Source organism: Corynebacterium sp. H127, from assembly GCF_037482665.1.
Taxonomy (GTDB): Bacteria; Actinomycetota; Actinomycetes; order Mycobacteriales; family Mycobacteriaceae; genus Corynebacterium.
Map to the genome: position 1 here is coordinate 1 of NZ_JBBHKY010000001.1, position 57,671 is coordinate 57,671.

General features: G+C 59.0%; 51 protein-coding genes and 1 tRNA gene (1 of these 52 running past the window's edge). 19 read left to right on the top strand and 33 right to left on the bottom strand.

The features are described 5' to 3' along the window. Positions 1-257: 257 nt before the first annotated feature. The 4 genes from WG936_RS00005 to WG936_RS00020 all read right to left on the bottom strand — a co-directional run bounded on the left by WG936_RS00005 (position 258) and on the right by WG936_RS00020 (position 2,918). Positions 258-331, bottom strand: a tRNA-Pro gene (locus WG936_RS00005). A gap of 107 nt (positions 332-438) precedes the next feature. After that, positions 439-1,383: a TIGR00730 family Rossman fold protein gene (locus WG936_RS00010; protein ID WP_339563634.1), complete on the bottom strand. Its 945-nt coding sequence runs from the start codon at positions 1,381-1,383 to the stop codon at positions 439-441. A 3-nt stretch (positions 1,384-1,386) separates the two neighbouring features. Beyond that, positions 1,387-1,767 (bottom strand): YchJ family protein, encoded by a 381-nt coding sequence (locus tag WG936_RS00015; protein ID WP_339563633.1) that lies wholly within the window; start codon positions 1,765-1,767, stop codon positions 1,387-1,389. Next, entirely contained in the window at positions 1,764-2,918 is a 1,155-nt protein-coding gene (locus WG936_RS00020; protein ID WP_339563632.1) for a bifunctional alpha/beta hydrolase/OsmC family protein, read from the bottom strand. The genes WG936_RS00015 and WG936_RS00020 overlap by 4 nt, the downstream gene beginning before the upstream one ends. Positions 2,919-3,077: 159 nt before the next feature. Between WG936_RS00020 and secA2 the strand changes: the two genes are divergently transcribed. From secA2 to WG936_RS00045, 5 genes are all read left to right on the top strand, one after another. After that, positions 3,078-5,360 carry an accessory Sec system translocase SecA2 gene (gene secA2 / locus WG936_RS00025; protein ID WP_339571755.1) on the top strand — a complete coding sequence of 761 codons (2,283 nt, stop codon included), beginning with the start codon at positions 3,078-3,080 and terminating at the stop codon, positions 5,358-5,360. 121 nt (positions 5,361-5,481) lie between these two features. Next, complete coding sequence (odhI, locus tag WG936_RS00030) at positions 5,482-5,913, top strand: oxoglutarate dehydrogenase inhibitor Odhl (protein ID WP_339571756.1); 432 nt, start codon at positions 5,482-5,484, stop codon at positions 5,911-5,913. 97 nt (positions 5,914-6,010) lie between these two features. Beyond that, positions 6,011-6,796 (top strand): transcriptional regulator FtsR, encoded by a 786-nt coding sequence (gene ftsR, locus WG936_RS00035; RefSeq protein WP_339571757.1) that lies wholly within the window; start codon positions 6,011-6,013, stop codon positions 6,794-6,796. An 11-nt stretch (positions 6,797-6,807) separates the two neighbouring features. Beyond that, the gene (locus WG936_RS00040; RefSeq protein WP_339563628.1) at positions 6,808-7,356 is read left to right on the top strand and encodes a bifunctional nuclease family protein; all 549 of its coding nucleotides are present in this window, start codon (positions 6,808-6,810) and stop codon (positions 7,354-7,356) included. Positions 7,357-7,587: 231 nt separating this feature from the next. Next, positions 7,588-8,142 (top strand): MerR family transcriptional regulator, encoded by a 555-nt coding sequence (locus WG936_RS00045; RefSeq protein ID WP_339563627.1) that lies wholly within the window; start codon positions 7,588-7,590, stop codon positions 8,140-8,142. Positions 8,143-8,222: 80 nt separating this feature from the next. On the opposite strand, the gene WG936_RS00050 is transcribed toward WG936_RS00045, so the two are convergent. The 6 genes from WG936_RS00050 to gndA are packed head-to-tail and all read right to left on the bottom strand — an operon-like array spanning position 8,223 to position 15,759. Beyond that, a complete protein-coding gene (locus tag WG936_RS00050; RefSeq protein ID WP_339571758.1) occupies positions 8,223-9,632 on the bottom strand; it encodes a vWA domain-containing protein in 1,410 nt (469 codons plus the stop codon). A gap of 4 nt (positions 9,633-9,636) precedes the next feature. After that, positions 9,637-10,539 carry a 3-methyladenine DNA glycosylase gene (locus WG936_RS00055; RefSeq protein ID WP_445227912.1) on the bottom strand — a complete coding sequence of 301 codons (903 nt, stop codon included), beginning with the start codon at positions 10,537-10,539 and terminating at the stop codon, positions 9,637-9,639. After that, positions 10,517-11,575 (bottom strand): hemolysin family protein, encoded by a 1,059-nt coding sequence (locus WG936_RS00060; RefSeq protein WP_339571760.1) that lies wholly within the window; start codon positions 11,573-11,575, stop codon positions 10,517-10,519. The genes WG936_RS00055 and WG936_RS00060 overlap by 23 nt, the downstream gene beginning before the upstream one ends. Beyond that, positions 11,572-12,954 carry a hemolysin family protein gene (locus WG936_RS00065; protein WP_339571761.1) on the bottom strand — a complete coding sequence of 461 codons (1,383 nt, stop codon included), beginning with the start codon at positions 12,952-12,954 and terminating at the stop codon, positions 11,572-11,574. The genes WG936_RS00060 and WG936_RS00065 overlap by 4 nt, the downstream gene beginning before the upstream one ends. Before the next feature lie 21 nt (positions 12,955-12,975). Then, on the bottom strand, positions 12,976-14,289 hold the full coding sequence (locus WG936_RS00070; RefSeq protein WP_339563622.1) for a DEAD/DEAH box helicase: 1,314 nt from the start codon (positions 14,287-14,289) through the stop codon (positions 12,976-12,978). A gap of 6 nt (positions 14,290-14,295) precedes the next feature. After that, a complete protein-coding gene (gene gndA, locus WG936_RS00075; RefSeq protein ID WP_339563621.1) occupies positions 14,296-15,759 on the bottom strand; it encodes an NADP-dependent phosphogluconate dehydrogenase in 1,464 nt (487 codons plus the stop codon). A gap of 61 nt (positions 15,760-15,820) precedes the next feature. Here gndA and WG936_RS00080 point away from each other — a divergent pair, with 61 nt between their 5' ends. Continuing rightward, complete coding sequence (locus WG936_RS00080; RefSeq protein ID WP_339563620.1) at positions 15,821-16,261, top strand: PaaI family thioesterase; 441 nt, start codon at positions 15,821-15,823, stop codon at positions 16,259-16,261. 10 nt (positions 16,262-16,271) lie between these two features. Beyond that, a complete protein-coding gene (locus WG936_RS00085) occupies positions 16,272-16,853 on the top strand; it encodes a class I SAM-dependent methyltransferase (RefSeq protein WP_339571762.1) in 582 nt (193 codons plus the stop codon). Here WG936_RS00085 and thiD read toward each other — a convergent pair. Both thiD and WG936_RS00095 read right to left on the bottom strand, forming a co-directional pair. Further along, on the bottom strand, positions 16,850-17,662 hold the full coding sequence (gene thiD / locus WG936_RS00090; protein ID WP_339571763.1) for a bifunctional hydroxymethylpyrimidine kinase/phosphomethylpyrimidine kinase: 813 nt from the start codon (positions 17,660-17,662) through the stop codon (positions 16,850-16,852). The two genes, WG936_RS00085 and thiD, sit on opposite strands and share 4 nt — an antisense overlap. 88 nt (positions 17,663-17,750) lie before the next feature. Then, positions 17,751-19,079, bottom strand: coding sequence for an NAD(P)/FAD-dependent oxidoreductase (locus WG936_RS00095; RefSeq protein ID WP_339563617.1), 1,329 nt, complete (start codon positions 19,077-19,079; stop codon positions 17,751-17,753). A gap of 203 nt (positions 19,080-19,282) precedes the next feature. On the opposite strand from WG936_RS00095, the gene WG936_RS00100 reads away from it, so the two are divergent. Beyond that, entirely contained in the window at positions 19,283-20,599 is a 1,317-nt protein-coding gene (locus WG936_RS00100) for a class I SAM-dependent methyltransferase (RefSeq protein WP_339571764.1), read from the top strand. 5 nt (positions 20,600-20,604) lie between these two features. Here the strand turns inward: WG936_RS00100 and chrA are convergent, their stop codons facing one another. From chrA to WG936_RS00115, 3 genes are all read right to left on the bottom strand, one after another. Beyond that, positions 20,605-21,792 (bottom strand): chromate efflux transporter, encoded by a 1,188-nt coding sequence (gene chrA / locus WG936_RS00105; protein WP_445227913.1) that lies wholly within the window; start codon positions 21,790-21,792, stop codon positions 20,605-20,607. 746 nt (positions 21,793-22,538) lie between these two features. Continuing rightward, entirely contained in the window at positions 22,539-23,237 is a 699-nt protein-coding gene (locus WG936_RS00110) for a YceI family protein (RefSeq protein ID WP_339571765.1), read from the bottom strand. Positions 23,238-23,250: 13 nt separating this feature from the next. Beyond that, positions 23,251-23,577 carry a hypothetical protein gene (locus tag WG936_RS00115; RefSeq protein WP_445227921.1) on the bottom strand — a complete coding sequence of 109 codons (327 nt, stop codon included), beginning with the start codon at positions 23,575-23,577 and terminating at the stop codon, positions 23,251-23,253. Between the two features lie 193 nt (positions 23,578-23,770). On the opposite strand from WG936_RS00115, the gene WG936_RS00120 reads away from it, so the two are divergent. Then, a complete protein-coding gene (locus WG936_RS00120; RefSeq protein WP_339563613.1) occupies positions 23,771-24,160 on the top strand; it encodes an RNA polymerase-binding protein RbpA in 390 nt (129 codons plus the stop codon). Here WG936_RS00120 and WG936_RS00125 read toward each other — a convergent pair. From WG936_RS00125 to WG936_RS00150, 6 genes are all read right to left on the bottom strand, one after another. Continuing rightward, positions 24,157-25,008, bottom strand: coding sequence for a PRD domain-containing protein (locus tag WG936_RS00125; RefSeq protein ID WP_339563612.1), 852 nt, complete (start codon positions 25,006-25,008; stop codon positions 24,157-24,159). The two genes, WG936_RS00120 and WG936_RS00125, sit on opposite strands and share 4 nt — an antisense overlap. Before the next feature lie 5 nt (positions 25,009-25,013). Beyond that, positions 25,014-26,435: a 6-phospho-beta-glucosidase gene (ascB, locus tag WG936_RS00130; RefSeq protein ID WP_339571767.1), complete on the bottom strand. Its 1,422-nt coding sequence runs from the start codon at positions 26,433-26,435 to the stop codon at positions 25,014-25,016. A gap of 8 nt (positions 26,436-26,443) precedes the next feature. After that, positions 26,444-28,330 (bottom strand): beta-glucoside-specific PTS transporter subunit IIABC, encoded by a 1,887-nt coding sequence (locus WG936_RS00135; protein ID WP_339571768.1) that lies wholly within the window; start codon positions 28,328-28,330, stop codon positions 26,444-26,446. Positions 28,331-28,551: 221 nt separating this feature from the next. Beyond that, complete coding sequence (locus WG936_RS00140) at positions 28,552-29,355, bottom strand: polyprenol monophosphomannose synthase (protein WP_339563609.1); 804 nt, start codon at positions 29,353-29,355, stop codon at positions 28,552-28,554. A gap of 49 nt (positions 29,356-29,404) precedes the next feature. Beyond that, positions 29,405-30,850 (bottom strand): apolipoprotein N-acyltransferase, encoded by a 1,446-nt coding sequence (gene lnt / locus WG936_RS00145; protein WP_339571769.1) that lies wholly within the window; start codon positions 30,848-30,850, stop codon positions 29,405-29,407. Beyond that, the gene (locus WG936_RS00150; protein ID WP_339563607.1) at positions 30,847-31,344 is read right to left on the bottom strand and encodes an FxsA family protein; all 498 of its coding nucleotides are present in this window, start codon (positions 31,342-31,344) and stop codon (positions 30,847-30,849) included. Before WG936_RS00150 ends, lnt begins: the two co-directional genes overlap by 4 nt. A gap of 563 nt (positions 31,345-31,907) precedes the next feature. On the opposite strand from WG936_RS00150, the gene WG936_RS00155 reads away from it, so the two are divergent. Together WG936_RS00155 and WG936_RS00160 are read left to right on the top strand one after the other, a co-directional pair. After that, positions 31,908-33,587 (top strand): hypothetical protein, encoded by a 1,680-nt coding sequence (locus WG936_RS00155; RefSeq protein WP_339571770.1) that lies wholly within the window; start codon positions 31,908-31,910, stop codon positions 33,585-33,587. A 155-nt stretch (positions 33,588-33,742) separates the two neighbouring features. Beyond that, the gene (locus tag WG936_RS00160) at positions 33,743-34,678 is read left to right on the top strand and encodes a hypothetical protein (protein WP_339571771.1); all 936 of its coding nucleotides are present in this window, start codon (positions 33,743-33,745) and stop codon (positions 34,676-34,678) included. Positions 34,679-34,782: 104 nt separating this feature from the next. Here WG936_RS00160 and cobN read toward each other — a convergent pair whose 3' ends face one another. Next, positions 34,783-38,346, bottom strand: a complete 3,564-nt coding sequence (gene cobN, locus WG936_RS00165) for a cobaltochelatase subunit CobN (protein WP_339563604.1) — start codon at positions 38,344-38,346, stop codon at positions 34,783-34,785. A 542-nt stretch (positions 38,347-38,888) separates the two neighbouring features. On the opposite strand from cobN, the gene WG936_RS00170 reads away from it, so the two are divergent. Next, positions 38,889-39,494, top strand: a complete 606-nt coding sequence (locus WG936_RS00170; protein WP_339571772.1) for a DUF6882 domain-containing protein — start codon at positions 38,889-38,891, stop codon at positions 39,492-39,494. On the opposite strand, the gene WG936_RS00175 is transcribed toward WG936_RS00170, so the two are convergent. After that, a complete protein-coding gene (locus tag WG936_RS00175) occupies positions 39,491-40,768 on the bottom strand; it encodes a lipase family protein (protein WP_339571773.1) in 1,278 nt (425 codons plus the stop codon). The two genes, WG936_RS00170 and WG936_RS00175, sit on opposite strands and share 4 nt — an antisense overlap. Before the next feature lie 280 nt (positions 40,769-41,048). Between WG936_RS00175 and WG936_RS00180 the strand changes: the two genes are divergently transcribed. The 5 genes from WG936_RS00180 to cobJ all read left to right on the top strand — a co-directional run bounded on the left by WG936_RS00180 (position 41,049) and on the right by cobJ (position 46,117). Next, positions 41,049-41,636, top strand: coding sequence for a TetR/AcrR family transcriptional regulator (locus WG936_RS00180; protein WP_339571774.1), 588 nt, complete (start codon positions 41,049-41,051; stop codon positions 41,634-41,636). Continuing rightward, positions 41,623-42,783: an acyltransferase family protein gene (locus WG936_RS00185; protein WP_339571775.1), complete on the top strand. Its 1,161-nt coding sequence runs from the start codon at positions 41,623-41,625 to the stop codon at positions 42,781-42,783. The genes WG936_RS00180 and WG936_RS00185 overlap by 14 nt, the downstream gene beginning before the upstream one ends. Before the next feature lie 10 nt (positions 42,784-42,793). Beyond that, on the top strand, positions 42,794-43,909 hold the full coding sequence (locus WG936_RS00190; RefSeq protein ID WP_339571776.1) for a precorrin-3B synthase: 1,116 nt from the start codon (positions 42,794-42,796) through the stop codon (positions 43,907-43,909). A 94-nt stretch (positions 43,910-44,003) separates the two neighbouring features. Then, positions 44,004-44,651, top strand: a complete 648-nt coding sequence (locus WG936_RS00195) for a precorrin-8X methylmutase (RefSeq protein WP_339571777.1) — start codon at positions 44,004-44,006, stop codon at positions 44,649-44,651. Continuing rightward, complete coding sequence (gene cobJ / locus WG936_RS00200; RefSeq protein WP_339571778.1) at positions 44,648-46,117, top strand: precorrin-3B C(17)-methyltransferase; 1,470 nt, start codon at positions 44,648-44,650, stop codon at positions 46,115-46,117. Before WG936_RS00195 ends, cobJ begins: the two co-directional genes overlap by 4 nt. Before the next feature lie 43 nt (positions 46,118-46,160). On the opposite strand, the gene WG936_RS00205 is transcribed toward cobJ, so the two are convergent. After that, on the bottom strand, positions 46,161-46,961 hold the full coding sequence (locus tag WG936_RS00205) for an Abi family protein (RefSeq protein ID WP_339571779.1): 801 nt from the start codon (positions 46,959-46,961) through the stop codon (positions 46,161-46,163). Positions 46,962-47,294: 333 nt separating this feature from the next. On the opposite strand from WG936_RS00205, the gene WG936_RS00210 reads away from it, so the two are divergent. Next, entirely contained in the window at positions 47,295-47,456 is a 162-nt protein-coding gene (locus WG936_RS00210) for a hypothetical protein (RefSeq protein WP_339571780.1), read from the top strand. A gap of 208 nt (positions 47,457-47,664) precedes the next feature. Here the strand turns inward: WG936_RS00210 and WG936_RS00215 are convergent, their stop codons facing one another. The 7 genes from WG936_RS00215 to WG936_RS00245 form a co-directional block, all read right to left on the bottom strand. Next, on the bottom strand, positions 47,665-48,618 hold the full coding sequence (locus WG936_RS00215) for a MerR family transcriptional regulator (protein ID WP_339571781.1): 954 nt from the start codon (positions 48,616-48,618) through the stop codon (positions 47,665-47,667). Between the two features lie 106 nt (positions 48,619-48,724). Then, complete coding sequence (locus WG936_RS00220) at positions 48,725-49,462, bottom strand: cobalt-precorrin-6A reductase (RefSeq protein WP_339563594.1); 738 nt, start codon at positions 49,460-49,462, stop codon at positions 48,725-48,727. Continuing rightward, positions 49,450-50,223, bottom strand: a complete 774-nt coding sequence (gene cobM / locus WG936_RS00225; RefSeq protein WP_339571782.1) for a precorrin-4 C(11)-methyltransferase — start codon at positions 50,221-50,223, stop codon at positions 49,450-49,452. Before cobM ends, WG936_RS00220 begins: the two co-directional genes overlap by 13 nt. Before the next feature lie 8 nt (positions 50,224-50,231). Next, positions 50,232-51,497: a precorrin-6y C5,15-methyltransferase (decarboxylating) subunit CbiE gene (gene cbiE, locus WG936_RS00230; RefSeq protein ID WP_339571783.1), complete on the bottom strand. Its 1,266-nt coding sequence runs from the start codon at positions 51,495-51,497 to the stop codon at positions 50,232-50,234. 11 nt (positions 51,498-51,508) lie between these two features. Then, positions 51,509-52,216 carry an SDR family oxidoreductase gene (locus WG936_RS00235; protein WP_339571784.1) on the bottom strand — a complete coding sequence of 236 codons (708 nt, stop codon included), beginning with the start codon at positions 52,214-52,216 and terminating at the stop codon, positions 51,509-51,511. Next, positions 52,213-52,998 carry a 4,5-DOPA dioxygenase extradiol gene (gene ygiD / locus WG936_RS00240; protein ID WP_339563590.1) on the bottom strand — a complete coding sequence of 262 codons (786 nt, stop codon included), beginning with the start codon at positions 52,996-52,998 and terminating at the stop codon, positions 52,213-52,215. Before ygiD ends, WG936_RS00235 begins: the two co-directional genes overlap by 4 nt. Before the next feature lie 106 nt (positions 52,999-53,104). Beyond that, a complete protein-coding gene (locus WG936_RS00245) occupies positions 53,105-54,160 on the bottom strand; it encodes a M24 family metallopeptidase (RefSeq protein ID WP_339571785.1) in 1,056 nt (351 codons plus the stop codon). A gap of 22 nt (positions 54,161-54,182) precedes the next feature. Here WG936_RS00245 and WG936_RS00250 point away from each other — a divergent pair, with 22 nt between their 5' ends. Then, entirely contained in the window at positions 54,183-54,839 is a 657-nt protein-coding gene (locus tag WG936_RS00250; RefSeq protein WP_339571786.1) for a trypsin-like peptidase domain-containing protein, read from the top strand. Here the strand turns inward: WG936_RS00250 and WG936_RS00255 are convergent. Continuing rightward, positions 54,826-57,594, bottom strand: a complete 2,769-nt coding sequence (locus WG936_RS00255; RefSeq protein WP_339571787.1) for a DEAD/DEAH box helicase — start codon at positions 57,592-57,594, stop codon at positions 54,826-54,828. The two genes, WG936_RS00250 and WG936_RS00255, sit on opposite strands and share 14 nt — an antisense overlap. 10 nt (positions 57,595-57,604) lie before the next feature. Continuing rightward, a protein-coding gene (gene tatC / locus WG936_RS00260; protein WP_445227914.1) for a twin-arginine translocase subunit TatC crosses the window boundary here: on the bottom strand, positions 57,605-57,671 show its final stretch. It continues 1,016 nt past the right edge of the window; 67 of the gene's 1,083 nt are visible here — the last part of the coding sequence; its start codon lies beyond the right edge, outside the window; the stop codon is at positions 57,605-57,607.

A 57,671-nucleotide genomic window follows, 5' to 3' on the forward strand; every position in this document is an offset into this window, starting at 1 on the left:
CGACTTCACCAAAGCCTGGACTACCGTACGCCGGCTGAGGTCGAGCACGAATTTTGGATGAGTAGCCCAGAACAAGAAATAATAGAAATCAAGGCAAACGCCTAGGAACAAAACCCGGGGCACTTCACTACACGGCAGTCCTAAACAAGCTTGCACCAAATCAAAGCGTGCCGTAAACGTGCCCTAGCAATCTTTGGGGACTGTAAAACGGTCAAAGAAAAAACACCATCCGAGCACGTCAGATAGTGTTTATGATGTCGGGCTGACCGGATTCGAACCGACGACCCCTTGACCCCCAGTCAAGTGCGCTACCAAACTGCGCCACAGCCCGTTGTCGCCTTTAAGAAAAGCAACGAATTCTAGGCTACAACATTCGCCGATTTTGAAAAACATTCGGGTCGGGTAATTCAACTAAATCGCCCGACCCGAATGACAACGCTAGGACCACTTCGCCGCGGGTGGTGTCCAGGAGTGGATGCTGCGCAGCAGCTCATCGGGGTTATCAACGACGATGAGCGCGTCCACGAAGGCGGCGTCGATGAACCCTTGATCGCGCATCTTCTCCAACATGGTCATCAGTGGCGCCCAGAAGTCGCGTCCATAGAGGGCCACCGGCATGTGGTGGATGCCGAGGATCTGCCAGACCCAGGCCTCGAATAGTTCTTCCAAGGTGCCTGCGCCACCGGGCATGGCCACGAAGGCGTCGCCAAGCTCAGCCATACGGGCCTTACGTTCGTGCATGGTGGTGACTATTTCTAGGTTGCTTACGCCCGGATGTGCGAGTTCCTTGTCAGCAAGTCCCTGCGGGATGATCCCGTGGCTAGTACCACCTGCGGCGATGTGTGCGTCGGCAATGTCGCCCATGAGCCCGACTTTGCCGCCGCCGTAGACCAATACAAGTCCGTTTTCTGCCATCGCGGTGCCGAGTGCCTTCGCGGCGCTGGAGTAGGCAGGGGAGTTGCCGTGGGCGGAGCCGCAGAAAACGGTGATGGCGCGCACTGGCGCAGGCAGAATCGGGAAGACCTGCTGGGCGAGCAGCGGTGCCAGCGGGACGTGTGGATCGGCTGGATCCACCCACGCCATTTCTTCAATCTCAGCAGCTGGCAGTGGCTCTGCGACACTGACAGCGCTGAACACCTCGGCGGACACGGTGTGGTCTGCTTCGTTGGCAGCCGGGGCGCTGAAGGATCCGACATAGCGCAAAGAACTGAGCTGCAGGCCCAGCTCCTCGCGAACTTCCCTGCGCGCAGCTTCCTCTGCCGTCTCTCCGGGTTCTGGTTTGCCGCCTGGGAACATGAACAAGGAGGTGCCGCGTTTGCGCACGGTGAGGATGCAGCCGGCTGCATCGCGAAGGAGCACTGCAGAGACGGTGATTAGGGACAAGGTTTAGCCTTCCTCAACATAGAGCCAGGATCCGTTGACCTTGGCGAAACTGGAGTGTTCCTGCTGGCTTCCGCGTTGCTCGCCAATGCGGAAGTGGGCTTCGAAATCGACGGCGCCAACGGAATCGAGTGGCCCGCCGCCTTCGCAGGCCACGATGTCGAGACGGTAGAACTGCACGGTGTCATCGAAACCCAAGGTGCTCGGCCTGGTATCGGGATGCCAGGTGCGCAACAAATAGTCCTCGTCGTGCACGACAAAGGCCGTGTAGCGCGAGCGCATCAGGGCTTCTGCAGTAGGTGCAGTGGCCCCGCGGTGGTAGCGAGCGCAGCATTCGCCGTAGCTTAACCCGATCCCGCAGGGGCAACGGGCGTCGTGAGTGATCACCGCAGGGTGTCCTTGACGGTAGCACCGAGCAGCGTACCGACGGCCCCAGTGCCCACCGCGGCAGCCAATGTGGCACGTTCGCTGTCTGAAAGCTCTCCGACAAGGGTGACTTCCCGCTCGATGGCGCCATTCGATGCAGACACAGTTACCTGCACGTCCTCGAGGCCGCGAATCCGGTGTTCCTGCGCCGCGGCACGCACTGCATTATTGGCGTCGCTAGCCAGCGCGGAGACAAACAATGAGGTAGGGGAGATGTCAAGGTCTTTGCCGCCGCCGGAACGCGGTTGGTCGGTGAAGAGCTCGCGCGAGCCGGTGGCTACCACGGCGCTCATCTTCGTCGAGCGGGTTGAGCGCGCCTCGGCGACAGCCTCCGGCAGGTCAGGGCGCTGTGGCTCTGGAAGGTACTTCTTAAACCACGTGTAAATCATGCTGGCGGCATGTTGCGCGGCACCCTCGCGGGTCATCAGATGGTCGACCTTATCCAGCGAGACCAGGGACTTCGGGTAGCGCGCGACCAGATAGATCTTCTGCGCAGAATCAATACCGACGGTCTGGTCGACCGGGGAGTGCAGGATCAGGAGTGGCTTGCGGAGCCGGCCGATGTACTCCTCCGGGTTAATCTCCGCGAGGTCTTCCAGATAGGGGCGAGAAATCGTGATTTCCCGGCCGCCCAAGGTCACTGGTACCGCGCCGTTTTCGTCCACCTCGCCGATTTTGTCGGCAAAGTGCAGCACGGAGTGGGCGGGGTCGAAAGGCGCGCCCATGGTGGCAACCGCGCGTATCGACGCCATATCCTTTGCAGCCTTAATCGCCACTGCGCCACCGAGGGAGTGGCCGATCAGCAACTGTGGGGCTTGATAGTTCTCGGCAAGCCACTGGGCGGCGGCTTGCAGGTCGGCCACATTCATTGTGAAGGAGGAATCTGCAAAGTCGCCTTCAGATTGGCCGAGGCCGGGGTAGTCGAAGCGGAGACAGGCGATGCCATGTTCGGCTAGCCATTTGGAGGTGCGAGATGCCGCTGGGGTGAAGCGGCTGCCTGCGAAGCAGTGCGAGAACATTGCCCAGGCCAAGGGCGTGGTCTCGGGCATGTCGACGGTGCCGGCGATTTTGTAGCCGGCGCTGCTCGGGAAGGAAACGCTGATGGAATGCACTTGACAGTAGCGTCCTTTCATCTACCTATGGATCAAGACAGTGGGGGTAATCCCCGCTAATCCTAATCAAAGTCTCGCGGCAGTGATCGCACCGGTGTCCTGCCCAGCTGCGTTAGAGTTGTGGGGATAAGCAATGGCTTGAGAAAAGAGGGTGTCGCGATGGATTGGCTGTGGAAGGCGCTAGGTGGAAAGTCTGGGCGCAACCAGAAGCGGAGTCAGGCGATCGTCGATAAGGCGCAAGCCGCCGCTAATGCTTTAGAGCAGCTCGATGATGCCGCGTTGGCGCAGCGGGCGCGCGATGTGACGTCGACGGGTGAGCTCAGCGATCCTGCGGAATTCTTGGCGATCCTCGGCATCGCTACCAAGCGGACCCTGGGGATTCAGCCCTTTGCTGTGCAGTCTCAGGCGACGCTGCGCCTCTTGGAGGGCGATGTGGTGCATATGGCCACCGGTGAGGGGAAGACCCTGGTCGGGGCGATGGCAGCAACCGGTTATGCGCTCATGGGCAAGCGCGTGCATTCGATTACCGTCAATGATTATCTCGCGCATCGCGATGCTGAGTGGAACCGTCCGCTCATGGAGTTCTTCGGGCTGACAGTTGCCAGCATCACCGAGCAGATGGATGCGGTGGCACGTCGAGAAGCATACAAGTGCGACATCGTTTATGGGCCGGTCAATGAAATCGGCTTTGACGTGCTGCGCGATCAACTGATCACCTCCCGACGCCAGGCTGTACAGCGTGGCGCGGACGTCGCGATCGTCGATGAGGCGGACTCAGTGCTGGTCGACGAAGCGCTGGTACCCCTGGTGCTCGCAGGTTCTGAACCCGGCACCGCGCCGACCGGGCAGATCACGCAGGTGGTGCGCACCTTGGTGGAACAGCGTGACTTCACGATTGACTCCGACGGCCGCAACGCCTTCCTCACCGACGAGGGCGCACGTCGCGTGGAACAGGCACTGGGCATCGACTCGCTTTTCGACGACGAGCACGTCGGCACCACACTCGTGCACGTCAACCTGGCGCTGCATGCCCGCGCCCTGCTCATCCGCGATGTCCACTACATCGTTCGCGACGGCAAGGTGCAGCTCATCGACGCCTCCAAGGGGCGCGTTGCGGATTTGCAGCGCTGGCCCGATGGGATTCAGGCCGCCGTGGAAGCTAAGGAAGGGCTGGCTGTGACGGACGGCGGCCGGATCCTGGACTCGATTACTCTGCAAGCACTGATGGGGCGCTATCCGCTGGTGTGCGGCATGACCGGCACTGCGGTGGAGGCCACTGATCAGCTGCGTCAATTCTATGGGCTGCATGTTTCCGTCATTGATCGCAACCGTGAGTTGCAGCGTTTCGACCAAGCTGACTGCATCTACGCCACGACGGAGGAGAAGAATCGCGCCATTGTCGCCGAGATTCGTCGTCTGAGCGCCACCGGCCAGCCGGTGCTCGTGGGTACACACGATGTCGCCGAGTCGGAGGGGCTTGCCGCCGCCTTGGCGGAGTTCGACATCGAAACCTCCGTGCTCAACGCTAAGAATGATGCCGAGGAGGCCCGCATCATCGCGGAGGCTGGCGATATCGGGCGGGTGACAGTGTCCACGCAGATGGCCGGCCGCGGTACCGATATTCGCCTCGGCGGTGCGGACGAGGCCGACCGGGATAAGGTTGTTGCGCTGGGAGGCTTGGCGGTTATCGGTACCGGCCGACACCGCACGTCCCGCCTGGATAACCAGTTGCGGGGCCGCGCCGGCCGTCAGGGTGATCCGGGTAGCTCGCTGTTCTTTGTGTCGCTGGAGGATGACGTGGTCGCCAGCGGTGGGGAAGGGGAGAATCTCACCGCCACTCCGGATGCTAGCGGCCTGATTAATACGAAGCGCGCGCAGCAATTCGTGGATCACTGCCAGCGGGTTACCGAAGGGCAGCTGCTGGAGATCCACGCACAGACCTGGAAGTACAACAAGCTGATTTCTGACCAGCGTCAGATCATCGACGAACGTCGGGCAGCGTTGCTGGATACCCCACGCGCCTGGGAGGAGCTCGCCGAGCGTGCCCCGGAGCGAGCTGCGGCTCTGAGCGGGCTGCCACAGTCGGTGCTGGAGCAGGCCACCCGTGAGATCATGCTCTTCCACCTGGATCGTTCCTGGAGTGATCACTTGGCCTTGCTCGACGATGTCCGCGAGTCCATTCATCTGCGGGCCATCGCTCGCGAAACGCCGCTCGACGAGTTCCACCGCATTGCTGTCACCGAGTTCAAGCAGTTGGCGCAGGCGGCCGTCGACAACAGCACGGACACCTTCCGCACGGTGCTTATCGACGCCGATGGTGCCCACCTCGAAAACGCCGGTTTGGTTCGCCCATCCGCCACGTGGACCTACATGGTGGGAGACAATCCACTCGCTGAAACGGGAAGTTCTCTGGTTAATGGCTTTCGATCTATGTTCAATTGAGCTGCGGAAAGTCCAGTTTTCGGCAGTTTCGGAGGGCATGTGGTGCACCACGGGTAGGAACACCCGCTATGATGGAGCCATTACTTAGTAGGTGTAATCCAAACCCGGAGGTTTAAGAATAATGAGCGACAACACCGGTATTCCTGACGCAACAGTCGAGACCACCTCTGTTTTTCGTGCTGACCTGTTGAAGGAAATGGAATCCGGCGCGAGCTCCACTCCAGCTGTGGCGGGTAACGACAATCTTCCTGCAGGTGCAGCGCTGTTAGTGGTTAAGCGTGGTCCGAATGCTGGTTCTCGCTTCCTCTTGGATCAGGCCACGACCACTGCAGGCCGTCACCCAGAGTCCGATATCTTCCTGGATGATGTGACTGTTTCTCGTCGCCATGCAGAGTTCCGTATGAATGATGGCGAGTTCGAGGTTGTGGACGTCGGATCCCTCAACGGCACCTATGTGAACCGTGAGCCAAAGAACTCCCAGGTGCTTTCCACTGGGGACGAGGTTCAGATTGGCAAGTTCCGCTTGGTTTTCCTCGCTGGCCCTAAGGCCTAGGATTTCTTTTCATCGGCGCACGCGTGGCGCAGCTTAAAAGCTGGTCCCTTGCGCCGATTGTCCCCTGTCCCTACGAGCACACGAAGTGAAGTGACGCGTGAGCGCAGTAACTCAGCCAGCATCATCAGCAGCTGCAGCTCGAGCTCCGAAGCCCGCCAGGTCGGCCGCGGCAGCACGGGCATCTAAAACCTCGAAGACTCCGAAGACGATGTCTATCGGTGTGGTGCTAGACCGCTTGCAGCAAGAATTCGATGACATCACCGTCTCTAAGATCCGGTTCCTAGAATCGGAAGGCTTGGTGGCCCCGCAACGAACCGCCTCCGGCTATCGACGCTTCACCGAGGCCGACGTGGAGCGCTTGCGCTACATCTTGGTGACCCAGCGCGACAACTACTTGCCGCTGAAGGTGATCCGCGAGCAACTCGACGCGATGGACAATGGCACGGTCACTACACTGCTGAGCGCCAAAGAAGCCAGCCCGATCATCAGCCCGGATAACTTCCGGGCGCCCGGCGCTGCCCGCCTGACCAATGACGATGTTGCAGAGCAAGCGGGAGTAACCGCCGAGGTGGTTGCGACTATCGCTGCTGCTGGTTTGATCCGTGGCGACCGTTCGGGATTTTTTACCGCGGATGATGTGCGGGTGGTGTCCACCTGTGCTGCGCTGGAAGAATTCGGCTTTGACGTGCGGCAGCTGCGCTCCCTGCGAAATACGGCCCAGCGTCAGGCTGATCTCATCGCCCAGGTAGCTGGTCCGATCGCGCAGTCTAAGAGTGATACGGCTCGCGAGCGCGCGGAAGAACTCTCCCAGCAGCTGACGGCTCTCGTCGTTTCTTTGCATGCCTCGCTCGTCAAGAGCTCTTTGCGCGACCAGCTGGGTTAAGGGCCAAAGTTATGGCATTCCTTCCCGTTGAGTTCGGTGGCGTCACGCCCATTGGGCCGGAGATGTTTCCTTGCGTGCTCCTACAATGGCTCGATCGTGGTTTGGTGCTTCCGATGTGGATCGCCGCCGCGGTAGCTGATGAGCTTGATATCCGCGACTCCGGAATGTCGCCACGACGTCCTAATGCTTATGACTTGTTGGTGGATGCCTACCAGCAACAGGGTGGCGGTGTATCTGAGATCCGTATTGTCAGTCAGCACCAGGGTGTGTTCATTGCTTCAATCGTGTTGCTTAATGGCGATGAGGTCGATGCCCGTGCGAGCGATGCCTTGGTGATTGCTCGGATCGTGCAGGCGCCGGTCTTGGTGGACGAGGATGTCTTGAACCAAACGTCGCTCTTTGTATCGGCCCCGGATCTTGCTTCCTATTTCGATTTGGTTATGGAGGCACCCGAAGTAGGGGAGGAATCTTCCTTCGGCGACGCGCAAGCAGATGCCGACTTTGAAGAGCTGATGCGCAGTTTGGGCGTATCCGAGGATGATTTACTCGGCGATGAGTAATTCTTGTCGAATCACCATGTGACCTGCCTGTGGGCAGGTTTTTTGTTTGTTAAAGGAGAAAACTAATGACACGCCTGTGATTAAAGGTGACAGAGTGACCCATTAGGCCTAAACTCTAAACTTGAGGTTGAAGTTTAGGGCGTGTCTGGTGGTGAACACTTGACGTTGGTCTAACCTTGCTTAAAGATAAGTGGTATTGCGACGAGCAAATAATTACAAGGGAGAAATTACGTGGATAACCGCACCGCAGAATTCGAAGAGCGCGCCGTGCAGGGTTCGCTGTTCGACGTCGGCCCCGACCAGGAGGTCGGCTACCGCGTACCGATCGCTTGCCAGGTCGCCGGAATCACTTACCGCCAGCTCGATTACTGGGCACGCACCAAGCTGGTTGTTCCCACTATCCGCGGTGCGCACGGCTCCGGTTCCCAGCGCCTGTACTCCTTCAAGGACATCCTGGTCCTGAAGATCGTCAAGGGGCTGCTCGATACTGGTATCTCCCTGCAAAACATCCGACTGGCCGTCGATAAGCTGCGTGACCTCGGCGTGGAAGACCTCGCCAACATCACGCTCGTCTCCGACGGCACCACCGTGTATGAGTGCCGTTCCAGCGAAGAGGTCATTGACCTGCTCGGTGGCGGACAGGGCGTCTTTGGTATCGCCGTACCGGGAATCATGAAGGAACTTACTGGCACTATTTCTGCCTTCCCTTCCGAGCGTGTCGACGTCGAGACCGCTTCTATCACGGACGAGCTTGCCGCACGTCGTCGTCGCCGCGTCGTAAGCTAAGTACCCGCAGCAACGATAAAGCCACCGCCTTCCTTGTTAACTCCCTGGGGAAGGCGGTGGCTTTTGCTGTAGTTAAGGAATTAGTTACCGAAGGCCTTGTCCAACGCCGGACCGAATTCCGCGTCCTTGCTAGCGACGGCTGCGGCGCCACCATGTGAGCTAGCCCAGTCGCTGAGTTCCTTATCCACTTCGCCATCGCCCACGTGTACCACCTGGAGCTGCACCTTGGTGGTATCGATGCCTGCCAATGCGGAATCCAATTGCCCGGCAGCACCGGCATCTGCCGTGCCAGTGGTGACAAAGACTACCTTCTGCGGCTTGTTGCTTTCCTTCGCATAATCCTGCGCGGTCTGCAGCGCACTCACCAACGTCGCATGCGTCAGCGGCTTACCGCCAGTTCCGAAGCGGGTGACCGCCGTGGCGGCGTTCTCACCGCGGCTGGTATCTTCCAGACCGACATTTGGCCGCCATCCGCGGGTGACACCAGGGGACATTGGCGAGGAATAGTTCCACAAGCCCACTTGCGCGCCCGCGGCACCAATCTTCCGAATCCTATCCGCCAGGGCGGTAGAGACTGCCGGGAACACCGGGTTGATGCCCTCGGAGGTGTCCAGGACGACCAGCGTATTAGATACCTTGCTCTGGGCTGCTGGCGTAGTGGTGGCTGGTGCCGCAGGCGTTGCAGGTCCAGCGACGGCGGCCGCAATCGTATCCGCTGCTGGGCCCTCCACCTTCGCGGAGTGCTCTTCCGCATAGCGAACAAACTCGGCGGCCGCGCGCGCCTTCTCCTCACTGGTAGCGGAGGAAGGATTCACAGCCAAAGCTCGGTTTGGCACGCTGAACACTGATGGATTCTGAGGCGCCTGGAAGGAATAACCAGCAGGAAGATCCTCATTCGGAGTGATGATTGCTTGCTTCTTCGCCACCGCCTGGTCGCGGGCCACCAGCTGAGGGGCATCATCCTGCATGGCCTTTGCTGCGATAGCGGCGGCGAGCGGTTGTTCCTTCAGGAAGGCCACATCGCGTACTTGCTCCCAGGACTCCAGTTTGTTTTTATCCAGGTAGCTCTGCGGCGCCGCGATTCCAATATCGCTCAGTGAGACAATGGGCCAGTCGCTGCTGGCAGCAGACTGCTGTGCAGCTGCTAGCTGCGCTTTCGTCCCAGCATCGCTGTCATTGCTGTAGACCAGTGCTGCTTCCGTCAGGGGAGCTTCGCTGAAGCCAGTGATGCAATAGTCCTGCACCATCGGATGCGTTGCGATGAACTCGTCCTGCAGCTTCGTGGCGGCCTTCGTCTCGCCGAGGAGGGCGAAGGGAACACTGAGGTCGCCGGCGGGGCACAGCGCTTTATTGTCGTGAGAATCGGCGGACTTGCCACGCACGAGGAACCACGCTGCCAGGAGCGCGATGACCACAACGACGGCAATCACACCATAGATGAGCTCTTTGGCAACTCCGCTGGTGCGATTGTCTGAACTGTGGCGACCCATGTACTTAACTCCCGGCTTCGACGCTGAATCTGTCTAATGCATTAATAAGATATTGCCTGATTGGGCCCGCAGAGTCACTGAGGGCGCGCTGGCGTGTCACGTATTCGGCCTTGCCAGCTGGGGTTTCAATAGGCACCATCCCCAGACCGAGGCTACGGCAATCGTAGGCAGAGGCCTCCATATCCAGCTGGCGGATGTCGCGCGCTAGTTCGAAGGCATCCAGCCAGATATCCCCGGCAACCAGCGGGCCGAGCTTGTACGCCCACTTGTACAGGTCCATCCCGGCGTGCAAGCAGCCGCGCTGCTCGCACTCGACCTGGTCAGTGCGATTGAGCACCCGGAAATTTAGTGGTCGGGCCGGTTCGGTGAAGAATCGGAAAGCATCGTAATGAGTGCAACGAATGCTGTGAGATTCCACCACCCGGGCTGTTCCTTCCGGGCCCAGACGCAAGGGGAGTGAGTGCCGAGGTTGCTCGGTTCGGTACACCATGGCCCATTCGTGCAGTCCGAAGCAATCGAAATGCGCGGGATTGTCCTGCGTACGCCGGAGCAGTTTCGCAATAAACTCAAAGGATTCGCCCCGGCGCGCATGCAAGGCCGCGATATCGGCGGTCACTGCGGGTCCAGCATCTGTCTCGATCTGGCAGTAGTCGCGCCAGTCTAGGTGTGGGGGCGGGCTTTTGACGTCGATAAGCAGCGCGCGGCCGATACCCGGGTGCCAACGCGCCAGAATCGCCGGTTTGATCGGGTAGTAGTTGAACAGGAAGTCCCACACCGGGTGAGTTTCGCCCGCTTTACGACGCCGCAGGTGCTCCCGCGTCAGTGCTTCCGCGCGATCCTGGTGTTCTTGCTGCAACTGTTGCCACTGGGCCGGCTCAAGTAACTCAAGCACCCTTATGCGTCCCATCGCGAACGGTGCCCACGTATTCCTCGATGAGGTCCTCGAGGGTGATCAGGCCGATGAGTTGGCCGGAGTCTCGCACCTGCGCCATGTGGGCGCGGCGCTTGCGCATGGTGGCCATCGCTTCATCGAGTGAGGTGTTGGCTGCGAGCGTGGTCAACGGGCGCAGACTTGCTCGTGGCAGGATGGTATCGCGCTCGGCCTGGGTGCCGTCGAGACGGTCTAGGATGTCCTTCACGTGCACGTATCCGACGGGATTACCGCCCTTGGCAGTCACTGGGAAGCGCGAGTATCCGGTGGCATTGACAGCGTCCATGAGCGCGCCCAGCGATGGCCCCGTGGTGCCAAAGCTCAGCATCCGTGCGTTCTCAATAGGGATGAGCACCTCGTTGATGCTGCGGGCATCGGAGCGCAGTGCCTTAGTCAGGCGGGCGGATTCCTCGGCATCCAGCAGCCCCTCCGAACGGGACTCCCGGATCATGGAGGCCAGTTCCTGCTGGTTGACGGTGGAGTCGAGCTCATCGCGTTGCTCCACTCCGAAGATTTTGAGTGTCAGTCGGGCCATGGAATTCATGGCATGCAGCAACGGACGGGTGAACTTCACAAAGAGGATATGTGCTGGAACGAGCATCATAGCGACTGTCTCGGGGCCGGCGATCGCGATGTTCTTAGGCACCATCTCGCCGAAGAGAATGTGCAGAATCGTGACGATGAGTAGAGCAATCGCAAAGGAGAGGGGATGCAGCAGGGCGTCGGGTAGCCCGGCGGCGTGGAAAGGAACCTCGATGAGGTGGGCGATCGCCGGTTCGCCGACTTTACCGAGGATCAGCGAGGCGATGGTGATGCCGAATTGGGCGCCGGCGAGCATCATCGAAAGGTCTTCGGAGGCCGCTAGGACCTGGCGGGCGCGTCCCTTACCCTGGGCGATGAGGGCTTCCAAGCGATCGCGGCGAGAGGTGATCAGGGAGAATTCGGCGCCCACGAAGAAGGCGTTGAGCGCGAGCAAGAATACGGTCAGCGCGATAGCGGATGTGAAACTCATCGTGTCAGCTCCTCGGCGCGTTCATTGGAGATCGGCTGGATGGTGACCCGGTCGACTCGGCGACCGTCCATCGCCAACACGAGCGCGGTCCACCTGCCGCGGATACCGGACTCAAACTCGTTGAAGGCGTCATTGCCCGCATCCGGCAGCACCACTAGATCGCCTTCCTCGGGGATCCGGCCGAGGACTGTCATGATTAGCCCGCCGAGGCTCTCATAAGGTCCCTCGGGTGGGTAATAGCCGATGGTTTCCGGAATGTCATCGATGCGGGCTAACCCGGAAACAGTCCAGGCGGCGCCGTCGCGAACGAAGTCACGTTCGGCCTCCGCGTCATCGTATTCGTCATAGACCTCGCCGAGGATCTCTTCGACCACGTCCTCGATGGTCACCAAGCCGGCAGTGCCGCCGTATTCGTCCGCTACGAGCACCACCTGCGAGCCCGCCGAGCGTACAGCCTCCAGGACGGAATCGCCGTCGAGACTGGCGGGGATGACGGGCACCGGGCGTGCGATTGAGCGCAGCGTCACCGTCGCCCGCTTCTCGACGGGCACTGCAAAAGCATTCTTGACGTGCACGACACCGATAGTGTCATCGAGGTCTCCGTCGATGACGGGGAAGCGGGAATGTCCGGTATCCCGGGCCAATTCCAGCAGATCCGCCACGGTATCGTCTACGCTCAACGCTTCGATTTTCGAGCGCGGAGTCATAAAGTCTTCTGCGCTGGATTCGCCGAATTGCAGGGAGTTATTCACCAGTCGTGCTTTGGACTGGTCGAATTCTCCGTGCTCCACCGAGTTACGCACCAAGGACTGCAGTTCTTCTGCGGAGCGGGCGGATGCCAACTCATCAGCAGGTTCGATGTTGAATTTGCGCAGCACCGCATTCGCAGTGGAATTCATGCCGACGATGAACCATTTGAACACCATGTTGAAGGCATGCACAGGCCGGCTAGCAAAGCGGGCAGCCCGAAGCGGCTCGGTGATGGCATAGTTCTTAGGTACTAGTTCGCCGTAGACCATGGACAGCAGCGTCGCCACGATCATCGCGATGACCAGCGCTGCTGCCGTAGCAACGGACTCACCCAATCCCACCAGTTTGAGCACGGGCGTGAAGTAACGGGCCAGGATGGGCTCCGCAAGGAAACCAGTAGCCAGGGTGGTGATCGTGATGCCCAGCTGGGCGCCCGAAAGCACGAAGGAGAGGTTGTTATGGTCGCGCTGGACCGCGCGGGCTAGACCGTCGTCCTTCATGCGCACATGCTCTTCCACCGCAGATCGCTCGAGACCACTGAGCGCAAACTCGATGGCAACAAAGAGTCCGGTTCCCGCGGTCAGCGCGATGAATCCGAGCAGTGAAACGATGCTGATGAATATGTCCATGTGTAGCGGGCGAGGTGTCCTTTATCTGCGTTTACTGCGACGCGGTGCGGCCTTTTGACCACGTGGCGTTGCGATCGGGGTTTTCTTGGTGCGACGTCGAGGAGCGGAACCACCCTGGCCGGTTGCAGCCTTCCTTGGCTGTTGCTGGCCTGGTGTAGGCAAGGCTGTGCCACTAGGGCGACGCGCCCCCGTAATATCGACGAGCTTGCCAGGGTGGGCGAGGACATCGACCTCCGGGGCGGAGACTCCAGCCTTGTTTACCAAAGTGTCCACTTCCTTACGCTGCTCACTCATGACTAACGTGACGACGGCTCCGGAAGTTCCCGCACGCGCGGTACGTCCCGAGCGGTGCAGATAAGCCTTGTGCTCGGCGGGCGGATCGATGTGCACCACCAGCGAGACCCCCGAAATGTCGATACCGCGGGCCGCGATGTCGGTGGCAACCAACACGGGTACATCTCCGGAGGTGAAACCCTCGATCGCTGCGATGCGAGTGTTTTGGCCCTTGTCACCATGAATTCCGACGGCGTTGATGCCGACGCGACGCAGCTTCTTCACCTGGCGGTCCACACCATGCTTGGTCCGCATGAACATGATCGTTTTGCCTTCGCGGGCCGCGATCTGCAGCACGACCTCGCCACGCTGATCACGGTCGCCACACAGCAGGCGGTAGTGCGTCATCGTGTCTACCGACGCCTCCACAGGCGCGGTCGAGTGAGTCACCGGGTCGTGCAGGTAGCGCTTTACCAGCTTATCGACGTCACCATCAAGCGTCGCAGAGAACAGCAAGCGTTGCCCCTGCGCGGGTGTCAGATCTAGCAGCTTACGAACCTGGGGCAGGAAGCCCATGTCAGCCATGTGGTCTGCTTCGTCGACGGCGGTGATGTCCACGGCGTCGAAAAACAGCTGCTTCTGGTTGATGAGGTCCTGGGCGCGGCCCGGGGTAGCCACCAAAATGTCTACCGGTCGGCTCAATGCCTTGATGTTGCGGCTGATGGCTACGCCACCAACGACGTCGATAATCCGCAGCCCTAGAGTGGCAGCCAACGGTTCGAGACGCTGTTGGATCTGCGCAGCGAGTTCGCGGGTGGGTGCGAGGATCAAGCCACGCGGATGTTTCGGCCGGGATGAACCGCTCTGGGATAGCCGAGTGAGCATCGGCAGGCCGAAGGTAAAAGTTTTACCGGAACCCGTAGGGCCACGGCCCAGGATGTCCCGCCCCGCCAAAGCGTTGGGGATAGCGGCTTCCTGGATCGGGAACGGGGCGGTGATGCCTTGATTGTTCAGCTCCTGAACAATAGGAACTGGCAGACCAAGGTCGGAAAAGGTATTCAACAGGTTTTAAGCCTCAATTTCAGAGCGATCGCCGCTCCACAGGGTGTGGAAGTGGCCCGACTTGTCGGTGCGCTCGTAGGTGTGTGCGCCGAAGAAATCGCGCTGGCCCTGGATGAGGGCTGCTGGCAATCGCTCTGCACGCAGGGAGTCATAGTATGACAGGGAAGAGGCGAAGACCGGGATAGGCAGGCCGAGTTGGGTCGAGGCAACTACCACGCGACGCCAAGAATCCATCAAGTTTGCCATTTCGCCATTGAAATATGGGTCGAGCAACAGGGACTCGACATCCGGGTTGGTGTCGTATGCCTCCTTGATGCGGTTGAGGAACTTAGCGCGGATGATGCAGCCGCCACGCCAGATGGTAGCCAGGTCACGAGGATCCACATCCCAGCCGTTCTCCAGAGCACCGGCCTTGATCTCATCGAAGCCTTGGGCATAAGCCACCAGCTTGGAGGCGTAGAGCGCACGGCGGACATCTTCGATGAACTGCTCGCGATCAGTTCCGAGCGCTTCCAAAGAGCTCAATTCGCCGGTTGGCAGGTTGCCCATCGTCGCGGCGCGCTGCGAGCGTGCACCGGAGAGCGCGCGGGCGAACACGGCTTCACCGATGCCAGTGGTAGCGATGCCGAGATCCAATGCGGCTTTCACTGTCCAACGGCCGGTGCCCTTTTGGCCAGCGGCATCGACAATGACGTCGATAAGCGGCTTGCCCGTTTCTGCATCCACCTGGGACAGCACCTCAGCGGTGATTTCTACCAGGTAGGAGTCCAGATCGCCGGTGTTCCATTCCTTGAACACCGCTGCGATCTCGGCAGGCTCCATGTTCGCGGCATAGCGCAGCAGGTGGTAGGCCTCGCCGATGACCTGCATGTCGGCGTATTCGATGCCGTTGTGGACCATCTTCACAAAGTGTCCAGCGCCGTCGGCTCCGATGTGGGTGCAGCACGGAACACCATCGACGACTGCAGCAATGGACTCCAGCAGCGGGCCAAGGGACTCATAAGATTCTTTAGGGCCGCCTGGCATGATCGCGGGACCGTTCAGTGCGCCTTCTTCGCCGCCGGAAATCCCAGCGCCCACGAAGTGCAGGCCACGAGCGGAGATTTCCTTTTCACGACGAATCGTGTCGGTGTACAGCGCGTTTCCGCCGTCGATGATGATGTCGCCGGGCTCCATGGCGTCGGCAAGCTGGTTGATCACTGCGTCGGTTGCGGCACCGGCCTGCACCATGATGATGGCGCGACGGGGGCGTTCCAGGGAAGCGACGAACTCTTCGATCGTCTTTGCCGGGATAAAGTCGCCGTCGGCTCCAAACTCGTGCATGAGCACTGCGGTCTTCTCGTAAGAGCGGTTAAAGACGGCGACAGTGTGGCCACGTGATGCGAAGTTGCGAGCCAGGTTCGAGCCCATGACGGCCAAACCAACAACCCCGATGTGAGCGCGGGCAGTGTTTCCGGTGTTCTCAGTCATGATGCCCATCGTACCTGCTCCACTCAGCGAGCTAGTTCAGCAACCGTCTAGAATCCCAGTCATGGAGATTTCCCAGTTGTTTGCGCAGGCCAAAGAACGACCATTGAGCCAGGAGGAACTCGCAGCTCTCAGCGAGGCCAATCGGGGCTTCGCGCAGCTCATCGGAATCAGATTCGTTCACGTCAGCACCGAGCGGGTGCAGGCTGAAATCCCCGTGACTCAGGATCTACTGCAGGTAGCAGGGCTAGTGAACGGTGGCGTGTACTGCAGCATTGGGGAAACCCTTGGTTCGATTGCGGGCCTGTGTGCTGCTGGTGGTCGCCCGGTGGTGGGGATCAATAACAGCACCAATTTCATTGCCTCCTGTGGCTCAGGTGTCATCGAAGCGGAGGCGGTTCCGGTGCATCTGGGGCACAGCACCCAGACTTTTGAGATCAAGTGTTTTCACCGCGATCGGCTGTTAGCGCAGACCATGCTTCGGACGATGGTGCTCGGGGGCTAAGCTCGCTGATATGAGTACCTGGAAGCAAATCGTCGCTGCCAATCCGGATCATTCCGAGAACTATGCGCGACGTTGGAAGAACTTTGCCGCAGAGGGCAGGGACATCAATGGGGAGGCGCGCTTTATCGACGCCCTCGCGCCCCGAAACGCCCGCATCCTCGATGCCGGCTGTGGGACGGGACGCGTCGGTGGTGAACTAGCGCGTCGCGGACACGACGTGGTCGGTGTGGACATCGACGAAACTCTGATCGGCTACGCCCGCGCCGATTTCCCGGACTGCCAATGGCATGTCGGTGACCTGGCCCAGGGTGATGTGCCGGAGGGGCCATTCGATGTAATCGTTTCGGCCGGTAACGTGATGACATTCCTCGCGGTGTCGGAGCGGCAGGCGGCCCTAGCCGCCTTAGGCAAGCAACTGTCCGCCGAAGGCTGCTTGGTGATTGGCTTTGGCACCAATCGTGGCTACCACTACCGCCAATTCCTCACGGACTGCGCCGCAGTGGGTTTGAAAGAAAACCTGCTCCTCGGCACGTGGGACATTCAGCCTTTCACTCCCCAGTCCGACTTTATCGTCGCGATACTGAATCGCTAACTGCTCGCCCCGCGCAGACGCACACCGTGGTCCACGGGGCCGTTGCCTTGGCCCACCTCGAGTGCGTCTGCGCGCGCAATGGCCTCGCTGAGCCAATGCGTAGCCCACGTCAACGCTTCCGCCCAGTCGCCCGTCTGCCCGAAGCGGGTGGCCACAGCAGCGCTGAGGGAACATCCGGTGCCATGAGTGTTCTTGGTCGGGATGCGTGGGGTGGAGACCTGGGTGACGATGCCGGTGGCGTCGACAAGCCAATTGCCTGCCTCACTGCCGGAGAGATGACCGCCCTTGACCACCACGTGCGTTCCCGTCGCAGCGGCGAAGTTCTGTGCTGCCTGGAGGGCTGCCTCGGCGGTGTCGAGGTGCTGCGCGCTGAGCACCTCTAGTTCGGGAATATTGGGTGTGATTAGGTCGGCTTGGCCACACAGCTCGCGCAGGGCCGCTTCGGCCGAACTATCCAGCAAGCGGTCTCCGGAGCTTGCCACCATCACTGGGTCGAGAACCAGTGGGGCAGTGATGTCCGCGTACCACTCGGAGACGGTACGAATGATCTCCGCGTTTCCCAGCATCCCGACCTTAATGACGTCGATGTGCACATCATCCGAGACCGCACGTAATTGTTCTAGGAGGAAGTCCACGGGCGGGATATGGACGCTGCGCACTCCTTGGGTGTTCTGCGCAACCAGTGCGGTGACCACGCTCATGCCGTAACCACCTGCGGCCAGGATTGCCTTCAAATCTGCTTGCACACCGGCGCCACCGGTTGGGTCGGTGCCGGCGATACTTAAAACTCTTGGGATAGCACGGTTCATGTTTGCGTCTCCTTGCAGCTATAACTAACCCCCGTGGCAGCGGTTGATTGTCGCAGGGGCCACGGGGGAATGAGGGAAGCAGGCGCTATTACTCGAGGAAGCCGCGAGCCTTACGCTGCTGGTCAGTAACGGTCATCTGCCAACGCTTAGGGGAGAGAACGTTGAGTCCCCACGCCCACGCGGCGGTCCAACGGTTGCGGTAGCCCACCAGGAACATGATGTGCACTGCGAGCCACATGAGCCAGCCGATGAGGCCGGTAGCCTCGATCTTGCCCATCTTCACCACTGCAGAGTAGCGGGCGACGGTCGCCATGGAGCCCTTGTCAAAGTACTCGAACTTAGGGCGTTCGGTGTTGGAGCGGCCCTCCAGCTCGAGGATGATCTGCTCGGCTGCGTATTCGCCGCCCTGCATTGCTACCTGTGCAACGCCCGGAAGGTTCTCGTAGTTGGCCATGTCACCAACCAGGAAGACGTTCTTGTAATCGCCGACAGTGAGGTCGTCGTTGACAATCGCGCGACCTGCGCGGTCGGTTTCCGTACCGGCCTGCTCGGCCACCATCTTGGACAGTGGGCTAGCTGCGACGCCTGCGGACCAGATCTTGCAGAAGGATGGGATGACCTGAACGGACTCGTCCTTCATGTTCTTAACAGTGATGGCCTGCTCGTTGACATCGGTGACCATGGAGTTGAGCACGACGGTGACGCCGAGCTTTTCCAGGCGGCGCTGCGCATTGCGGCCCAAGCGCTTGCCGAATGGGGGCAGGACCTGTGGGGCGCCGTCGAGCAGGATGATCTTGGCCTGGGAAGGATCGATGTTGCTGTACTGATCCTTCAGAGTGCGGTTGGCCATTTCAGCAATCTGGCCAGCGAGCTCGACACCGGTTGGGCCGGCACCGACGATGGTGAAGGTCATGTAGCGCTCACGCTTTTCCATGTCCTCCGTCATGTCGGCGCGCTCGAAGGCCTCCATCAGTCGGGCACGGATCTCTAGGGCGTCATCAATAGACTTCATACCCGGTGCGAACTCAGCGAAGTGATCGTTTCCGAAGTAAGACTGACCGGCGCCAGCAGCAACGATCAAGGAATCGTAGCTAAAGATCTTGGTGTTGTTGCCCAGCTGGGTGGTGACGGTCTGTGCTTTGATATCGATGTCAGTCACGCGCGCCTTGACCACGGAGGCATTGTCCTGCTCGGCAAGGATCTGGCGAGTCGCGGGAGCAATTTCGCCAGAGGCGAGCAGGCCAGTTGCTACTTGGTAGAGCAGTGGCTGGAAGAGGTGGTGATTGGTGCGGTCGATGAGGGTGACATCAACATCGGCCTTCTTAAGGCGCTTGGTCGCGAACAATCCGCCGAAGCCGGATCCGATGACGACGACGTGGTGGCGACCACCGGATGGGCGAAAAGGCTGCTCGGTCATGAAAATGGTGCTCCTGAATGCTGAAGAAAACGGGTTGCATACTAATAGTAGACCCTGCTGGGATAGTGGTCACATTCAAGGTCAGACGGCGAAAATTTCGTTATGGAAAGCTGCCGTTTCCGTGTCGCTTCTCTAGTGTCACCAGCGGGCAAACTAAGCTGTCACTGTTCCCGCGTGTTAGCGATGATTGGAGGCCAAACTCGGTGGCAACCTATATTCCCGATCATCTCTCGACTGCTGATCCAGAGACTTGGCCGGCGATCGTCAACGTCCCAGAGCCTGGGATGCTCCTCAACATGCGCACGCGTCGCGCAGAACGACTGTTCGCCACTGCCTGTGCCAAGGCTGCAATAACACTTGAGGGGCCACACCCCGACGTGGTTGTCCTCCATGAGGAGCTGTTTGTTCGGCTAGCGGAGTCTGGGTGGCTGGGCCTAGCCGAGTCCTACATGGCCGGGGAGTGGACCGCAGAAGACTTGCCTGCTGTGTTGGCAAAGCTCCTGGCCAGCGGTTTTTCCCTGCGTACCCCGCGTTCCTTCCGTGGGCTTTCTGGAAAAGACCGCGGTGACGGCGCTGAGCTGCCCTCGGACCTAGTTCAGCTGTGTTCCACAGATGGGGTGAGCACGTTCGGAGGGTTGTTTGCCTCTGGTGTGCCCACGACAGTGCGCACCGCGATGAAGAGCTTCGTCTCGGGTGCAGGGCGGGGTAGTGAACCGGCGACCCATTTCGTGGATGTCACCTCGCTAGCGGCCCCAATAGATGTGGAACGGGCAGATCTGGGTGATGCGCAGCTGCGCGCCGCAGACAGTGTGCTGGATGCCAGTCACGTTGGCAGTGGCTCGGATGTTCTGGAGTTTCCAAGTTCCGGCGGTGCTTTGGCACTGCAGGCCTCGGCACGTGGCGCCACGGTTGATGTGCTCACTTCAGATGAGGAACACCGCCTCGCCCTTGATGAATTTATTATCCTCAACGGGGCCTCGGATCACGTCCACCCTTACTTGCTGGAGCATCCCATTCCGACCCGTGAGGACTGGCGTGGTCGCTATGACGGCATCCTGTCCTTGGAGAAGTTCGAGCACATGGGCAAGACCGGTCGCGTTGGGTTCCTGCGTTCCCTTGATCGGATGCTCACCATCGGCGGCTTCATCGGCATGCAGACAGTGGTGGCGACGGAAACCTTTGGGCCGAATAGTCGAGAGGCGCTGTCGGTCCTGCGCGGCTATGTGTGGCCGGCTCTTCGCTTCTCGACGACCAGAGAAATCCACCAACTCGTCGATAAAGAAACCGGCTTGCGGATCATCGCTGAAAAGCACTTCGGTGCCCACTATCTAGCGACCCTAAGATTGCAGCGAGAAACCTTTGAGGGCAACCTACGAGAAGCCGCGGCCGCGGGCTATGACCCGGTCTTCCGCCGGATGTGGATTTACCACTATGCCTTGTTGGAAGCGCTCTTCCAGCTGGGATGTCTAGACGCGGTGCAACTGACGTTGACCAGTAGGAATCGTTCGGGGCGTCGTTAAGCGAGCTAGAGCAGCACCCAGCCTGCGAGCGCTGCGCCAAGAGCGATGGCCCAGGCAGGCACCTGCCACTTTGCCATTCCTAACCAACACAGTGCTGCGATGCTCAGGCTAGGGATCCCGGTAATACCGTGGGTGAACACTGGGTTGTAGAGCGCGGCTGCGAGCAGGCCGACGACGGCAGCATTAGCGCCCGCGAAGGCTTTGCGGGTGACAAGCGAGTGGGAGAGTCGATCCCAATAATGCAGGCCGAAGAGCACCAGCAGTGCCGACGGGGCGAAGATCGATATCGTGGCCAGCAATGCTCCCGGAATACCCATGTCGGCCGCTCCTAGGAAAGACGCGAACGTGAAAAGGGGACCAGGGACGGCCTGAGCTGCGGAATAGCCAGCCAGAAATTCTGTTTCACTGACCCAGCCTGTAGCTACCGTGTGTTGCTCCAATAGCGGCATCACCACGTGGCCACCGCCAAAGACAAGCGCACCGGAGCCGAAGTATGCGTTGATGAGTGAAATTAGATGACTGCCGGTGAACCTAGCGAGGAAGGGGAGTGACACTAGAGCTAGGACGAGCACAGTGAGAGAAGAAAGCGCGACCGATCGTGGCACGGAACGGATACCGTCGGTATTACTTGGCTCGCTGGCGGAGCAAAAACGTATTCCGAACAGCGCGGCGAGAGCAATGACTGCGATATGGGTCCACGGACTCGGGGCCGTGAGTACCGCGAGCCCGGCCGCCACGGCAATCGTTGCGGTGGCTTTGGAATGCGCCAAGTTTCTAGCCATACCCGCCACTGCGTGAAAGACCACTGCGACGGCAGCAGCGAGGAGGCCTTTGAGCCAGCCACTGTTGGGATCAACAAGGTCGCTGTCTTTGAGTAACAGTGCGAATGCGGTCAGAATAGCTGCAGAGGGCAGGGTGAAAGCCAGCCATGCCATGAGCATGCCGAGATACCCAGCTCGCCGAAATCCGATGACCATTCCAACTTGTGAAGATGCTGGGCCCGGTAGGAATTGGCACAAGGCCACAGTGTTGGCATAGGAAGCCTCGCTGAGCCAGCGACGTTCGTCCACGAATGCCGTCTTGAAATAGCCCAAGTGAGCAGTCGGGCCACCAAAAGATGTGAGCCCGAGCCTGGTGAATACAGTGAGCACTTCAAGTGCATCGTGGGTGGGCATCTTAGAGCGAGCAGACATAGTTGCTCAGTCTATGGTTGCCAAGTGCACTGTGCAGGGTAGGCGGTGGTTCTCTCTGGAAGCTTAGGGCGTATCTCTTGGGTTCCGGCCACGTTCTTTGTGCGCCTTAATAACCCGCCCGCAAAAACGGTATGGCGCTCAACGCGATCGGCATCATCGACAGGCCAGTAAGGTTGGTGAGAAAGTGATTAATCGCTAGCATTAGATCAGTGAACATTGAAATCTCCTTCAGGTTGTGAGGTTGCAGTATTAAGTAACTGAATCTATAAATCAGATTCGGAAACTTAGGCCCGAGTGTAACCAAGGAGATAATCGCCGTCTAGTGTTGCGGCCAACATTTGCTCGACGGCTTTTGGTGTGACTGCGTCCTTAGTCGATGCAGCACTTGGTTTCAGTGTCCCGTGAAGGTTCTTGGGTCGGTGGGAAAAGAGCGAGCACGCATGCGGGGTGGCATGGCGAGCGGATTAGGGGACGCTGTATCCACAAGTCCTATTTGACATAATGTACATTATCGGACAATTGCTACATTTACCGCTTATGTGGCCTTTAATGTCACAGTGACGTTATTGCCCTGGGTTCTCGCTCTTAGCTCGATAGGCAGATTTGAGTTGAAAACTTGTTAAGACGAACAATGCCAGCGCAATGAACGCTACTAGCGGCATGTCCCGTGTCAGTACGAACACAAAGAACCCAAGGATGCCTACGAGTCGTAGCCAAAGCCACGGAATCATGCGTTGCTGCATTAGTTACTTCTCCAGTGCCAGGCGGATGTTGAGATGGCCCTCGGCATCGATTTTCGCTGCCACAAAATCTGGAGTTTCTACGCCGTAGTCCAAGCGATTAATCGGGATCGCTGCGCCCACGACAAGGTTCTCTCCGGTGCGCAGGACGTCCAGCTTGGCGTCGATATGCTTGGAGACGCCGTGAATGGTTAGCGTGCCGGGAACCGTCACCTGGCCGATGCTTGCATTGTCTGGGATGTGGCTGACATCTACGTTCGCGTTCTCATCGGCGACGAAGGTGGCTGTCGGATAGGAATCGGTCTCCAGTAGCTTCATGCGAACGTTGATGTCGCGCTTCTGGCGGTCCGTTTCAATTGTTGCCATGTCAATAGTAATGTTGGCCTTGGTGAGCTTGCCATTTTCAATAGCTACATCTCCAGAGGCATCCTTAGTGCTACCCGAGGTGGCGCGCCGCTCACCCGGCAGGATCTCCCAAAAGGTGTACCCCACAGAGGTCGGGTTACCAGGAGCTGCCTTTGTCACAGTCCAATTGCCATTGAAATCCGTGGAGGCATTCTTAGCCCCCTCGACCGTAATACCCTCAGTTTTCACACCAGGAGTCATGTAGGCCTTGTATGCCACGGGAACTACGCTGACCAGAGCGATCGTCAGGATCGCGACAACGGCCGCGATGACCAGTTTGTTGTTATAGGTCTTCTGCATGTTCGGTTTCAACCTAACGTAGTTTCTCAATAGCGCGAGTAAGCTCGACTAAATCTTCACACAGCTCGCGTAGTTCTTCACCGGTTGCGCCTTCCGACGCTGCCGTCGCTATGTCCTCCGCGCTGCAACGCAGTTCGAAGAGCGAATCCTTGAGCTGCGAAACCTTTTCTGGACGCAGTATCACTGCCTCGGCTGGGATACTCGTGCCTGCGACGTTACTGCGTTGCTCGTAGGCTCGTTGCCGGCAAGATTGGCCACAATACTTCTTTGGGCGTCCACGCCCAGAAGTATCGATCTGCTTTCCGCACCAAGCACACGTGACTTCCTTCGTAGAATCCACAGCGGAGCCTGCCGAAGATGAATACGGTTTCACGCAGTTCACCATAGCTTATTCTTCAGGCCTCTTCCTAAACCCCACGTGCATAGACGCACCAACAACAGCTATAATGGCCAAATATTCTCCCGTGTCCACCTTTTTGTGGGTGTGCAAACAATCGGGTACCGTCCCCTAGACAATAAAGGACTGAACTTACATGGCAGATCGCGTACTTCGTGGCAGCCGCATGGGCGCCGTTTCTTATGAAACGGATCGAGACCACGACCTCGCGCCACGCCAATTGGTCAAATACAAGACCGATACCGGTGAGGTTTACGAGGTCCCCTTCGCAGACGATGCTGAAATTCCTAGCACCTGGATGTGCAAGAACGGCCAAATGGGCACCCTCATGGAGGGCGAAGGCCAAGACTCTAAGGAAATCAAGCCGCCGCGTACCCACTGGGACATGCTGCGCGAGCGTCGTAGCCTAGAAGAACTCGACACGCTGCTTGAAGAGCGCGTGGAGCTGCTGCGCAAGCGTCGTCGTAACGCCGCCCGCCTACTCAAGCAACAACAAGAAGAGGCCGCACAGCAGGCCCAGGGTTAATCCCCCGGCGACCTATCGCCTACCAATCGCGCAATGTGCAGCGCTAGGTAGGCGATTTCGTCTTTTGTGAGCTCCGTGCCAAGGCGCAGCTGCAGGATCGTAGCAAGCTTCTGTGCACAATCGACCACTAAAGGCTGAGTGGCCGCTAACGACTCCCACAGCGCCTCAGCCCCATCCTGCAGTTGTTGGCCGTGTGCGGCCCGGATGAAAAAGTAACGCATATGGGTGATAAAGCGCGCGGCGTTGACGCCCGTTGGGTCAATTTCCAGGTCGAAAGCCTCCGAGATGATACCTAAGAGCTGAGGAAACACATCAGTCATGGCGAAAGTGGAAGTTAAATCCGCCGTGCGGAATCCCGCGTTGACCAGGTGTAAGGCGATGGCGACCTTCTCAGAATCCGGCAGTGGCGGCTCGATCTCCTGGTTGATCTGCGCAAGTATCTGACCTGCGATAGCAAATTCGGTGGGATAGAGATGGACCACTTCTGCAGCCAGAGGATTTGCGCGTGGACTTGGATCCAAACGCAGCCTTTGCATTGCCATGTGGAGGTGATCTGCCAGGGAAACTATGGTGGCCGACGATACTGCCACCGGTAGCTGGTTCCGAACAGCTTCCAACGCGCGAGTTGCCATATCCAAGTAGCCAAGTGGGATCGCCGCGAGCAGCCCGGCCATGCGATGAGTGTCTAGCGCTCTCTCCGGGACGAAGATCCGGGTCGCTTCCGCTGCGTCGATGGAATCACCAGGTCGCTTCTGGAAGCCTATTCCCCATCCGGTGAGCACAACCTCCGTGCCATCTGGCTTTTGAGACAGCACGACGTTGTTGTTCAATGCCCTGATCACCTTCACAGCTTCTAACCTACCGAAGGCTTCTTCAGCGAAGCACCGTTTGACTCGATCACCTGCTTGTACCAATCAAAGGACTGCTTGCGGTAGCGTGCCAGCGTCCCGGTGCCGTCATCATTACGATCCACATAGATGAAACCGTAGCGTTTGGACATTTGGGCGGTTGATGCCGAAACTAGGTCGATGCAACCCCAGGTAGTGTAGCCCATCACGGGAATCCCATCGCCAATTGCCAACCCCAGCTGGTAGAGATGGTCATTCAGGTAGGAGATGCGGTAGTCATCGGCGACTGTTTTGCCGTCGGGGCCGCCGTCGATAAGCTCATCGCGCGCTCCCAGACCATTTTCGACGACGAACAGTGGCTTGTGCCAGCGGTCCCACATCGTATTCGCGATGATGCGCAAACCCACAGGGTCGATAGCCCAGCCCCACTCGGATACTGGAACCTCAGGGTTGACATAGCCACCCATGACATTTCCGCCACCGGTGGTAGCAGAGCTCGGGTCGGCGGTCTCCCCTACGGACATGTAATAGGAGAAGGATACGAAGTCGACGGTGTTTTCTTTCAGCAGCGCGGCATCATTCGGCCCCCATTCGATGGCTACGCCTTCTTCCCGGAAGACGCGTTGCAACGCGGCGGGGTATTCGCCGTAAACGTGGATGTCGCCGAACGCCATGTCCACTTGGGACTGCCACTGCGCTGCCCGCTGGTCGGCGGGTTTGGAGGTCAGCGGATAGCGCGGGATCGCGATGACCATGCACCCGATCTGGTTCTCCGGATCAATCTCGTGCGCGATTTTGGTGACTAATGCACTGGCCACTAGCTCATGGTGAATGGCCTGGTAGAGCTCCTGGGAGGTAACTTCCTTGCGAGCGACTTCGATGCCGCCGGCCATGAATGGATTGTGCAGGATGGCATTGATCTCGTTGAAGGTGAGCCAGTACTTCACGCGGCCCCGGTAGCGCTCAAATACGGTGCGGGCGTAGCGAGCGAAGAAGTCGATGAGCCTGCGGTCGCGCCAGCCGCCGTATTCGCGGGCCAGCGCCAAGGGGGTCTCATAGTGTGAGAGCGTCACCAACGGCTCGATGCCATACTTTTCCAGCTCGTCGAGGACGCGGTCATAAAATGCCAGCCCTTCCTCATTCGGCTCGGCCTCGTCACCGCGGGGGAAAATTCGGGACCAGGCGATGGAGAATCGGAAGGTCTTAAAGCCCATTTCCGCAAAGAGTTTGATGTCTTCGGCGTAGCGATGATAGAAATCGATGGCCACGAGCTTGAGGTTCTCGGGAGTTGGTTCGGGAGAAGACAAAGTGGCCAGGCCGTCCGGCATCACATCTTGGATCGATAGCCCCTTGCCCCCTTCGTCATAGGCGCCTTCGATTTGGTTTGCGGCTGTCGCGCCGCCCCACAGGAAGTTATCTGGAAACATGTCTGCTCCTATAGTTCGATGTCGATGAGTTGCTCACCGGCGGACGCAGTACCGGAGGTACGCGGCGAAACCTTTGTGAGCTTCTTGGAATTGGTGACGATCAGCATGGTCGTCGCTTGGTATCCGGCCTGGCGGATTACGTCGAGGTCTGCAGTGCCGATGACCTGCCCGGCGGTGACTACCGCGCCCTTATCGACGCCGATGTTAAACCCCTCTCCGCGCAATTGCACTGTGTCGATCCCGAGGTGGACCAGCACTTCCACCCCATTATTCCCCTTGATTCCATAAGCATGCCCGGACTTTGGTGCGGCGAGCACCGTGCCAGTGATCGGTGCAATCACGTTAATCACGCCGCCACCTGTCGGTTCGATTGCCGCGCCCTCCCCCATCGCGCCCGAGGCGAACACCTTGTCAGGGACTTGATCGAGTGGAATCAGCCTGCCGTCGATAGGCGCGGAAATGGTGTTAGTAGTCGGCGCTACGTGCGTTTCGACAGCCGGCGCTGCCATCTCATGCTGCCGCTCCGCGGACGGAGTCAATACCCACGATCCGATGAATGCGATCAGGATTGCGACTCCGGAGCCAAGGAGCTGCGCGTTAAACGAGCCATAATGCATCGCAGCCGGTAGCGCCATGAGCGAGGGGAAGACGAAGGAGTTCATTGCATTACCGCCCATTGCGATAATCGCGCCACCCACGGCACCGCCGAGGCAGCCAGCGTAGAACGGGAGCTTCAGTGGCAGGTTGACACCGTAGACGATAGGTTCCGTAACACCAGCGAGGAAGCCGGAGATGACGCCGGCACCGGCCACCTTCTTACGGTTTTGGTTCTTGGTACGCAGGAACACGGCTAGTGCGGCGGCTGCTTGTGCGAGGACCGGTGCCATAAGCGCCCCCAGCATGAAGCTATGCCCGTCGATGGCCAGCTCATTCAAGAAGACTGGGACGAAGGCCCAGTGCAGTCCGAAGATCACCAAGACTTGCCAGAACGCACCCATCACTGCGCCGCCGAGCCAAGGCGCGTGGACGAAGAGGTAGTTGATACCGTCTGCAATCGTTTGAGATGCCCACACGGTGGCAGGGCCAATGGTCAGCAACACCACGGGAACCATGACCGCCACGACGATGAGCGGGGTGAGGAAGTTACGCAGTGCTCCCGGGAGCAGTCGTTCCAGCCCACGTTGGAGGAACCCTGCGAGCCACACCGCAAAAATCGGGGCGATAACGGAGGACGTGTAGGAAGCCGCGGACACTGGGATTCCGAACAGCTGGACGTCGCTGCGTTCCGAAAAGGCAACGATCGCCGGGTAGACCAGCGGCGCGACTGTAGCCATCGCAATATAGGTGTTGACCTTGAATTTCCGTGCGGCCGTATCGGCGATGAAGATCGGCAGGAAGTAGAAGAAGGCATCAAAACATGCGTTGAACACCAGGTAGGTGTCGGAGTCAGCTGCTAACCAGCCGAAGTTGGTGGCTAGCCCGAGGAAGGCCTTTCCCAGGCCGAGCCCTGCCAGGCACCACACCAAAGGTGTGAACAGCGCAGAGATCAAATCCATGAAGGCGTTCAGTGGGTTCTTGGACTTCGGGCCGGAATCCGCGGCCGGGGTTGCTGAGCTGTCCTTGGTAGCCTTGGCCGCCATCCCGGGTAATGTCGCTAGCGCCTGGTAAGCCAAGGGAACGTCGTTACCGATCACCACTTGGTGCTGCCCACCGGCTTTGACAAGGGAGAGCACCCCGGAGATATCTGATACAGCGGATTCATCGACGCGGCGTGGGTCGGCCACCTTAAACCGCAATCGGGTGGCACAGTGCGTGAACGTGCGAACGTTGTCTGGACCGCCGATCGCGTCCAGCACACTCTGCGCCAGTGGAGCAAAATCCTGCTTTGTGACCATGGCAATCTTTCCTTTCCGATGGACCCTGCCGAAAAGGCTGTGGGAAAAGAAAAGACCCGAGACCGCATGGTCTCGGGCATAAGCCGATAAGCGTCTCAGGTCTTGCCCCTCACTTTTCGAGGGTTACACTCCCTAGCCTCCCCTATCAGGGAAGTTGACTTCCTTAGCTTCTCATATTTCGCGGCAATTCCGGATCGAAATGATCGAAATCACACCGCAAGCTAGTACAGACGCTTCTTGCGCTTGTTTTCTAGCTCGTACTTCGCCAATCCGACCATTGCTTCGGCGAGGTCCTTGATCTGCTCGCCACGGTGCGCGATGCCCCACTTGGTTACCTCTAGCAAGGAATCCTTGACAAAGGAACCATCGAGCTTGGATTCGCCGATCTCGCGCTCGGTGAACGTAATGGGGACCTCTACGACATCCCAGCCGTCCGTGACCGCGCGGCGAGCCACGTCTACCTGGAAGATGTAACCGGCTGCGGAGAGTTCGTCGAAGTCGAGGGATTCGAGCAATTCGCGTCGGAAAGCGCGGTATCCGGCGGTCATATCGGACAGCCCGGTGCCTAGCGCTAGGCCGATGTAGGTGTTGCCGCCCTTGGACAGCAGCCAACGCTTCTTCGGCCAGTTAACCACTTTGCCGCCTGGGATATAGCGGGAGCCGATGACAAGGTCTGCGCCTGCGTCGATCTTCTCCAGGAGCAGGTGGAGCTGCTCTGGAGCATGGGAGCCGTCCGCATCCATTTCGCACAGGACCTGGTAGCCCTGCTCGAGGCCCCACTTGAAGCCGGCGAGGTAGGCGCCGAGCAGGCCGGTCTTCTCGGTGCGGTGCAACACCTTGATGTGGTTGTCCTCGGCGGCGAGCTTGTCTGCGGCCTCGCCGGTGCCGTCCGGGGAGTTATCGTCCACAATGAGGATGTCTACCTCGGGCGTTGCCTTGCGCACACGCCCAGTGATGAGCGGCAGATTCTCCAGCTCATTAAAGGTAGGAATGATGACCAGTGTTAGGTCGCTTGGCTTACTCATCAGTGGTTTTCTCCCAAGTTGGTAATTGATTCTCAACGCGGTTAACAGTCTACCCGGCTCTCCGGCTGCGCAGGAAAGCAAGGAGGGCGCACACTGCCCCGAAGGAGGCTAGTGCCAGCTCCAGATAGGTCCCGTAACGCACCGCTAGTGTCTTCGTATCTCGCAGTGGCAGCGTGTCCTGCAAGACTGCGGGCTGGAAGATCTCCGTCTGGGAGATGATCGAACCGTCCGGCCGGATCAGCGCGGAGGAGCCAGATGTCGCCGCGATGACCACGGCGCGATCGGTCTCGATGGCGCGCAGTCGACTCATCGCCATCTGCTGGTAGGTCATGTCCGTAAAACCAAAGGTCGCGTTGTTGGTCGGCGTGGTTAGGATCTGCGCGCCATTATCGACGGCCGTCCGCGCCGCCGCATCGAAGGCAACCTCGTAACAGGTGGCGATGCCCACCTTGACATCCCCCATGGTCACCACGCCATTGCCGGTGCCCGGCTGGAAGTTGCCCGCTTGGTCCACAAACTCGGAGAACTTCCGGAAAAAGTCCCGATACGGCATGTATTCGCCGAACGGCTGCAGGAACTTCTTGTGGTGGTACTCCCCTGTCGATCCGTCCGGATTGAACACGACCATCGTGTTGCGAGGCCCGACCTGGTCGACAGTGATGGTGCCCACGAGCGTGGGGGCTCCCACCTTGGCCACGGCGCCTTCGATGAGCGCCCGCGCCTGCGGGTCGGCGAAAGGATTGACGTCCGAGGAGTTCTCCGGCCAGATCACCAAGTCAACAGGTTCCTTGACCTCGCCCGTCTCTCGTGCGTGATTAGCGAGCACCGCGCGACGCTGCGTATTAAAGTCCAACCCCATTCGTGGCACGTTGCCCTGGATCGCGGCGACCTTCACGTCGCCAACATCGTGTCCGCCAGCAGGGATGAGCAGGCCCGACAGGATGATGCCGAGGGCAAGTACTCCTTGGATTGGTCGTCGACTAGCCAGCAAGGCGGCGGCGAGGACGGCCACGAAGGTGACCAACGCGGGACCGCCTATCGACGCCCAGTGCGCCAGCGGCCCCTCGATCTGTCCCCATGCCAGGCGACCCCAGGCGAAGCCCCCGAAGGGCCAGTTGCTGCGAACGTATTCGGCGGCGACGAACCAGAGAGCGAGACCCGGCCCGCCCCAGCGACGCCAGCGAGCGATCGGGATGGCTAGGGCGCCAAAGACGATGAAATAAAGCGACTCCGTGACCGCGAGCGCCACCCACGGCAACGTGCCCACGAACTCGCCCACCCAGGGCAGTAACGGCAGGTAGAGCGCTAGCCCATAGACAAGCCCAAGGAGGGCGCCGGTGCGCTTGCGGGGTTCGTGATCCCCCCACGGGGCGAGAGATACACACAACAGGGCGAGGCCGAGGATTCCTGCCCACCACCAGCCGAGAGGCTCGAAGGAGGCATAACCCAAGTAGCCCCCGCCGGCGGCGAGGGCAAAACGAATCAGGAGCTTCACTTAAAGTCCTCGGGGTCGAGATTGTCGGACCACTGCTGGATCTCGTCTTCGTCGATAACCGACTTGTTAGGGTCCTTGAAGCTACCGTAACTCGCCTCCTGACGGTAGCGATTGGTGGCCTCGAAGCCGCGCATGCCCAAGTTCTCCACCTTGACGCGCAGCTTCTTGGCGAGCATGCCCCGGAACAAGGCCCGGGTCGGAGGCAGGATCAGCAACAGGCCGAGCACGAAGGTGACGAATCCCGGCAGGGCCACGCCAATGGCTCCGGCGGCGATGAGACCGTAATCTCCCGCGATCCTTCCCGCACTGACCTGGCCTTGGTTCCGGAGTGCACTCCGGCCGATGCGTTGCATCTCGAAGGCGGCGAGGACCAGCCCGCCGAAGAAGCAGACGAACAACGCCACCAGCGCCCAACCGACGCCGATGAGTTTGGAAACGCCCCAGAAGGCGAGCGCCTCGATGATGAAGTATGGGATGGCAATGAGCAATGGCACGATGACTACCCTACCTTTTGAAAATTCCTTACCGCATAATATCTGGACTACACAGGCTGGCTGTGGCGTTAGACACAAGAGGACCAGCCCCTGATGCGTCGCGTAGCCATGCTGGAGAACTAACGTCTTTCGCAGGAAGCCTGTTTAGGGAATAGAAGGTGCTGACTTGGCCCTCCGCCGGCCTGACTCTTCGCAGTTATCGCGAGCATTCCCACACGTCCTCTGCTGAGAGACCTGATGGCCGTCTTCCCTGCTGACACGGTAAACGAGCTGATCCACCTCCGTTGCCAATGACTCCATGGAAAGAATGGTGACGATTGTGCCCGCCAGTCGTTTGGAGGAATTCCACCGTAATGCTCATTTCGGTCTGGATCTCGCTGAGCCAAGCTGCCTCCGATGGTCTGATGCCCAACTCTCCTCATACGTATGACAGCCTGGCTACTCGGCAAACCTCAGAGCCGCAATTTGTTGTTAAAAACGGAGACAATGTCGTTAGGGGGAATCTACACTGGTGGGGCACACTATTTGTTAACTGAATGGAATCTCATGTTAGGGAAAAGGTAGTGGCTTCTGTTGCGGCTAGTTTCCTCATTTTCACCGGCACTGCCGTAGCACAGCCTGATTCTGAGGTTGAGGAAACCAATAAGTGGTACGCGGAAGTCCTGGCTGATGAGTCTGTCGCGGATGTAGTTGACACTGACAGTGCAGTGTCCCTTGAACAAGCTCAGGTTGAGGCTCAGGCCACTGAGGTTTCTGAGGATCTAACGATGTCTGCATTGGGGCTTGTGGGTGACAATGAAGTGCAGAGCATTTCAGACGGTGAGATGCAAGCTTTGGCGGTGCGAAACTGTCAGACTTTCCTCCCGCTTAATCATCACGTTTGTGGTGCGATCTTGGCGAAGTATCTATCGATGGGTGGTCCGACGAGTTGGTTGTTGTGGCCGACGAGCGGTGAGCTTGGGAATCCGGATGGTGTGGGTGCTCGTTCGCAGTTTCACAATGGTTTGATCTATTGGCATCCCAATCATGGGGCGTGGTCGGTGCAGCCGTTGATGATGGAGATTTGGGGCCGTACCGGATATGAGCGTGGGGTTCTTGGTTACCCAGTGACGGATAGTTTTGCTGGTGTTGATCGTGTTGGTCAGAAGCAGTTGTTTGCCGGTGGCGGCGCGTATTGGAAGCTGGGGCGAGGCGCTGCCGTGTACGGGAAGATTAACGAGAAGTATGTTTCGATGGGGGCGGAGAACTCGTGGCTTGGATATCCGGTTGCGGAAGAAGTGGGCCTGCCTGATGGTGTGGGGCGGATGTCTCGGTTTGAGCATGGTTGGATCTATTGGCATCCGCAGCATGGTGCGCATCCGGTCGGGATGGACATGTTTGGTCAGTGGGAAGCGCAGGGGTATGAACGTGGCGCTTGGGGTTATCCAACGTCCGATCCAGTGATGGATGCTGATGGCGCATATGAGTATCAGCAGTTCCAAGGTGGGCAGAAGATCGGTCTCACACCACCGCTTTGGATAATCGCTCAGTATACGAACCGAAACGTTATCTCTGAAACAGTGGCTCGATCCAGGGAATATTCGAAGATGGCGAATTTGAGTGTTCGTGCTGCAATCAATGAATCAGCAAAAGAAGTCATTGGGCAAGATGCTCAAACACAGATTCAAGGTATCGCAAGCAGGAACGGTGGAATTAGGTCCGAAGTTATTGATCCGGATTGGATTCAACCACATGGAGTAGTTAAAGAAGCAGTAATAGTAAGCGAAAACCAGCATCGAAAAGGCGACGTGTATTACAACTGGGCTGGAGAACACAGCGAAAACCGCATGGTGCAGACCGATCCTTCTGGGGTACATGTCAACTATGGGCATGTCGGTATGTTTACGGATTCGACTCATATCGTCGAGGCGGTAGGAGTGGGTTCAGTTACCACTAAGTTCGCTAAGGATAATACGCCTTATCGATTTAAAGTGAGAAGATTTCACACCGGAACATCTATCGGTGATTTGCATATTGAATCTGCCACCGCCTACGCAGAAAAAGCTGCTGCTCGACAGGCGCCGTATGATCTGAATCCGGTTTTTAACAAACTTCCTGGGGCCGATGAATCTCTTAACTGTTCGGAACTGGTTTGGCGTGCGTACAGGAGCCTCGGTGGATGGGTTGACTTAGATTCTGACGGTGGTCCTGGTGTGTGGCCACGTGATGTTCGCAACAGTGATCATCTGGTGGAATACAAATGAAATACAAGGCAGTAGCTGCGCTATTCCTGTGTCTAATACTCGGATCGTGCAGCCGTGTTGTTCAGCCTCAAGCATCGACTTGGTCGGGGCCTCCCCTGAACATAATTTCGGGTTCATCTGGAGGTGATTCCGGGCTCTTCCGTGTCAGCAAAGACGTGACTCTCATTGATCAATTTAAGCAAGAGGGAGATTTTGATGCTATTGCCACGGTAGGAGGCGTTACCTGGTTCGGATCGGGCGAACTAAGAGCGTTGACTGGCGAAACTGTCAAGTCTGTTGACTGGGAGGGAGTAAATCTGCGTCCAGTTTCACGTACAGAGGAGTACGCCTACCTCGTCTCTTCAATGCAAGGTGGATCTGTCGGATGGACTACTCACGTCGCAAGGATTGATGTGAATGGGAATTCACAAAAGACGAGCGTGTTGGGTGATATCGCAAACATTGTTCGGTGTGGAGATGCGGAGTATATCCTCGCCCAGACTGATTCAAGTGACGGTCAATCGGCAGCTAATTTTATTGCGCCGTTGCAATCTGATGGTTTGTCCGACCAGATTACGCCAATAGAGCTGCCGAAAGAATCAGAATTCCGTGGAAAGATTGGTGTCGGCAAATGTATTCAATTACCAGATGGAAAGTGGACGATTGTCCAATTATTCCAGCGTGAATCTGACAATCGATACGTTCTCGCCTCAATTGACCCAGATTCCGGTTTTGTGGGAAAACTAGTGGAATTGAGTTTTGATCCCGAGATGGAAGTCTCACCTATCAACGCCTCGGGATTTCCACAGTGGATTAATGAAGACAAGGTCACATGGGCTGATTCCAATGGCATCAAAATGCTGAATGTCGGAAGCAACGAGTTGACTTCATTGTGGAGCCGCCCAGGGGCCAACAACGTCAAGTCTTTCGATTATGTCTTTGCGTATGACACCATTGGCGAAGAAGTAATTTTTGCGCAACAGTCTCTTTCTGGCGGAGTCGAGTTCAAGAGTTTCAACCTGAATAGTCGCTCGCTGGAGAACTTTGGCCCAGTGGATTTGGGCAGTGGATTCTCAGACGTATTGGCCTTTGAAGTCGTCGATGACAACTGATCAAGTGGGCGCAGCTTTTCGTAACGACTTCTTCGTAAAATCAAGGTGGCCCTTATTGAAAATAAGTGACCACCAGGGAGTTACGAAGAAGTCGCCACGAAAACCTACCGCTCCTCCAAATTCCCTTCCATCTCCAAGAAGGTAGACCGCAGTGTATCCAAGTCCTCCGCAGATGGCTCGGCCCACATTCCCCTATCCGCGGCCTCCAAAAGACGCTCGGAGATGTCCCGCAGCGCCCATGGGTTGGACTGCTCGAAGAATGAGCGCATCGTCTCGTTTCGCACGTATTCTTCGGTCAGTGTGGAGTACATCCAGTCGTCCATGAGACCTGTGGTGGCGTCGTAGCCAAACAGGTAGTCCACGGTCGCACTCATCTCGAAAGCGCCCTTGTACCCGTGATTCCGCATAGCTTCCAGCCAGCGCGGATTGACTACGCGAGCACGGAACACGCGGCGCGATTCCTCGTGCAGGGTGCGGGTCTTCACGGTTTCTTGGCGGGTGGAGTCTCCGATGTAGGCCTCCGGATCCTTGCCGGTGAGCGCGCGTACCGTGGCCACCATGCCGCCGTGGAACTGGAAGTAGTCATCGGAGTCGGCGATGTCGTGTTCCTGGGAATCTACGTTCTTCGCGGCCACGGAGATGCGTCCGTAGGCCTCGCGCATCTCATCCTTGGCCTCGATGCCGTCGACACCGCGACCGTAAGCGTAGCCACCCCAGGTGGTGTAGACCTCGGCTAAGTCTTTGTCGTCACGCCAGTTGCCGGATTCGATGAGCTGCAGCAGTCCCGCGCCGTAAGTACCCGGCTTGGAACCGAAGATGCGGCGGATCGGCTTACCCTCCACCGCATGCGCCCGGACGAAATTCTCGGAAGAAGGCTCGTCCAAGTCCGCGACCAGTTGGACGGCGTCGTCAAGCAGGGCGACGACGTGTGGGAAGGCGTCGCGGAAGAAACCGGAGATGCGCACCGTGACGTCGATGCGCGGACGACCGAGTTCCTCCAAGGGGATTACCTGCAGGTCTACCACGCGGCGCGAAGCCTCGTCCCAGATCGGGCGCACGCCGAGCAGCGCGAAGACCTCGGCGATGTCGTCGCCGGAAGTACGCATCGCGGAGGTACCCCACACGGACAGGCCTACGGACTTCGGGTGCTCGCCGTGCTCGGCAAGGTAGCGATCGATCAGCGAATCGGCGAGCAGTTGGCCGGTCTCCCAGGCCAGGCGAGACGGGATGGACTTCGGGTCTACCGAGTAGAAGTTGCGCCCAGTGGGCAGCACGTTCACTAGGCCGCGCATCGGGCTGCCGGATGGTCCGGCCTCAATGAATTCGCCGCTCAATGCCCGCAGGATCTGCGTGATTTCCCGTGGCGTCGCCTCCAGGCGCGGCACCATCTCCGTGCAGGCAAACCGCAGGATGTCCTTGACCTGCTCGGGTGCGTCAAGCTTATCGACGGCCCCAGCATCCCAACCCTGACCCGACAGAGTTACGAGGAGGGCTTTGGCTTGAGCCTCCACCGCGTCGACACGCGTGCGGGTCTCATCGCCCTGCTCGGAGAGTCCGAAGGCTTCGCGCAGCCCCGCGACGGACTGTTCTCCTCCCCACAGTTGGCGGGCGCGCAGCATGGCGAGGACGAGGTCGATGAGCATTTCTTCTTCGATCGGTTGGCCAAGGATGTGCAGGCCACCGCGGATCGCGACGTCCTTGATCTCACAGAGCCAGCCGTCGATGTGCATGAGCATGTCATCGAAGACTTCTTCATCTGGGCGTTCCTCCCAGCCGAGGTCCTGGTCCATCTTGGCTGCCGTCAGCAGGGTCCAGATCTCCTGGCGGATCGCCGGGAGCTTGGAGGGATCCATCGCGGAGATGTTTTGGTGCTCGTCCAGCAGTTGCTCCAGGCGCGTGATATCGCCGTAGGACTCGGCGCGGGACATCGGCGGGATCATGTGGTCTACCAGCACGGCGTGGGCGCGGCGCTTGGCCTGGGTGCCCTCGCCGGGGTCATTGACCAGGAATGGGTAGATCAGTGGGATGTCGGCGATGGCTTGGTCGGTGTAGCACTCAGCGGACATACCGACGGTCTTGCCCGGCAGCCATTCCATGTTGCCGTGCTTGCCCATGTGGACGATCGCGTCGGCACCGAAGACAGAGCGCAGCCAGTAGTAGGTGCCCAGGTAGTGGTGGTTCGCCGGCAGATCAGGGTCGTGGTAGATGCCAACCGGGTTCTCGCCGAAGCCACGTGGCGGCTGCACCATGACGACCACGTTGCCGAACTGCAGGCCCGCGATGTAGATCTCCTGCGTGCTTGGGTTCACGTAGTGCGTGCCCGGAGCTGCGCCCCAGTGCTCTGTCATCTCTGCCTGGGTAGCCTCCGGCAGTGTGGCGAAGTATTCCCGATACTTGGCGGCGGACAGCTTCAGCGGGTTGTTGGCCAGCACTTCCTCGGTCAGCCACTCTGGGTCATGACCGCCCGCCGCAATGATGGCGTGCATGAAAGCATCGCCGTCCATGTCGTTGTAGCCGGGGATCTGGGCGGTGTCCCCGAGGTCATAGCCCGCCTCCTCCATCGCGCGCAGCACGCGCAGCGTCGATGCTGGGGTATCCAGGCCGACAGCGTTGCCGATGCGGGCGTGCTTGGTCGGGTACGCCGACAGCATGACGGCGATCTTCTTGTGGGAATTGTCTAGGTAACGCAGACGGGCATGCTTCACAGCGATTCCCGCAAGGCGTGCGCAACGCTCTGCATCCGGGACATAGGCGATGAGACCATCGGCGTCGTATTCCTTGAAGGAGAAGGGCACAGTGATGATGCGGCCGTCGAATTCTGGCACTGCCACCTGTGTGGCTACATCGAGTGGGGTCATGCCGTCATCGTTCTCGTCCCACTGCTGCCGCGGTGTTGTCAGCGCGAGGCCCTGAATGATCGGGATGTTCAGGGCAGCCAGTTCCGCGACGTCCCAGGCCTCGTCATCGCCACCGGCCTGTGCGGTCGCCGGTTTGGTTCCGCCTGCTGCCAGGACAGTCGTGATCGCGGCGTCGGTCTTGGCGAGCTCAGCGAGTAGCTCCGGGGAGGCCTGGCGTAGCGACGCCGTGAAGATCGGCAGCGCAGTCGCGCCCTGCTCCTCGATCGCGCGGCTAAGAGCCTTGATGTATTCGGTGTTTCCTGCGAGGTGCTGGGCGCGGTAATACAAGACGGCGATTTTCGGGCCGCTTTTGGACTCCCCGGTTGCCCAGGTGCCGCGTTCCAAGAATCCCCACAGCGGCATGTGCTCTGGCTCGTCGAAACCGAATCCGGTGAGCAGAATCGTGTCCGAGAGGAAGCGGTAGAGATGCTCCAGGTTCTTGGCGGAGCCCTCGGCGAGGTAGGTGTGGGCGGTCGTCGTAACGCCCGCGGGGACGGTGGATAGCTCGGTCAGCTCGGCGTCGACGGCCAATTCGCCCGAGACGACCACGGTGGGAATACCAGTCTTCAGGACGGCTTCCAAGCCAGCCTCCCAGGCGCGCTTGCCGCCCAGCAACCTGACGACGGCAATGGATGCATCGCCCAGCCATTCTGCTACGTGGTCGGCCTTCAGTGACATCGGGTTGGCGTATTTGAACTGGACGTTCTCGGCCTCGTTGGCAGCCTTGGCGGAGAGCAGGTCAGTATCCGAAGTGGACAGCAGGGCAATCACGTTTGGTTCGTCCTTAGAAATGCAGTGGTCAGGGTTACGCGCCCATTCGCTGCGTCACACAAAAGACGGGGTTGCAGGTCTGACTGTGACAGTGGCGCGACCGCCCGGACTTGCACCGGATTCCGCGAGACCCCTCATGTGACACTGGCATGATTGTGGCGTACCTGACATGGTACGTGACCAGGTGTCAAAGGCGGTCGAAAGGGCGCGCTGCTAGGGAGCTATTTCTTAGCGTCTGTGCCGTAGTTCTCTGTCAGCTCCGGTCAGTGGTGAGCCGCTAAAAGGCAATGTAGATAGCATGATTTCGCTTGCGGCTTTCAACGTGTCGTTGTTGATAGTTCGCGCAGCCGCGATCGCCTGAACGGAAGTATCTTTCCTATTTGGGGTCCTGGCGCGGAACTAACTGTGCATAACTGTACAATTCGGAATTTTCCTTCCGAATTCGTGCGATGAGCCTTACACACTCGTTGTGGATCTCTTAAGCTCAAATTCATGGCCTTGTTCAACCGTGTACCTCGTGCCAATCCCCCGTCCTCCACACTTTGATTGCAGACCATTCCATCCTGACGTTGGAAGCTCAGGAAACACTTGGCGATTGCGCCGGAGATGAAGATTGGACTGTAGACATTTCCACCGGCACGATCGCGTTCGGCGAGTCCAGCTTTCCTGTGCAGGTGCTGGGCACGCTCGAAGGCTCAGTGTGGCAGTGGGCCTGGCACGATCGGGGCTTTGCCGAGCGCCTGGATCACCCAGCTATCAGCGGAATCACCGAGCTGCAAGGTCGCGCACAGGAACTGCAGATCCCTGAATTCGCGGAACCATCCATCAAGATCGATGAGCTGAATGACCTTGGTCTGCTGCCTGGTGCTGGGCTGGCATCCGTGGCTGCGCAGTTGATCGGATTCAATGCCTTCTTCGGCGGAGACATTGGCCAAGCCACGATGTTCTTCGCCGTGGATATTCCACTAGATGAACCCAAGATGGAAGATCTCAACCGCTACACCCAACAGGCATTCCACAACACGGACAACATTGAGGACGCACTTCGACTGTGGGCTGCCAAGCGTAACTCGCGCGTTTCGGAAATTGACGGGGGAATCAAAGTCACTCTGCCAGATGACACCTTCTGCGAGTTTTTCCTCAACTAGCGCAGTCGCTCCAGTAACCACTCCATCTGCTGCGGCACCGACAGGTAGTACGGCAGAAAATGATTGAGTGAAGTGCGCCCAGGCAGCGGTACAAACCGAGATTCCGTATAGGAGACTTCCCCACCCTGCGCACGCCAGCGGTCCCGCAAGGTGCGGACTTGCCCGACCGGAATAACGTCGTCATGGCGGGAGCCCCACAGGCGCACCGGAATCTTTGGGGATGTGTGGCCGAGCTCTTGACGTCGTAAAGCAGCCGCGACTGCGGGTAGTTCCACGACGACTTCGGCGAAAGAACGGCCATCTACGGTCCAATTGCGAGTGTGCTCATAGCCGCTGGCGAAAACGGTGCCGCCCGCGCAGGTGGTGATGTTGGCCAGGATCTGCGCCCGCCCGTGCTCGTTGAACAGCGGCCACAGCTGCTCCCACAGCTCGGGAGTCTCCACCATGAGGCCGGCCACCGAGTACGCCAGCGTGCCGACGACCAGAGAGCCATCCACGTGGCGCATCACCTCCTCAAGCGTCGAGGGCGGAGCTCCCACCACGGCGGCCTTAACCTCCAGTGCAGGGTTCTCCACGCACCACCCGACTGCGCCGCCACCCTGGGAAAACCCCCACAGTCCGATGGGCTGATCCTCGTGGATGCCCAGGCTGCGGGAGGCTTTGAGGGCATCGTAAAGGGCGTGGCCTGCGGCGATGTGATCAATATAGTACTGGATCGCAGCATCCGGATCGCGCGGATAATCGATGAACACCACATCGCAGCCCCGATGGAGGAACGCGAGCATCACCGGCAACTCATATGCTGCGATGACATCCCGAGGCTTCTTGTTAAACACCTTGAACCCGATCGCGGAGCTATGTGATGGGTCGCAATGCTGCGCCACGCCCTGCGTTGAAGGCGCAAAGCCAATGACCGGCCGTTTCCCCTGGGACCTTGGACTAGTCGAGCGAATCATAGCTCCAGTCGCGGTGAGCTGCCGACCATGGGAATCGGTGGTGACGTACTCGAAACGCTTGGAGCTGCGCGGATTCTTACCCGCTCCGAGAAAACGCAGCGCACCCACCTCGGTGACGGTTCCCGGTTCCATCCCGAACACGCGATCCGACCCGCCGAAATGCGGAACCTTCACGTCATCGATGATGGAGCGATGCACAGGCCGGCGACGCAGCAGGAAACGGATGAAGTCCCTTCTTAGCGGCGCAGATACCTGTGCGAGTAGAGCGGCATCGGAAAACTGATAGCCGCGCAACTTTTCAGGGCGCCGGGAAGACATGTCTCCCAGAATACTGCGCTGGGTCGGCATTGTCGGATCATGGAAGTCGGATCTCGGGGTGGTATCAGCACAATTGGCGATAGTTCGCGGCGATCGCAACCGAAATCCGACTTCCATGATCCGTCTTTCGTAGAATTGGTGAGACTTGTGAGTTAGCTCCGCGCAATACTGGCTGGTGAAAAGTGTCAACGGCTCAACCGTTAAAGGCAGTTCGGAAAGTTGTCCTTCCCTTTGTCGTGCAATTGCATGATAATAGATGGGGAGAGGAAGGAAGCAACTAATGCCGAAACTGGTTGACCATGAGGAAAGACGCCGTACGCTGGCAAAAGCCATCGTTGACATTGCTGGAGAAAAGGGGTTAGAAGGGGCGACCCTTCGGGCCGTCGCAAAGCAAGCAGGGCTCTCAATGGGCGCCGTGCAGCACTACTTCACCGACCGGGAAGCCATGCTCGACTTTGTCTTGGAATTTGTCCAGCAGCAGCGCGGCGAGAAGATTCGCTGCGCGATTGAGCAACTCGAGAATCCACAACCAAAGTCAATGCTGTGGGCGATGGTTAAAGAAATCCTCTTTGCGGATGAAACGAACTTGACCTTCCAAAAGGTACACATGATGTTTGTGTCGCGGGCGTTCGGACATCAACCCACAGCTGCCAAGCTAGGTGAAGGTAGAGCAACCGTTGTGCAGCTCTTTGAACAGCTCTTAGGCGACAGTGGAGCCAAGAATCCGAAGGAAGCAGCGGAAACGCTGTGGTCCCTGCTCGAATCGCTTCCCACCGACATCATTCTTGGACAGCACACCTATGACAGTGCAGTGAACACCACCAAGGCAGTCTTGGCAGCATTTGGAATCACCGATGTCGACGACTGAGTCAACTAAGACCCGTATTCACGGTTTGGACGCAGTCCGTGCTGCAGCATTGTTGCTTGGCATCGTTTTGCATGGTCTCATGCCCTACACCGCTCAGATCCCCTGGCTTGTCGATGACTCTCAGCGCGCGGAATGGCCCTTGGTGGTGATTTCTGCGATCCACTTCTTCCGCATGACACTCTTTCTGGTACTTGCCGGATATTTCGGTCGACTAGTCCGCTCAAGGCGAGGTACTCGGTCTTACCTGCGGGATCGACTGATCCGCATCGTGCTTCCACTCTTTGTGTTCTGGCCGTTTGCCGTCTTGCCACTCGGTTTGTTGGCAGCTTGGCACGCGAGCCGTGTCGGCAAAGAGTTGGTGCGTCCCGATGTTGCTGGGCACGGCGGAGTTCTTGGCGCATTCGACCTGGGACACTTGTGGTTCCTCTGGGTGCTTGCTCAATGCATCGTGCTCGCCCTTTTGCTGCGCTGGGCAGCTACCAAACTGATGCCAGAACCTTTCGCCACTGTGCGAAATTTCCTCATGCGGTGCCTAAGTTCCCCACTGGGTGTGTTGCTGGCGGCAATTCCTTATGCGATTACGACGAATATCCAGCAAGAGGCTTCCGGCCTTATCGCACCTACCACTTTGATGCCTGACCCGGTTGCGCTGGTTGCCTATTTGGGCGCGTTTGGGGTGGGTTGGGTTCTCTCCTCCGATGATTCCGCACTCCGACGGATTGGCAATCACGCATGGTTCCACAGTGCTTTTGCTGTGGTAGCTACCGCTCTGACATTGGTTACCACTGGTGCCATTTCTATCGGCATCGATGCACCTCAACCAGTGTGGTCAACCCTGCAAGCATTGGCCGGATGGTCATGCTGCTACGCGCTGTTGGGACTGTCGGTGCGTTACCTGAACGTGTACCGACCGTGGGTACGCTACCTTGCCGATGCGTCCTACTGGATGTACCTGATGCATCTTGTCCTGTTGACGCTTTTTGAAGTCCTTATCGCGCATCTGGCTTGGCCGATCATGGTGAAAGCTAGCCTGAACTTCGTCGTAACCTCGGCTCTGCTTTTGCTCACTTACCACGTGTTCGTGCGCTCTACTTGGCTAGGTAGTTGGCTGAATGGCCGTAAAAGTAGCCCTAGCTCGAAGGCCTAAAATAGTGGGCATGACTTTCCCTCTTCATGCCTCCACCGAGAAAGTAGCCTGTGACCTCGGTTTGGGCGACCGCTCGCGTGTCGACGGCTGTCCCGGCGCGCTCAGCTTTCACCACGCCGCCGATGGCGCAATTGGTCGCGTTCGCTTCCCCGGTGGTGTGATGTCTGCTACCCAGTTCGCGCAGTTTGCTCAGCTTGCAGCGGACTTCGGCGATGGCGACATTCACCTCACCACCCGCGGCAACGTCCAGGTCCGCGGGATCTCTGACACCGACGGCTTCTCGACGTCCGTCCTGTCCGCAGAGTTCGTGCCCAGCATCCCCCACGACAAAATCCGCAACATTATCGCCACTCCCCTGGCCAACTTGGAGGAGCTGGTCACCGAATTGGATGCCGCGCTGCTTGCGGAAGCAGAACTCTCCGGTTTGTCCGGTCGCACCCTGTTCGGAATTGACGCCGGCAACGGAGCCATCCTGGCTCAGCAACCCGACTTCGGCATAATTTACCGGGACGGCGCAGCTCACCTCATCCTCGGTGGTAAGGCCACCACGCAGGTGTGTGAAAATCCTGCCGCCGAGATCGCAGCACACGCATTGCGATGGCAGCGCGAGCGCGGCGAAGCTTGGCGGGTGGCAGAAAAGCCCGAGTTCTGTGAGCTAGGCACCGTGGATGTAGAGGTCCAAGAACCCACCCACATTGGCTGGTTCGACCGTGAAGACGGCACAGTGTCCCTGGGTGCAGGCTTGCCTCTCGGGGTGTTGCCGCGCAAGGTGGCTGAGCTGCTGTGCGCCGTCGAGAAGCGAGTGCAGGTCACCCCATGGCACAGCGTCCTCGTTCACGACTTAGATGAAGGCGAAGCTGAGGCGGTGGCAAAGGTGCTTGCCCCAATGGGGCTGATTTTTGATGCGCACTCCCCTCGGCTGCTCGTCACTGCTTGCACTGGCCTGCCGGGGTGTACGAAGTCCCGATCCGATGTGCGCAGGGACGCGCTGCAGTTGATGTCGCAGGGTGTGTCCGAACGCACGCACTTTTCGGGTTGTGAGCGCCGCTGCGGACATCCGCGAGTGGACTACACAGACTACTTGGCGCTCGGCGAAGGTGAATATGAGGTCGCTGGCAGCTGCTGAGCGCTCTGGCCGAATTTCTCACTCTGAATGCGCCAGGCGGAAATGACCGCAAGGGGTGAGAAATTCCGCAGCACGACTGACTAGTCTAGGAAGCATGCACAGCTACATCACCGACGGTAATGAAATTTACCGCCAGTCCTTTGCCATGATCCGTGAGGAATCCGACCTCTCCGCTTTCGATGACCTGCAAGCTCAAGTCGCGGTCCGGATGATCCATGCAGCTGGTCAAACAGATCTGGCGGAGGACATCGAGTTCTCTGCCGGGCTCGTTCCTGCAGCTCGCACCGCCCTAGAGAACGGCAAGCCGATCATCACCGATGTGAACATGGTGGCGTCGGGAATCACCCGCCGACGACTTCCCGCGGACAACGAAGTACTGTGCTTCTTGAAGGATGAGCGCGTGCCAGCTCTTGCCGAGCAACTGAGCACCACCCGTTCCGCCGCAGCCGTTGAGTTGTGGGAGCCAGTCTTAGAGGGTGCCGTGGTGGCCATCGGTAATGCGCCAACCGCGTTGGTGCACCTCATGACATGGCTAGCTGAAGACGAAACCAGACCTCGCCCTGCCGCTGTTCTCGGAATCCCCGTCGGCTTCGTCGGCGCTGCTGAATCGAAGGCCGATCTCTCCAATGTCGCGCACGACCTGGGCATCGAATTCCTCACCGTCCACGGTCGACGCGGTGGCTCCGCCATCACCTGCGCCGCCCTCAATGCGCTGGCTACCCATCAGGAGATCCTGCCATGAGCAAGTTGTACGGCATCGGCGTCGGCCCCGGTGATCCCGAGCTGCTGACCGTCAAGGCAGTCAAAGCCATCCAGGAGGCCGACGTCATCGCCTATCATGCCGCGCCGGGCAAATCCTCCACTGCGGCGAAGATCGCGCGGGAATACTTCCGCGACGGTCAGCACCAGGAGCTGCTGGAATACCCCGTCACCACGGGCAGTACCAATCACCCGGGTGGCTACGCCGGTGCGCTGGCTGACTTCTACTCAGAGGCCACTTTCCGCCTCGCCGCGCACCTGTCGGCCGGCAAGACCGTAGCCGTGCTCTCCCTCGGCGATCCGATGCTGTACTCGTCTTACCAACACCTCCACCGAGCGCTGCTGGAGCACGCGGATGAGGCCGAGATCATCCCGGGCATCCCGTCCATCACCGCGGCCGCGGACGTGCTCGGCATGCCACTGGCGGAGGACGAGGAGGTCCTCACCGTCCTGCCCGGCACCCTGCCGGAGCAAGAGTTGATCCGCCGCTTATCGACGACCGATACCGCCGTCATCATGAAACTCGGCCGTACCTTCGACAAGGTACGTTCTGCTCTCATTGCTACTGGCCTGGCTGATCGCGCGTATGTGGTGATCCGTGCGACGATGTCCGAACAAAAAGTAGTTCCTGTCCTCGAAGCCACTGAGGTTCCCTATTTTGCGTGCGTTGTGGTGCCTTCGCGTGTCGTGACGTCAACCCCAGAGCACAAAGGCGAGGTTGTCGTCGTGGGACTTGGCCCAGGCGCTGATCGCTGGACCACCCCGGAAGTTGCTGCCGAACTGGCGCAGGCCACCGACATCGTTGGCTATTCCACCTATGTAAGCCGCGTCCCCGAACGTAAGGGGCAGAACCGACACTTGTCCGACAACAAAGTCGAGGCCGAGCGCGCCGCGATGGCGCTGGATATGGCGAAGCGTGGCGCCCGCGTGGCTGTCGTATCTTCGGGTGACCCAGGAGTGTTCGCGATGGCCGCAGCTGTGCTCGAGACTGCGGATGATGACCTGTGGCGCGATATCCCGGTTCGCATCGTCCCCGGTATGACGGCAGCGCAGGCTGTCGCTTCCAGAGTCGGAGCGCCACTGGGGCACGACTTCGGCATGATTTCGCTCTCGGATCGATTGAAGCCGTGGCCTGTCATCGAGAAGCGCATTCGTGCGCTCGCTGGTGCAGACATGGCATTCGCGGTGTACAACCCGGCGTCGAAGACGCGCCGGGAACAAGTGGCGCTGCTCCGAGACATTGTGATGGAGTATCAGGCTCCAGAGACCCCGGTGATCGTAGCTCGGGCAGTCGGCTCAGATGTGGAAAACGTCGTTGTGACCACTCTGCGCGATTTCGATCCAGAGATCGTCGATATGCGCACCATGGTGATTATTGGCGCTTCGACGACTCAGGTTTACGACGGCGTGGATGGCACGCGGGTGTTTACCTCGCGACGGTACTCATAAGGTCGTCGAACCTCGGACTGGCAAGCACTCTGCCAGTCCGAGGTTAACTGCACCAGATTGGTGACTCGTCCCAGATCTCGGGTAATCCCATACTTCCCGAAAAGTAAAACGGGTGCTTTTCAAAACCTTCCTGAAGCAGGCGTTTTACCTTGAGTTTCCAAGAGCTATGCGGTGACACTGATTCGAGGATGAAGGCAAGCATCAAAAGCGCTCCAAATGTCTTTTCACTTTGCCCCTCCGGAAGTTGATCTAGTCCCGAAATTCTGCTGAATGCGGTGGTTGGAGCAGGAACAAAGGATTTGTTCCACATCCTCGCATGATGAGCCGCAGTGTTTCGCACAACCGTTAATTGCTCGAGCCAGGCCGCTAGCGGATGACGAGTAGTGATCTTTTTCCGTTGGCTCTTTGTCAATCCATCGACGTCAATGATGAAGCCCAGATTTTCGGCGATCTCTCGTTGGTCAGCGAAGTGGAGTCCGTCGAAAAGCTTTGAGATATCGGAAGAGTCAAGCACCTCCGCAAGTACCCACAGTGGGAATCGGCCACCATATTGCGACTCGTAGTGCTTAATGGCTGTGTTTTGTCTTCGGGCCCTTTTCACGCGCCCATTGATGACGCGCAACCAATTCTCGTGGTCAAACGAAGCTCGAAAGTTCTTCGCATCTAGGTAGGCCAATCCTCCGGGAACACTGATTTGGTTAGAAAGCTGAGTTCGAAGACAGACCTCTACCCGTTCTATTGCATCATGTACCAGGGTTCTCAGCTTGCGGTCAGCCTCGTACAGTGAAATCGCATCTGCAAAGTGCGTTCCTGTCTGAAAGCGCTCGTCGCTTAGTTTTCGCATGTGCCAGTATGCCGACAGACGGTAGTAAGAAACGTGCGACAACCATTGGTTGCCTCGTCAGGATCGAGATTCATACCGCGATGTCGCAAGAGTTCAATTTGCTCGGCCACGGAGGTGCCAGATTTGAGTTCCAGCAAGGCGTCATCCTCGTACGTAGAAAAAGATCCAGCCCACTCCCATTCCATTAGGAATGAGGCGGGCTGAACGGTTACATCCATTAAAGCACGTAGAAACTGTGTCTTCGACCGTATCGTGGCTCTGGTTTCATATCTCACCCTCCTGGGAATTTAGATCCGGTGCCAAAATGTAACGAGTTACATAAATGGGGGCATCGTGCGAGAACAAGCACTCACTTTCAGTGGCATCCTACTTTTGGCCAAGCGCATACAAACCACGCTCGACCAGGCGCTCCCCGAGCTCACCCTCAAACAGTGGCTGTGCCTCGTGATCATCGCTTCCGAAGGCAAAGTGGATTCGATGGCGGAGGTCGTCTGACAAACGCGCGCGGTCCGTCGCGCTCACCGACCACGCCCGCGAATATCTGCGCGTCAACAACGACCGTGGCGATAGCATCCTCACGCAGCTTTTCGACGGCATCGACCCCGCCGACACCGCCGCTTGCCTGCGCGTTCTCAACGCGCTGTCACTCAACCTAGGCTGTTCCAGCATTGGGTGAAAATCATGCCGCTGGAGTAGTTAATCGTTATGGAAGAGTGATTGAAACTTCTGTTATAGCGTTATCTCCCTCGACCCGCGTTCGCTGGCGATGGATTCCGAGTGAAGTTCCTCGTGACTCGGCATAAACCGCGAGAGCTAGGGCTTCCCGCACTGGCATTGGCCCTCCAGGGAGGCGCATGGAAAAGTCATTGGCAAGTGCATCCTCCGACATTTCGCTCAGCGGTGTGGTCACCAAAATGAAGGCCTCCTCCCGGGTAGGAAGTTCACCCCGTAAAACCTTGATTCCTTCAATGTGAGGCACCTCTGGAATTGGCTGCGTGAGTGCTGCACAAAACTGTATGCTCAGCTTGCTTGTTTTGCTTTTGTCACTTGCAAGTGTCATCCAGGTATCGAATGGCTGTCTTGCAATCACCCCGCAAGCTTGCAACTCATCAGTGAGCACTTCAAACTGTTCATCTAGCAACTCACCGACCTCATCAAGAAGATCGAAATCCTGAGAGTCCTTAAGATCATTGAGGTCGATGGTGCTTTCAACCCCAATCCATGGCTGAGCTTTGCACATCCGAGTTTGGATGATCGCTGGATCAATTTCCTCGTGCCACTGTATTGCTGTTTCTAGAGCCCAGTCTTCCAATGACCGTTGAAAATCCAGCTCTTGGCGGCGTTGTTCCATGACAAAGCCAAACGATTCCTTGTCAGCTAGACACTGTTTCATTTGATAGATACTCATACCAGCGGCACGCAAGAGACGAAGGAGCCCGACATCCTTCATTTGCGCAGCGCTGTAGCTGCGGTAGCCGTTGTGTGAATCCACTTGCTGAGGGGGAAGAAGTCCGATTTCGTCGTAGTAACGCAGCGTCTTGATTGCCAGGCCCGTGCTATATGAAAACTCTCCGATGGAGAACATAATTTCCTTTCCATGCTTTGAATGTGGAAACTCCGTTACCGGCGAATACCGGCTAACTTCAGGATGAGCCATCCAGCTACTGGAGAGTCAAGAAGCATGCGAAATTTCACCTGCCAGCCCGAGGCTAACAACCCGGTTGGACGCAAAAACAGGCGAAAGGAAGAACGATTACTAGGCGCTACACTTCCCGCAGCGCATGCAGCGCCTCAAGCGGGGTATGTACCAGGTAAGCGCGGGAACCAGCCGGCAATGGTGGCCGCTGCACCATAATCACCGGGATGCCTAAAGCACGCGCCGCCTCCAATTTCGCAGCGGTCATCTCACCACCGGAGTTTTTGGTGACCACGCAGTCGATCTGGTTTCCCATCATCAGTTCCTTCTCGCCCGCCAGGTCAAAGGGGCCTCGCGAAAGGATCAGACGGTGCCGGGCTGGCAGTGGTGCGGCAGGCTTCTCGACGCACCGGATCACATACAGGTTGTGCTTGTCAGTCGCAAAGGGCGCTAGCTGTTGGCGTCCCACGGTGAGGAAAATGTGGTGGTAGTCCTGCGCCGCTAAGGAGGCTGCCTCCGACATCGATTCCACTGCGATCCAATGATCTCGTGGCCCTGGTTCCCACGCCTTACGGTGCAGGCAGATTAGCGGAACGCCAGTGGCTCGGGAGGCTTCGGCTGCGGACGTCGATATGCGCTCGGCGAAGGGGTGGGTGGCGTCGATGATGACCTCGATGCCGTTTTCGAAGATCCAACGCGCCATGCCAGCGGGGCCACCGAAACCGCCGATGCGGACTTCCCCAACGGGAAGATGCGGGTTAGAAACGCGACCAGCTAGCGAGGAAGTGACCCACCAGCCCTGCCCCATCATGAGGCGGGCGAGCTCGCGGGCCTCGCCGGTGCCGCCGAGGATTAATGCACGCATGGGATGGTCCTGCCGTGCTCGTCGCGGGGGCGATCGTCGGAATAGAGGAAGGAATCTGGAAAACCTGAAGCGCCGAGCACTCGGCCGACGACGATCATCGCAGTACGCGAGATGCCAGCGTCCTTGACCTGCGTCGCGATGGTGCTCAAAGTGCCGCGCACGATCTGCTCCTCGGGGCGGGAGGCGAAGGCCACCACAGCCACCGGGCACTCAGCGCCATAGTTGGGAAGCAACTCGGCGACTACGCGGTCAATGTCATGCGCCGCAAGATGGATACACAGGGTTGCTTTGGAAGCCCCTAGCGTCGCCAGGTCCTCCCCTTGCGGCATCGCGGAGGCGCGGCCACTTACCCGGGTAAGGATGACGCTCTGCCCGACGGTGGGCACAGTAAGCTCGTGTCCGAGTACCGCGGCGGCTGCGGCGAAGGATGGCACGCCGGGAACGATCTCATAGTCGATACCAAGAGCTGTCAGCCGACGAGCCTGCTCCGCCAATGCCGAATACACAGCTGGGTCGCCCGACTGCAGGCGCGCGACATGCTTGCCTTCCGCGTGAGCGCGTTCAATGACGGCGGTGATCTCATCCAGAGGCATGCGTGCGGTGTTGATCAGCTCGGCGTCTTCCGGAGCGTTTGCCAATACCTCGGGCGGCACGATACTGCCCGCGTACAAGCACACTGGGCAGGTCCGAATCAGCCTGTCGGCCCTTAAGGTCAGCAGATCTGCCGCGCCCGGACCGGCGCCAATGAAGTAAACCGTCATGGAAGTAACTATAGCTGCTTGGTTATCTTCCACTGCGTCACTGGTAGCGCCGACTTCATCGCCCGGAAGGAACCCACCTCATGAGATGCTGCCACGGTAAATTGGGTCAGCGTGCCGCCGTAGTGCGCGTGCAGATCGTAGAGCAAGGACGCTGATTCTAAGGTCACGGCATTTGCCACCAGCACGCCGCCTTCAGTGAGCGCGCTCCAGCAGCCTTCGAATACTCCCGGCGCAGTCAGTCCCCCGCCAATGAAAATCACATCTGGGGTCGGGGCCGACGTAGGAAAGGCGCCCTTTACTAGCAAGTGCGGTACTCCGAGTTGCTCGGCGTTGTGCCGTATCCGGGCGCGCCGCAGGTCGGATTGTTCGAAGCAGATCGCGGAGGTGCCGGGTGTAGAGCGCAGGAACTCGATAGCGACGGACCCCGATCCCCCGCCAACGTCCCACAGCAGCTGACCCGGCTGCGGAGCTAGGGCCGAAACTGTCAACGCGCGAATGTGCTGCTTGGTCAGCTGGCCGTCGCTATCAAAAGCGTCGTCTGCTAAACCAGGGACAAGCGAGCGTGAGCTAGTCGGGGTGATCGCTATGATGTTTAACGAGCTTTCCGGGGCACTAACCTCAGCAGCCGAGGTGGTCACTATTTTCGCCTCGACTGAGCCAAGGTCGCTGAGCACAGTGACGGTGGCGTCGCCTTGTCCTTGCGCCACTAGCACGTCCGCAACGTCCGTCGGCGTACGCCGATCCCGACCGAGCACTAGGAATGCTTTGCCTTTATCGAGCGCCGGAATGATAGCTGCCGGTTCCGACGTCACCAGCGACACCACCTCGGTGTCATTCACAGCCCACTTCAGCTCCGCGCAGGCCAGCGCAACGGAAGATGGCGCAGGAAGCACCCGAAAGCTCCCCTCGAATTCGCGCGCCAACGTGGTGCCGATGCCGTGAAACATCGGGTCTCCCGAACCCAGCACCACGATATTCTGGAAGCGCCAGCTAGCCAGCAACACTGGGATAGCGGGCACCAGGGGGGACGGCCACGTCTTGAGCTGTGCCGATAGTCCGACCGGAAGGAGATCCAGTTGACGGGCCGAACCAATAATCAATCCGGCTTCTTGAATCGCCCGCTGCGCACTCCCGGAGAGATCATCAAATCCGCCCGGGTTTATCCCCACCACGGTGACACCTGTGTACGGAATCCGCACGGAGAAGTCGGGGTCCACGGCCGATAGCGTCGGGCGTGCGGGCTCGTCGTGGGAAATGGCTGCCGGGCTGGTCATAACTTAAGACTCTAGCGTGGCATTCGTCGCCACAGTGGGCGCGGCACGAGCTTCATCACCCACGCGAGCACGCGTAGCCGCCCAGGTACCCACACGGTCCCCGATCGCCGCTGCTTAACGACGGCATCAGCAACCTCACTTGGCACCACTGACATCGGGGCTGGTTTCATTCCGGTGGTCATGGACCCGATCACGAATCCGGGGCGAGCGAGTACCAAGGAAACACTCGATCCGTGGAGCTCGTCCATGAGCCCCTGACAGAAAGCATCCAGCCCGGCTTTGGTGGAGCCATACACATAGTTGGCTTTGCGGGCGCGCCAGCCGGCGATGGAGGAAAAAGCGTAGATGATGCTGCGTTGAGGTTGCTTGCGCATGACGTCGGCAAGCACGGTGAGGATGCTGACCTGCGCGGTGTAGTCAATGGTGGCAATTTCAGCGGCGTGTGCCTCATCGCGTATTGCCTGCTCTTGGGAGCCCAGGATGCCGAAGCACACAACAGCGTGGCTGATCGGGCCGAACGCAGTGGCCTGCTCGACGATATCGCGGTGCGAGGCTAAGTCGGTGGCTTCAAACGGTAGGACGTGAACGGCTGCGGCTTCGGGTAGTTCAGGTACGGCGTCGACACGGCGAGCACACAAGACGACGGTGCGACCAGCGCAGAGCCGACGCGCGATTTCGCCACCGATGTCACTGGTAGCGCCGAGGATCAAAACTGTCATGCGCTAAGGGTATACCCCGTCATTGATAGGGAGCCCATCGTGCGCATTTCATTGAACGCCTTCATCTCACCCTCGATCTCCGCGGCTGCGCCGGCGATGTAGGCCAGCGGCAGGAAGTGATCCGGGGTCGGCACAGACTTGGCGAAGTCCTGATGGTTAGCGAGTTTTGCCAGCGCGGAGGGATCATCGAGCATAAGGTCCATCGTGTCCTTGTCAAAGCGCTCGGCCCAGTCAAAGCCGGTGTTGCCTGCATTCCAATTCATGGCGCCCAGGTTGTGAACCACATTGCCCGAACCGACCAGAAGCAAATTCTTCTCCTGCGCGAGTTTTGCCAGCTTAGCGCCGAGTTCCATGTGATGGTTCAGCGCCTTGGTGCCGTCAACACTCACCTGGAGCACAGGGATGTCTGCCTGCGGGAACATGTGAGTGAGGACGGACCACGTGCCGTGATCAATCCCCCAGTCATAGTCCTGCTGCACCAAGGTCGGTTTAGCGATGTCTTGCACTAAAGCAGCGATCTCTGGATCGCCCGGGGCTGGATACTGGACGTCAAAGAGTTTCTGGGGGAAGCCGTAAAAGTCGTGGATCGTACGGGGATCCTGCATCGCGGTTACGGCGGTGCCGCGGGTGTACCAGTGTGCGGACACGGCGATGATGGCGCGGGGCTTCTTGGTGTTGTAAATCTCTCGGCCGAGGCCTACCCAGCCGTCGGTGAAGGAATTTTCCTCAATCGCGTTCATTGGGGAGCCGTGGCCTACGAAAAGTGCATTAATAGGTGACATGTCACTAATCTAGCAAGGGGGTGGGTTGGGTGCAAAGGTGGAAAAACTCACACTGAATGCGCCGACCTCCAGCGACCTTAAGGAGTGGGAAATTCCGCACGACCACCTAACACCGATTCAATACCTCGCAACCGTCCTCGGTGACCACCACAATGTCCTCGATTCGGGCACCGCAATCAGCGAAGTACATTCCCGGTTCCACGGAAAACGCCATTCCGGGTTCGAGCACTAGGTCATTGCCCTGCATGATGAAGGGATCCTCATGCAGCGAAAGCCCGATGCCGTGTCCGGTACGGTGAATGAAGCTGTCCCCATAACCAGCGTCCGCGATGTGGGAGCGCGCGATGGCGTCGATATACGCGGCAGTGACTCCTGGCCGCACTGCCGCGACCGCTGCACGCTGGGCCTCTTCCAACACCCGGTACCAGGCCGGGGGTTCGTTGAGAAAGTACGTGCGGGTGCAATCCGAGTGATAGCCCACTCCCCAGGTTCCCCCGATGTCCACCACGACGATGTCGTCTGGCTTTAGCTTTCGTGAGGAATGGGAGTGGTGCGGGTTGCCACCATTGGGCCCCGAGCCGACGATCACGAAGTCCACTGCGGTGTGCCCGGAGGCCAAGATCAGTTCGTGTAGCTCCGCTGCGATGGCAGTCTCTGTTTTTCCTGGTATCAGGAGCGAGGAAACCTGTGCGTGCACGGCATCAATCGCGGCGGCCGCCTCCCGCAGTTGCGCGACCTCCTCAGGAGACTTGCGCATGAAGAGCTCTTTGAGGATTGGCGTCGCCAGGCATGCGGGCGCATCCAGCGCGGTTTGCAAGGCCAGCAGGTGCGTCGCCTCGAGGGCGGATCCCACCCCAAAACCATCCGTAGACCCGAGCACCGCTCGCACCAGCGCATAGGGGTTCTGCCCGTCCTCCCAGCCCTGCACGGGAACTGGGACGTCGAGGTTTCCTGCATCGACAGCCGGCGCGATGTACGTCGGCGAACCCGAAGTTGGGATCACCAGCCCGGAAAACCGCTCGTGGGTGCTTTCCCAGCTGCCGGTCAGGTAGGCCAATTCCGCGGACGGCCCGAACACTAACCCTGCGATTCCGTGGGCCGCAGCTTGTGCGCGTGCCGCTTCGATGCGCTGGACATAAACTGAATCAGGAAACTTGGTCACTGCCCCAGTCTAGGAGTCCCTGATGCGCAGCGCCGTCCGCCTCACCGCGCGCCACAGTTGTGCCAGTGGCGTGCTCAGTAGCCCCGCGCTTATCGACGCCTCCCTCCGCACCTACTTTGGCGCCTCCGCAGCTCAGTCACTCGCAGACCTTGGAACGCATGTGCTCACGGCAGCGCATTTTCTGCGCGACGCGGGCGAGGCTACACATGGCATCCGGGTGTCCTCGCCGATCGTGCACACGAGCGTCGCAGAGTGGCAGGTGCTGCCCGGGACGGACATCGCCGTGGGACGACTGCAGCGAGCGGTGCACACCACGCTACTTCCGATTGCCCCACAAACCCGGCTTGGCGCACAAGTGATTAGCTGTGGCTTCAGCGGCCAGGGGACGCTTACTGCTGAGCAACTCGTTCCCCGCCTAGTAAGAAGCGCGGTGATGTGTGAGCTGCCATGGATACTCTCAAAGGACCTGCGGACTCGGGCGCGGCATGGCGCTCTCCTGTTGCCCCTCGGTTTGCAGTGGGCTCGTAAAGGAGATTCCGGCGGTGCCGTGATCAGTGAGGGAAAGCTAATCGGATTGCAGTCCATGGTCGCGATGCCCTTGGGGATCCCGATCGGAGTGGCGGGAGTGAACTTGCTAGGGCCGCATTTGCCGGCGCTGAAAGCAGCTATGAACCGATAGCCACGACTCCCCTACGGATCGCGTCGACGGCCTTGCGGGCGTTGGCACAGATCTCGTCGGTGTAGCCGGTCTTCTTGACCTGTTCGAGGGCGTCGATGACCTGGCGGCACCAGCGGACGAAGTCGCCCGGGGTGAGCTCGGCACCAGAGGCCGCAGCTGCTTGCATGCAATAGTCGAGCGGGGCACCTGATGCCCACTGATGAATCGCCAAAGCAAAGCCGGCCTCTGGCATCTTCGTAATCGGCAATCGGTGGCGACGCTCGTCGGCCTCCAGCTCGGTCCAGATGCTGTAGGTGGCGTTCATAGCATCGGCCATTGCATCGGTGGCGGCCTCGGCCTCGCCCTGTGTCTCCTTGCGGTTTTCAAAGACACACAGGGACACCACACCGGCGAGTTCGGCAGGGTCGAGGTCATTCCAAATGCCGCGGCGCAGGCACTGGGCGACGAGCAGGTCTGCTTCTCCGTGAATGAGTGCCAGGCGTTCGCCTTCGTCGGTGATAGCCGGGATGCCTTCGGCCGAGAACTCCACATAGCTCATTTCGGAAAGCAGCGAGAGGATGCGGTCAAAGGTGCGGCCAAGTGTATCGGTGGCTGCCGATACCTTGCTTTCAAGTCGGGAAAGGTCGCGACTGCGGCGGGTGAGCCGCTCTCCGATCCTTGCTAATTGCTCCAGATCCGCCCAGTTGTGAACGGGGTGCTCGCGCAGCTGCTGTCGCAAAGATGCGGATTCATCGTTGCCACGCGAACGTGGCTGGAGGCGCATCTTCTTTGGGCGTGGATAGTTGTTCTTGCGGAACTGATCCATTACGTAGCGAGTGTTGCGGCGCGGATGGACCGTGACATCCTTGGAAAGCTTCATCTGCCCGATCACTAGCGGCGGTATGCCGAAGCTGGCGGCGTCGACACGCCCGGACCAGCCGGTCTCCATCGTGATCCACGGCTTCGGGTCCTTGGCGTTGTTAGCAGCGGAGATCACCACCGCGAGTAGCGGATGCTTCTTGCCCGGCATCGCGATGACCTGGCCGTTCTGCAGTTTGGATAGCACCGTCACGGTTTCCTGATAACGCTCTTCCAGGCCGTGTCGCTTGGCGTTGCGCTCCGCGTCCTTCAGATCCCGCCGGATGGCCATGTAGTCCAGGAATTCGGCGATAGGGTCGTCGGAAAGCGCGGGCGGGTTGGAAGCAGCGAGCGCGGCGGCCAGCTCGGAGCGCAGATCGGCGACTTTCGCCTCGGCCTTCTCCAGTTCGCGGACCTCGTCGACCACGGAGCCATCGGCCTGGTACTGGGCGAAGGACTTCTCCAACAGCCGATGAGCGGGCTCATAGCCGATCGTCTTGAGTAGGTTCACGCTCATGTTGTAGCCGGGCGCGAAAGTAGAATTCAGCGGATAAGTGCGGGTAGAGGCCAAACCGGCGACGGCGCGTGGGTCCATCGCGGGTGCCCACTGCACTACAGCGTTTCCGAGCACGTCAATACCACGGCGACCCGCACGTCCAGTGAGCTGCGTGTATTGCCCGGGAGTGAGGTCAACGTGGGCTTCACCGTTGTACTTGACCAGCTTCTCCAACACAACCGAACGGGCCGGCATGTTGATGCCCATTGCGAGAGTTTCGGTGGCGAAAACGGCGCGCACCAAGCCCCGCACGAACAGTTCCTCCACGATGTGTCGGAAGGCTGGCAGCATGCCCGCGTGGTGCGCAGCGAAACCGCGCATGAGCGCTTGCTTCCAGCGTCGGAAGTCTAGGACCTTCAGGTCCTCTTCCGGGATCCCTTCCACACCCTTCTCCACGATTTCTGCGATGAGCTGTGCTTCCTCCTCGGAGGTGAGCACCAGCTGGGAGCGCATGCACTGGTAGAGGGCACCATCGCAACCTGCGCGGGAGAAGATGAATGTGATGGCCGGCAGCATCTTCTGATTACGCAGAATTTGCAACACCTCAGGTCGACCCAGCGGACGAAAGCGCTCACCCGTCCGAGCTGGGCGCCGCTCCTGCGAGAAGCGCTCCCCCGACTTGGAGCGGGAGCGGAAGCCAGCGGATTTGTTGTAGGCGGAATTCTTGTCGGCAGCTTGGCCCGATTCCAGGCGACGGATATAGTCCTCGAGCTCGCGGTTGACGCGGCCGTCTGGACCGCCGTCGAAAAGCGGAAACAGCTTGCGACCGGCCAACATGTACTGATCGAGCGGGACCGGGCGCTTCTCGGTGACGATCACGCGCGTATCGCCACGGACGGTGCTGAGCCAGTCGCCGAATTCCTCCGAGTTCGACACCGTTGCGGACAAACCGATGATGGAGACAGATTCGTGCAGGTTGAGGATGACCTCTTCCCAGACAGCGCCGCGGGATTGATCGGCCAGGAAGTGGATCTCGTCCATGACCACGTGGCTGAGACGATCCAGCGCGGTGGAGCCAGCGTAGATCATGTTGCGCAGGACTTCGGTGGTCATGACGACGATTTCGGCGTTGCCGTTGATAGAAACATCACCTGTGAGCAGGCCTACCGCATCTTCGCCATGGACCTCACGGAGGTCGTGGAACTTCTGGTTGCTCAGCGCCTTAATCGGCGTGGTGTAAAAACACTTGGTGCCGCGGCTCAGCGCTAGAGAGACCGCGAATTCACCGACGATGGTCTTACCCGCGCCGGTTGGTGCGCAGACCAGCACGCCGTGGCCCTCCTCCACTGCCTGGCACCCCTCGATTTGGAAATCATCGAGGGGAAATTTCAGCGAGGCGGTGAATTCTGCGAGGTGCGTCATACGTACCAGGTTAGAGCACGTCGTCGAAAGCCGTTGTAGGGCGGTCCGAGAGGTCACCAAGGTTCTGGTTTCCGCGG

Excerpts from the sequence above, each read along its gene's own strand:
- WG936_RS00140 (WP_339563609.1), bottom strand. The coding sequence starts at position 29,355 with ATGAGTAAGCCAAGCGACCTAACACTGGTCATCATTCCTACCTTTAAT.
- thiD (WP_339571763.1), bottom strand. The coding sequence starts at position 17,662 with ATGAACCGTGCTATCCCAAGAGTTTTAAGTATCGCCGGCACCGACCCA.
- WG936_RS00085 (WP_339571762.1), top strand. The coding sequence starts at position 16,272 with ATGAGTACCTGGAAGCAAATCGTCGCTGCCAATCCGGATCATTCCGAG.
- WG936_RS00195 (WP_339571777.1), top strand. The coding sequence starts at position 44,004 with ATGCACAGCTACATCACCGACGGTAATGAAATTTACCGCCAGTCCTTT.
- WG936_RS00250 (WP_339571786.1), top strand. The coding sequence starts at position 54,183 with ATGCGCAGCGCCGTCCGCCTCACCGCGCGCCACAGTTGTGCCAGTGGC.
- chrA (WP_445227913.1), bottom strand. The coding sequence starts at position 21,792 with ATGTCTGCTCGCTCTAAGATGCCCACCCACGATGCACTTGAAGTGCTC.
- WG936_RS00205 (WP_339571779.1), bottom strand. The coding sequence starts at position 46,961 with ATGCGAAAACTAAGCGACGAGCGCTTTCAGACAGGAACGCACTTTGCA.
- WG936_RS00175 (WP_339571773.1), bottom strand. The coding sequence starts at position 40,768 with ATGTCTTCCCGGCGCCCTGAAAAGTTGCGCGGCTATCAGTTTTCCGAT.
- WG936_RS00040 (WP_339563628.1), top strand. The coding sequence starts at position 6,808 with ATGGCATTCCTTCCCGTTGAGTTCGGTGGCGTCACGCCCATTGGGCCG.
- WG936_RS00190 (WP_339571776.1), top strand. The coding sequence starts at position 42,794 with ATGACTTTCCCTCTTCATGCCTCCACCGAGAAAGTAGCCTGTGACCTC.
- WG936_RS00110 (WP_339571765.1), bottom strand. The coding sequence starts at position 23,237 with ATGCAGAAGACCTATAACAACAAACTGGTCATCGCGGCCGTTGTCGCG.
- ygiD (WP_339563590.1), bottom strand. The coding sequence starts at position 52,998 with ATGTCACCTATTAATGCACTTTTCGTAGGCCACGGCTCCCCAATGAAC.
- WG936_RS00220 (WP_339563594.1), bottom strand. The coding sequence starts at position 49,462 with ATGCGTGCATTAATCCTCGGCGGCACCGGCGAGGCCCGCGAGCTCGCC.
- cobJ (WP_339571778.1), top strand. The coding sequence starts at position 44,648 with ATGAGCAAGTTGTACGGCATCGGCGTCGGCCCCGGTGATCCCGAGCTG.
- WG936_RS00055 (WP_445227912.1), bottom strand. The coding sequence starts at position 10,539 with ATGGGACGCATAAGGGTGCTTGAGTTACTTGAGCCGGCCCAGTGGCAA.
- odhI (WP_339571756.1), top strand. The coding sequence starts at position 5,482 with ATGAGCGACAACACCGGTATTCCTGACGCAACAGTCGAGACCACCTCT.
- WG936_RS00235 (WP_339571784.1), bottom strand. The coding sequence starts at position 52,216 with ATGACAGTTTTGATCCTCGGCGCTACCAGTGACATCGGTGGCGAAATC.
- WG936_RS00215 (WP_339571781.1), bottom strand. The coding sequence starts at position 48,618 with ATGGCTCATCCTGAAGTTAGCCGGTATTCGCCGGTAACGGAGTTTCCA.
- WG936_RS00135 (WP_339571768.1), bottom strand. The coding sequence starts at position 28,330 with ATGGTCACAAAGCAGGATTTTGCTCCACTGGCGCAGAGTGTGCTGGAC.
- WG936_RS00060 (WP_339571760.1), bottom strand. The coding sequence starts at position 11,575 with ATGAGTTTCACATCCGCTATCGCGCTGACCGTATTCTTGCTCGCGCTC.
- WG936_RS00050 (WP_339571758.1), bottom strand. The coding sequence starts at position 9,632 with ATGGGTCGCCACAGTTCAGACAATCGCACCAGCGGAGTTGCCAAAGAG.
- WG936_RS00255 (WP_339571787.1), bottom strand. The coding sequence starts at position 57,594 with ATGACGCACCTCGCAGAATTCACCGCCTCGCTGAAATTTCCCCTCGAT.
- cobM (WP_339571782.1), bottom strand. The coding sequence starts at position 50,223 with ATGACGGTTTACTTCATTGGCGCCGGTCCGGGCGCGGCAGATCTGCTG.
- WG936_RS00185 (WP_339571775.1), top strand. The coding sequence starts at position 41,623 with ATGTCGACGACTGAGTCAACTAAGACCCGTATTCACGGTTTGGACGCA.
- cbiE (WP_339571783.1), bottom strand. The coding sequence starts at position 51,497 with ATGACCAGCCCGGCAGCCATTTCCCACGACGAGCCCGCACGCCCGACG.
- secA2 (WP_339571755.1), top strand. The coding sequence starts at position 3,078 with ATGGATTGGCTGTGGAAGGCGCTAGGTGGAAAGTCTGGGCGCAACCAG.
- WG936_RS00180 (WP_339571774.1), top strand. The coding sequence starts at position 41,049 with ATGCCGAAACTGGTTGACCATGAGGAAAGACGCCGTACGCTGGCAAAA.
- ascB (WP_339571767.1), bottom strand. The coding sequence starts at position 26,435 with ATGTTTCCAGATAACTTCCTGTGGGGCGGCGCGACAGCCGCAAACCAA.
- WG936_RS00065 (WP_339571761.1), bottom strand. The coding sequence starts at position 12,954 with ATGGACATATTCATCAGCATCGTTTCACTGCTCGGATTCATCGCGCTG.
- WG936_RS00095 (WP_339563617.1), bottom strand. The coding sequence starts at position 19,079 with ATGACCGAGCAGCCTTTTCGCCCATCCGGTGGTCGCCACCACGTCGTC.
- WG936_RS00120 (WP_339563613.1), top strand. The coding sequence starts at position 23,771 with ATGGCAGATCGCGTACTTCGTGGCAGCCGCATGGGCGCCGTTTCTTAT.
- WG936_RS00080 (WP_339563620.1), top strand. The coding sequence starts at position 15,821 with ATGGAGATTTCCCAGTTGTTTGCGCAGGCCAAAGAACGACCATTGAGC.
- gndA (WP_339563621.1), bottom strand. The coding sequence starts at position 15,759 with ATGACTGAGAACACCGGAAACACTGCCCGCGCTCACATCGGGGTTGTT.